The organism is Pseudomonas sp. ENNP23 (genome assembly GCF_001728945.1).
In the GTDB taxonomy this organism is placed as follows: domain Bacteria; phylum Pseudomonadota; class Gammaproteobacteria; order Pseudomonadales; family Pseudomonadaceae; genus Metapseudomonas; species Metapseudomonas otitidis.
This window is the reverse complement of the sequence record NZ_LYSP01000010.1, coordinates 1-56,538: the sequence shown is the minus strand read 5'-3', so window position 1 is coordinate 56,538 and position 56,538 is coordinate 1. Positions and strand designations below refer to the sequence as shown.

The following is a 56,538-nucleotide window of genomic DNA, read 5'->3' as shown; positions in this document are numbered from 1 at the left end:
TTCGAGTCTCGTTTCCCGCTCCAGATAAACAAGAACGCCGCTCACTGAGCGGCGTTTTTGTTTGTGCAGTGAAAAGCTGTCCGCCTTTCCCCGTGCCTTTCTGATTCCACCGACCACCCCGAAAGGGCGGCCGGTGATCATCTTTCAGTGCTTGCTGGCGTCGTCGCCCAGGGCAAGCAGCTGTTTTTCCTGGTTCCAGTCGAACGGTTCGTCGTTCTCTTCCGCCTCGAAGCGGCGCTCGTCGAGGCGCTGGAACAGGGCGATTTCCTCATCCGGCATGAAATGCAGGCAGTCGCCGCCGAAGAACCACAGCAGGTCGCGCGGTACCAGGTGGGCGATCTGCGGGTAGCGGTGGAAGACCTGGCTGATCAGGTCCTGGCCCAGGTATTGGCTGCCTTCCGGGTCGCGGGGCAGTTCGGTGATCAGCTCGTCGAAGCGCTCGACGAACAGGGCATGGTTCTCTTCGGGAACCTGCTCGGCCTCGCCCAGGGCGACCAGGATGCCGCGCAGGTGGTGGAGCAGGGCGAGGTGATGGTCGAGGTAGGGGTTGGACATGGCGGTACATCCTGGAACGAATCAATGAACGGGCGCGGAGTATAAGGCCCTCCGCGCCCGCTGTCCCGCTGGGGCTCAGCGCACCTTGCCCGCCGTTGGCAGCAGCGCCTCCTTGTCGAAGTCATCCACGTCGATCACCACCCGCCGCGCGGCCTCGGCGGCGCGCAGGCGTCGGGCGGCTTCGGCGTCCAGCACGCCAGCGGCCAGCGCGGCGTCCACCGGGTGTTCGCCGGCCGTCGGCTTGACGCGCCCATCCTTGAGCGCCTTGTGCAGCTCCCGCTGCAGCGGCTGGACGTCGGCGAGGGCGTCCACGGCGCGCTGCAGGGCCGCTACCGGATCGTCCTCGGCGGAAGGCCGGAAGCAGCCGGCCAGCACGCTTTCCAGCGCCGGGTCGCCGCTGTCGCGACCGAGGATTTCGGCCACTTCAGCATCCAGCGCATCCGACGGGCCTTTGTGGCGACGGCCAAGCGGGAACACCAGCACCTGCAACAGGCAGCCGAGGATGCGGCTGGGGAAGTTGGCGAGCAGGCCCGCCAGGGCGTCCTCGGCCTTGCCCAGAGACTCTTCCAGAGACCAGCGCACCAGCGGCCGCAGGTGCTCCGGGTGATCCAGATCGTGGTAGCGCTTGAGCGCGGCGGAAGCCAGGTAGAGGTGGCTGAGCACATCGCCCAGGCGGGCGGACAGTCGCTCGCGGCGCTTCAGCTCGCCCCCCAGCAGCATCATGCTCAGGTCCGCCAGCACGGCGAAGGCTGCGGCGAGCCGGTCGAGGCTGCGGAAGTAACCCTGGGCCAGGGTGTCCCCCGGCGCAGGGCTGAGGCGCCCCGCGCCCAGGCCCAGCAGTAGGGTACTGGCGGCGTTGCTCACGGCGAAGCCAACATGGCGCAGCAGCAGCTCGTCGAATTCCTCCAGCGCACGCTCACGGTCCTCGCGGGCGGCCAGGGCCATTTCCTTGAGCACGAACGGATGGCAGCGGATGGCGCCCTGGCCAAAGATCATCAGATTGCGCGAGAGGATGTTGGCGCCTTCCACGGTGATGAAGATCGGTGCGCCTTGCCAGGAACGGCCCAGGTAGTTGTTCGGGCCCATGATGATGCCCTTGCCGCCGTGCACGTCCATGGCGTGGCCGATGCATTCGCGGCCGCGCTCGGTCAGGTGGTACTTGAGGATGGCCGAGAGCACCGAGGGTTTCTCGCCCAGGTCCACCGCATTGGCGGTGAGCACGCGCGCGGCGTCCATCAGCCAGGCGTTGCCGCCGATGCGGGCCATGGCCTCCTGGATGCCCTCGAACGCCGACAGCGGCACGTTGAACTGTTCACGCACGCGGGTGTACTGGCCGGTGACCAGGCTGGTGTACTTGGCCGCGCCGGTGCCCACCGCCGGTAGCGAGATGGAGCGGCCGACGGAGAGGCAGTTCATCAGCATCATCCAGCCCTTGCCGAGCATGGCCTGGCCGCCGATCAGGAAGTCCAGCGGGACGAACACGTCCTTGCCGGAGTTGGGGCCGTTCATGAAGGCGGCGCCCAGGGGCAGGTGGCGGCGGCCGATGTTCACCCCGGGGGTGTCGGTGGGGATCAGGGCCAGGCTGATGCCCAGGTCTTCCTCGTCACCCAGCAAGTGGTCGGGGTCATAGGCCTTGAAGGCCAGGCCGAGCAGGGTGGCCACCGGGCCGAGGGTGATGTAGCGCTTCTCCCAGGTCAGGCGCAGGCCGATCACCTCTTCGCCCTTCCACTGGCCCTTGCAGACGATGCCGACGTCGGGCATGGCGCCGGCGTCGGAGCCCGCCAACGGGCCGGTGAGGGCGAAGCAGGGGATATCCTCGCCACGGGCCAGGCGCGGCAGGTAGTGCTGGCGCTGTTCATCGGTGCCGTAGTGCAGCAGCAGCTCGGCGGGGCCGAGGGAGTTGGGGACCATCACCGTGGAGGCGAGGTCGCCGCTGCGGGTGGCCAGCTTCATGGCGACCTGGGAGTGGGCGTAGGCGGAGAAGCCCTTGCCGCCGTATTCCTTGGGAATGATCAGGCCGAAGAAACCGTTGGCCTTGATGTGCGCCCAGGCTTCCGGAGGCAGGTCCATGCGTTGGCCGATGTCCCAGTCGCTGACCATGGCGCAGAGTTCTTCGGTGGGGCCGTCGATGAAGGCCTGCTCTTCGGCGGTGAGCGCCGGGCGCGGGTAGTCGAGCAGCGTGTTCCAGTTCGGGCGACCGCTGAACAGCTCGCCGTCCCACCACACGGTGCCGGCTTCGATGGCGTCGCGCTCGGTCTCCGACATGGGCGGCAGTACGCGCTGGAACCACGCGAACAGCGGAGCGGTGATCAGCTTGCGGCGCATGTCCGGCAGGGCCAGGGGCAGGGCCGCCGCGAGCCAGAGAATCCAGAGGATCGCCAGCAGCCACCCGGGCGAGTGGCTGAACACCCCCATGGCCAGCAGGTACAGGGCGACCGCCCCGAGGGCGGGCAGGGGAGCGGTGCGGCGGTGCGCCAGCCAGGCGACCCCCAGTACCAGAACGAGCAACCAGAGAAACACCATGCTTGATCCTCCTTGAGGACGACGCGGCCGCCGTCACGGGTCAGGGTGTCGCCAGGACGGCGACAGGGGCGTTCAGCTTGGCCGGATCGTCGTGCCGGCAGGGCGTCGCCTGCTTCTAGCCTGGGGCCTGTCCCCACGGGAGCAACGCCATGCAGTCCAGCCTACGATCCGGTCGCTATCGTTGATAGTGACCACCCCCTGGTGGTTGAGTTCGCCTTGCGCAATCGCGGCGAAAGCCCGCACCCGCGTGACCAGGCGGTCAGACTCTATCACGCCGTGCGCGACGGCAATCCGCTACAACCCCTACACCTTCAGCCGTGACCCGGAGACGCTCAAGGCCAGCCATGCCTTGATGGCGGGGGCAGTCCTACTGCGTGCCCAAGGCCATCCTCCTGGCGGCTTGCGCGCGGGTCTGCGGCATCCCTGCCCGCATCGGCCTGGCGGACGTGCGCAACCACCTGGCCACGCCGCACCCGCTGCAACTGCTCCGGAGCGTGTTCGCCATGCACGGCTACACCGAACTGCACCTGGACGGCCGCTGGGTGAAGGCGACGCCGGCGTTCAACCTGGCGCAGTGCCGGGTCTTCGGTCATCAGCAGCAGGTCCACCCGCACCTGTTCGAGCTGGACGCCGCCTTCATGAGCGGCGATCTGCAGGCCGAGGCGGCCGCTCCCGACGGGACGGATGCCCAATCCTGAGGGTGTCGCCACCCCTCCCTCATCGATAGAGGCTATCAATGCAAATCCCTGGTCATCTGCGGGGGCAATGCCTCTAGAATGTCGGCCTGCCAAGCTGCTGGAGCCGCGACATGCTGAAGATCTGGGGCCGGAAGAACTCCTCCAACGTGAGAAAGGCTCTCTGGGCTGCCGAGGAAGTCGGTGTGGCCTACGAGCCCATCGACGCCGGGGGCGCGTTCGGCCTGGTCAACGAGCCGGCCTACCGGGCGATGAACCCCAACGGCCTGGTCCCGGTGATCGAAGACGGCGACCTGGTGCTCTGGGAGTCCAACGCCGTCGTCCGCTACCTGGCCGCGCGCTACGCCGCCGGCACCCTCTACCCCGAAGACCCGGCTGTCCGCGCCGTGGGCGACAAGTGGATGGACTGGACCAGCACCACCCTGGCACCGGCATTCCGCGAGCTGTTCTGGGGCACGGTGCGTACCCCGCCGGCCGAGCGTGACCCTGCGTGCATCGCTGCCGCCCTGGCGCGTTGCAGCGAGCTGCTGGCCCTGCCTGAGCAGGCCCTGGCGAAACAGCCGTACCTCTCCGGCGAAACCCTGGCGATGGGCGACATCCCCCTGGGCTGCTTCATCTACGCCTGGTTCGAAATGCCCATCGAGCGGCCGCCGCAACCCGCGCTGGCGGACTGGTACGAGCGACTCAAGGTGCGGCCGGCCTACCGCCGTGCGGTGATGACTGCACTGACCTGATGCTAGGCTCACACCCCCGAGCGCTGCGCCGGGCCTTGCCGCCTGATGCAGCGCCTTTGCACATACCTGACTGAAGGCACGTTCCCTCCATGACTTCCGCACTGTCCATCCGGCAGTTGACCAAGACCTATGGCAACGGCTTCCAGGCCCTCAAAGGCATCGACCTGGAAGTGGCCGAAGGCGATTTCTTCGCCCTGCTGGGCCCCAACGGGGCCGGCAAATCCACCACCATCGGCATCCTCTCCACCCTGGTGAACAAGACCAGCGGCACGGTGAGCGTGTTCGGCAACGACCTGGACAAGAGCCCCTACGCCCTCAAGCGCTGCCTGGGCGTGGTGCCCCAGGAATTCAACTTCAACCAGTTCGAGAAGGTCTTCGACATCGTCGTCACCCAGGCCGGCTACTACGGCATCCCGGCGAAGATCGCCAAGGAGCGCGCCGAACAGTACCTGACCCAACTGGGCCTGTGGGAGAAGCGCAACGCCGCTTCCCGCGAACTGTCCGGCGGCATGAAGCGCCGCCTGATGATCGCCCGCGCCCTGGTGCACCAGCCGCGCCTGCTGATCCTCGACGAGCCCACCGCCGGCGTCGACATCGAGCTGCGCCGCTCCATGTGGAGCTTCCTCACCGACCTCAACGCCCAGGGCATCACCATCATCCTCACCACCCACTACCTGGAAGAGGCGGAGCAGCTCTGCCGCCACATCGGCATCATCGACCACGGCACCATCGTCGAGAACACCAGCATGAGGGCGCTGCTGAAGACGCTGCATGTCGAGACCTTCCTGCTGGACCTCAAGAACACCCTCGCCACGGCGCCGTCCCTGGTGGGCTACCCGGCCTGTCTGGTGGACGACCACACCCTGGAGGTGCAGGTGGAGAAGAGCCAGGGCGTCACCGAGCTGTTCCGCCAGCTTTCCGCCGCCGGCATCGAGGTGCTGAGCCTGCGCAACAAGACCAACCGCCTGGAGGAGCTGTTCGTGTCCCTGGTCGAGAAGAACCTGTCGAAGGTGGCCGTATGAGTTCGGAACTGCGCGCCAACCTGGTCGCCCTCAACACCATCGTCTACCGCGAAGTCCGCCGCTTCACCCGTATATGGGCACAAACCCTGCTGCCCCCGGGCATCACCATGGCGCTGTACTTCATCATCTTCGGCAACCTGATCGGCCGGCAGATCGGCGACATGGGCGGCTTCACCTACATGGAGTACATCGTCCCGGGGCTGATCATGATGTCGGTGATCACCAACTCCTACAGCAACGTGGTGTCCAGCTTCTTCGGCAGCAAGTTCCAGCGTTCCATCGAGGAGCTGCTGGTCTCGCCGGTGTCGCCCCACACCATCCTCCTCGGTTACACCATCGGTGGCGTGCTGCGCGGCCTGGCTGTGGGGGTGATCGTCACCCTGCTGTCGCTGTTCTTCACCCACCTGCAGGTGCACCACCTGGGCGTCACCGTCATCGTGGTGCTGCTGACGGCGACCATCTTCTCCCTGGGGGGCTTCATCAACGCGGTGTACGCGCGCAACTTCGACGACATCTCCATCGTCCCGACCTTCGTGCTGACGCCGCTGACCTACCTGGGCGGGGTGTTCTACTCCATCAGCCTGCTGCCGGCGTTCTGGCAGAAGGTGTCGCTGATCAACCCGATCCTGCACATGGTCAACGCCTTTCGCTACGGCATCCTCGGCGTGTCCGACATCAATATCGGCGTGGCCATCGGGCTGATGCTGCTGACCACCCTGGTGCTCTACATCGTCTGCGTGCGCCTGCTGGTGAGCGGGCGTGGGATGCGCCAGTAAGGCATCGCTGATGGGGGCGAGGGCGCTCCAGCCCTAGGCGCGAGCGCTGTTCGCGAACCGTGGCTGGTGCTGGACGCCTGTGTCGTGGGAGCGAATTCATTCGCGAATGAAGGCCCGTACCGGGCGTCGCGGTTGAACCGCTTCCACGCCGCCTGGCCCGCCTCCGAAATGCATCCATCCCGATACAAACCGTCACAGACTGCCTGCATCTTTACGTGCCTCTGACAAAACTCCGCCGATACTCCCGGTAGACTTTTTCATTTTCGAAAAAAACGACTCGAAAAGAGGCTGTAGATGATGGTTCGCCGCCGCGCCTGGCTCCTGCTGCTATTGGGGTTGATCACCTGCCCGGCGTTCGCCGCCAACCCGCCACTGGTCGAGGTGGCCGAGCCCCAGCGTGCCCTGGTCCGGGATGAACTGGTGACTTTCGGCTCCCTGCGCTCCGACGAGTCGGTAACGCTGCGCCCGGAAGTGGACGGGCGCCTCGCACGCCTGCATTTCCGCGAGGGGGAGGCGGTCAAGGCCGGCGACCTGCTGGTCAGCCTCGACGATGCCATCGCCCGTGCCGAGCTGGACCAGGCCCAGGCCAACCTCGACCTGGCGGAGAAGAGCTACCAGCGCGCCCAGATGCTCTACAAGCGCGGCGCCAGCAACGCCCAGGCCCAGGACGAGGCGCTGTCGCAACAGCAGGCTGCTCGCGCCAGCCTGGCGCTGGCCCAGGCGCGCCTTGACAAAACCCAGCTCCGCGCGCCCTACGACGGCGTTCTCGGCCTGCGCCAGGTCAGCCCCGGCGACTACCTCAGCGCCGGGCAGGACATCGTCAACCTCGAAGTGCTCGACCCGCTCAAGGTGGATTTCCGCATTCCGCAGAAGGCGGTGGCTCAGGTGCAACTGGGGCAAGCGGTGGAGATCAGCGTGGACGCTTACCCGGGCGAGCGCTTCCAGGGGCGGATCAGTGCCCTCAACCCGCGCCTGGACGAGGTGGGGCGCAGCCAGGCGATCCGGGCCGAGATCGCCAATGCCGACCGCCGTCTCAAGCCGGGCCAGTTCGTGAAGGTCTCGGTGATCCTCGCCGAGCGCCCGGATGCCCTGCTGGTCCCCGAGGAAGCGGTGATCCCGGTGGGACGCCAGTTGTATGTCGCCGTGGTGGTGGACGGCAAGGTGGCGCGCCTGCCGGTGCGCATCGGCCAACGCCAGCGTGGGCTGGCCGAGGTGGTCGAAGGCCTCGCCGGCGACGAACAGGTGATCACCGCCGGGTGGCAGAAGGCCGCGCCGGGGCAGGAGGTCCGGACCGTCGCGCGGGGTGAGTCATGACCCTCTCCGACCTGTGCATCCGTCGGCCGGTGTTCGCCACCGTGCTGTCCCTGGTGGTGGTCCTGCTGGGGCTGATGGCCTACCAGCGGCTGACCGTGCGCGAGTACCCGAACATCGACGTGCCGGTGGTCACGGTCAACGTCATCTACCCCGGCGCCAGCCCGGAGATCATGGAGTCCCAGGTGGCGCAGCCCATCGAGGATGTGCTGTCGGGCATCCAGGGGCTGGACTTCGTGTCCTCCATCAGCCGCTCCGAGAACACCCAGATCACCGCGCAGTTCCGCCTCGGCAGCAACGCCAACGAGGCGGCCAACGACGTGCGCGACCGCCTCGGGCGGGTGCGCGGCCTGTTGCCGGACGAGATCGACGAGCCGGTGGTGCAGAAGGTCGAGGCCGATGCCCAGCCGGTGGTCTGGCTGGCCTTCTACAGCGACCAGCACAGCGCCATGGCGATCACCGACGTGCTGGAGCGGGTGGTGCAGGACCGCCTGCAGACCATCCCCGGCGTTTCCGAGGTGCAGATCCGCGGCGCCCGCACCTACGCCATGCGCATCTGGCTCGACCCGGAGAAGCTCGCCGCCCATGACCTCACCGTGCAGGACGTGGAGGCCGCCCTGCGCCGGCAGAACGTGGAGATCCCTGCCGGCCGCATCGAGTCGGTGCAGCGCGAGTTCAGCGTGCTGGCGGAAACCGACCTGAAGACCCCCGAGCAGTTCAACGACCTGATCATCGACGACCGCCGCGGCTACCTGCTGCGCCTGTCCGACGTCGGCCATGCCGAGATCGGCGCCGCTGACGAGCGCTCCCTGGTGCGCTTCAACGGGCGCCAGGCGGTTTCCCTCGGGCTGGTCAAGCAGGCCACCGCCAACCCGCTGGACATCTCCGACGGCCTCAACGCCGCCTTGCCCGACGTGCGCAGCCTGCTGCCGGACGGCATGGAGATGGCCATCGCCAACGACAACTCGCTGTTCATCCGCGAATCCATCGCCAACGTCTACACCACCATCTGGGAGGCGGTGGTGCTGGTGGTGCTGATCATCTTCCTGTTCCTGCGCTCCCTGCGGGCGACGCTGATCCCGCTGGTGACCATCCCGGTGTCGCTGATCGGCGCCTTCGCCCTGATGGCGCTGATGGGGTTCTCCATCAACACCCTGACCCTGCTGGCCATGGTGCTGGCCATCGGCCTGGTGGTGGACGACGCCATCGTGGTGCTGGAGAACATCCACCGCCATATCGAGGCGGGCCTGTCACCGGTGCAGGCGGCGTTCAAGGGCAGCCGCGAGATCGCCTTCGCGGTGATCGCCATGACCCTGACCCTGGCGGCGGTCTACGCGCCCATCGGCTTCATGCAGGGCACCTCGGGCAAGCTCTTCACCGAGTTTTCCTGGACCCTGGCCGGCGCGGTGCTGGTCTCCGGCTTCGTGGCCCTCACCCTGTCACCGATGATGTGCGCTCAGTTGCTCCGGCCGCACCGGGCGGAGCAGCGCCATGGTCGCCTGTACAACCTGATCGAAGGCTTTCTCAACGGCCTCACCTACAGCTACCGGCACCTGCTGGAGCGGGTGTTGCGCGCCTGGGTGCTGATCGCGCTGTTCCTCGTCGGCGTGCTGCTGCTGTGCCTGTGGATGTTCAGCGGCCTGCGCAGCGAGCTGGCGCCCACCGAGGATACCGGCACCATCGTCAGCACCCTCAACGGCCCGGATGGCGCCACCCTGCAGTACACCGCGCGCTACGCCCGGCAACTGGAAGAGGCCTACCGCGGCATCCCCGAGGCCAACCGCTACATGGTGGTGGTGGGCTTCCCTACCGTGGCCCAGGGAATTTCCTTCCTCAAGCTGGAGGACTGGAGCGCGCGCAGCCGCAGCCAGTTCGAGATCCGCGACGCCCTGCTGCCCAAGCTACAGGACATCCCCGGTGTGCGGGCCTTCCCGGTGAACCGCCCGCCGCTGGGGCAGAGCGCGCGCAACCAGCCGGTGAACTTCGTCATCCGCTCGTCCCTGGAGTACGCCGAGCTACAGCAGTACGTGGACCAGTTGCTGCAGCGGGTGCGTGACTACCCGGGGCTGGAGAGCATCGACACCGACCTCAAGCTCAACACCCCGCAGCTCAAGGTCACGGTGAACCGCGAGCAGGCCACCGCCGTGGGCACCGACGTCGCCACCATCGGCCGCAGCCTGGAAAGCCTGTTCGGCAGCCGCCAGGTGACCCGCTTCAAGCAGAACGGCGAGCAGTACGACGTGCTGGTGCAACTGGCGGACGTCGACCGCAGCAACCCGGACGACCTCAACCGGGTCTACGTGCGCGGGCGCGACGGCAGCATGGTGCAGCTCTCCAACCTGATCGAGGTGGAGGAAACCGTCGCCCCTCGGGAGCTGAACCACTTCAACCAGTTGCGCGCGGTGACCCTCAGCGCCAACGTCGGCTCCGGCTACACCCTGGGGGAGGCGCTGGACCACCTGGAGACGGTGGCCCGTGAAGTGCTGCCCGCCGAGACCCAGTTCGACTACACCGGCATCTCCCGTGATTTCAAGGCCTCCGGCGCGGGCGTGGCGCTGACCTTCGCGCTGGCGCTGGTGTTCATCTACCTGGTGCTGGCGGCGCAGTTCGAGAGCTTCGTCGATCCGCTGGTGATCCTCTTCAGCGTGCCGCTCTCCATGGCCGGCGCGCTGCTGGCGCTGGAGCTGTTCGGTGGCACCCTGAACATCTATTCCCAGGTGGGGATGGTCACCCTCATCGGGTTGATCACCAAGCACGGCATCCTCATTGTCGAGTTCGCCAACCAGCAGTTGCGCGAGGGTCGTGGTCTGGATGAGTCGGTCATGGAGGCGGCCGTGCAGCGGCTGCGGCCGATCCTGATGACCACCGGCGCCATGGTGCTGGGCTCCCTGCCGCTGGCCATCGCCACCGGCGCCGGGGCGGAGAGCCGCCGGCAGATCGGCATGGTCATCGTCGGGGGGCTGCTGGTGGGCACGTTCTTCACGCTGTTCGTGGTGCCCACGCTGTACCGCAAGCTGCGCCAGTGGCGGCCTATCCGCCCGCTGGTGGAGCGGGAGGCGGGGGAGGTGCCGGGGGCCTGATCAGGCGCGCACGCGCTCCTGCTGGGTGACCTGCTGGCAGATCTCGATGATCTGCTCGCGCATCCAGCGGTTGGCCGGGTCCTGGTCGGTGCTTTCGTGCCAGTAGAGGTGGGTCTCCAGGGCGGGCACGTCGTTCACCGGCAGGTCGACGAAGTGCAGGTCGTGGCGGCGGGCGAAGCGCTCCGGCACGGTCATCGCCATGTCGGTGCTCTGCAGCACGGTGGAAGCCATCATGTAGTGCTGCGAGCGCAGCGCGACCTTGCGCTGGATGCCCATCTTGCCCAGGGCCAGGTCCACGTAGCCCAGGCCGTTGCGGCGGCTGGAGATGTGGATGTGCGACAGCGAGAGGTACTCGTCCAGGCTGATGCGCTCCTTGGCCAGCGGATGGCCACGGCGCATGGCGCACACGTAGCGGTCCTCCATCAGCTTCACGTGGCGCACCTGCGGGTCGGTGTTCAGTGGCGCGTCGACGGCGAAGTCCAGGCGCCCGGCGGCCAGCTCCTTGGTGGTCTCGCGGCGCTTGGCGAGGAAGCTCTCCACCTGCACCTGGGGCGCCAGGCGGCGCAGGCGCTGGAACAGCAGCGGCAGGATCACCGCCTCGCTGAGGTCGGTCATGCTGATGCGGTAGGTCTTGTTCGCCTGCAGCGGGTTGAAGGTGCGGCTCTCCTGCACCGAGACCCGCAGCAACTGCAGCGCGTTGCGCACCGGGCCGATGATGTTCTGCGCCATCGGCGTGGGCACCATGCCCTGGGCGGTTCGGACGAACAGCGGGTCGTTGAAGGTCTCGCGCAGGCGGGCGAGGGCGTTGGACACGGCGGGCTGGGTGATGCCGACGATCTGCCCGGCACGGGTCAGGTTGGCCTCGGTGTAGATGGCGTCGAAGACGATGAACAGGTTCAGGTCCACCTTGTTGAGGTTCATGCCGCACGTGCTCCTTGGATTGTTCTTGTCGAGGGATGCACCATATCGCTTATGAATGTTCATGCATATCGATAATAGGCTGGGTAAATCTTAATCCCTGTTCTAGCATTCTTTCCAGACTCTCCAGGTCATTCCTCACCCTCCTCAGAAGGTACGCCGCATGGATTTCGCCTATTCGCCCAAGGTCCAGGAACTGCGTGAGCGCGTCACCGCGTTCATGGACACCTACGTCTATCCCGCCGAGCCGGTGTTCGAGAAGCAGGTCGCCGAAGGCGACCGCTGGCAGCCCACCGCGATCATGGAAGAGCTCAAGGCCAAGGCGAAGGCCGAAGGTCTGTGGAACCTGTTCCTGCCCGAGTCCGAATACGGTGCCGGCCTGACCAACATGGAATACGCGCCCCTGGCCGAGATCATGGGCCGCTCGCTGCTGGGCCCGGAGCCGTTCAACTGCTCCGCGCCGGACACCGGCAACATGGAAGTGCTGGTGCGCTACGGCAACGAAGCGCAGAAGAAGCAGTGGCTGGAGCCGCTGCTGCGTGGCGAGATCCGCTCCGCCTTCGCCATGACCGAGCCGGGCGTGGCTTCGTCCGATGCCACCAACATGGAAGCCCGCGCCGAGCGCCAGGGTGACGAGTGGGTCATCAACGGCCGCAAGTGGTGGACCTCCGGCGCCTGCGACCCGCGCTGCAAGGTGATGATCTTCATGGGCCTGAGCAACCCGGATGCGCCGCGCCACCAGCAGCACTCCATGATCCTCGTGCCCACCGATGCCCCCGGCGTGAAGATCCTCCGCCCGCTGCCGGTGTTCGGCTATGACGACGCCCCCCACGGCCACGCCGAGGTGCTGTTCGAGAACGTCCGCGTGCCTTACGAGAATGTGCTGCTGGGCGAAGGCCGTGGCTTCGAGATCGCCCAGGGCCGCCTCGGCCCAGGCCGTATCCACCACTGCATGCGCTCCATCGGCATGGCCGAACGCGCCCTGGAGCTGATGTGCAGGCGCGCCGTCAGCCGCACCGCCTTCGGCAAGCCCCTGGCCCGCCTGGGCGGCAACATCGACAAGATCGCCGACTCGCGGATGGAGATCGACATGGCCCGGCTGCTGACCCTGAAGGCGGCCTACATGATGGACACCGCCGGCAACAAGGTGGCCAAGAGTGAGATCGCCCAGATCAAGGTGGTGGCGCCCAACGTCGCCCTGCGGGTGATCGACCGCGCCATCCAGATCCATGGCGGCGCCGGCGTCTCCAACGACTTCCCGCTGGCCTACATGTACGCCATGCAGCGCACCCTGCGCCTGGCCGATGGCCCGGACGAAGTACACCGCGCCGCCATCGGCAAGTACGAGATCGGCAAGTACGTACCGCGCGAGATGATGCGCAGCAGCCACTGATCGCCCGCGCAGCAACAGCGAGGCCCGCACGGTTCACCGTGCGGGCCTCGTGCGTATCAGGGGCTGTGGGCTCCAGTCGCGCGCGGGCATCAGGTGGGCCGTGGCCGAAACCGCATCTGCTGCCTGATCAGTTGCGTGACAAACAGTGGGTCAATCCTGGTGGGGCTGGGAGGGTTCCGAGGGGCTGCTGGCGGCTGCGTGCTGTGCGCGCAGCCATTCCAGGCGCTGGTGCAGTTGGGCGGCGAAGGTGCGGGCGGCCAGTTCTTCGTGGAAGTTCACCGCCCGCGCACCCATGCGCACCTGCCAGATCACCCGACCCCGTTGTTCGAGTACATCGATCCGCACGTCCTTCATCGCTGCCCGCGCTCCTCCTGATGGACCGGCTGCGGCTTGCGTGTGCGGATCAGCGAGATCAGCACGCCACCGGCCAGGAGGCCACAGGTTACGCCAAGGGAAACCAGGGCGGGAATCTTGCCGATGAAGCTCTGCAGGAAAATCTTGCCGCCGATGAAGATCAGCACCAGGGCCAGGGCGTACCTGAGGTAGACGAAGCGGTGCATGAGCGCTGCCAGGGCGAAGTACAGCGAACGCAGGCCGAGGATGGCGAAGATGTTCGAGGTGTAGACGATGAACGGGTCCTGGGTGATGGCAAAGATCGCCGGGACGCTGTCCACCGCGAACACCAGGTCGGCCAGCTCGATCAGCACCAGGGTCAGGAACAGCGGCGTGGCATGCAGCAGGGTGCCCCCGCCGGCGGTGGGCAGCCGCACGAAGAAGCGCTTGCCGTGCAGGTCCTGGGTCAGGCGCAGGTGCCCCCGCAGGAAGCGCAGCACCGGGTTGTGCGACAGGTCGCGCTCGCCCTGGTCGCGGCTGAGCAGCATCTTCACGCCGGTGAACAGCAGAAAGCCGCCGAACAGGTAGAGCATCCAGTCGAAGCGCTGCACCAGCGCCGCGCCGACGCCGATCATCAGCGCCCGCAGCACGATCACCCCGAGAATCCCCCAGAACAGCACACGGTGCTGGTAGAGCCTGGGCACGGCGAAGAAACCGAAGATCATCGCCATGACGAACACGTTGTCCATCGACAGCGACTGCTCCACCAGGAAGCCGGTGTAGAACTCCAGCGCCGGCTGCGCCCCCAGCTCCCACCAGACCCAGCCGCCAAAGGCCAGCCCGGCGGTGAAGTAGCCGCTGTAGAGCAGCAGGCTTTCGCGCACGCCGATCTCGCGCTCATGGCGGTGCAGCACACCCAGGTCGAACGCCAGCAGCGCCACCACGACCAGCAGAAAGCTCAGCCACAGCCAGGTGGCGGTACCGAGGAAGTCGGTGAACAGGAATGCGTGAAGGGCCTCCATCGGTACTCCTTGTCCCGGGCAATCGACGCACAGCGCGTGATGCACTGTGCATGGATAACTATGGACCCGGGCAAGGGGCGGAGGTGCGGTAAAACAGCGCGTCAGTAGACCCAGACTTCGACGCGACGGTTGCGGATGCGGCCTTCGTCGCTGTCCGCTGCCACCGGCAGTTCGTCGCCGAGGCCGACGATGTCGCGGAAGCTTACGCCGGCCTTGGCCAGCTCGCGGCGAACCGCCATGGCACGCAGCTTGGAGAGCAGGGCTGCACGGCTCGGGTCCGGCTTGGCGTCGCCGAAGCCCACCAGCACCACCTGGTTGGCCAGCTTGCCGCTGTCCTTCAGGTAGGCCATCACCCGCTCCACGTCACGCAGTGCCTTGTTGTCGAGGTTGGCGCTGCCCTCCTGGAAGCGGAAGTTCACCGACAGCCGCTGCGCCTCGCCGGCCAGTTGGCGATAGGCTTTGGGCATGCCGATCTGGGGCGTCACCTTCACCGTTTGCACCGTCTGGGCGACGAACCCGGTCTGGGCGACGATGGCCTGGCCACGTGGGCCCTGGGCGAAGCGCACCAGCGCCTGGGCCCAGGCGTTCTTTTCGCCCGGCTTCACATAGAGGAACAGCCGGCGGGAGAGCGGGTAGTCCTCGGTGGCGATCAGGGTGGTGGACGGGCCCATGGCCTGTGAGTCGCCATCGGCAATCGCCAGGGTGTGCGCCTTGCCTACCGAGGCCAGCCCGACGAAGCCGATGCCCTGCGGGTCGGCAGCCACCGCCTCGGCCAGGCGATCGTTGGATTCGAAGCGGTTGGCACCGGCTGCCAGGGTCTTGCCGTGGCTGGCCAGCACCAGTTCCTTGAAGGTATCGAAGGTGCCGGATTTGTCGTCGCGGGCGTAGAGGTGGATCGCGCCGCCCTTGCCGCCAAGCTCTTCCCAGGTCTTCACCTCGCCGGCGAAGACACGCGCCAGTTGGGTGGTGTCCAGCTTTGCCAGCGGGTTGGACGGGTGCAGGATGATCGCCAGGCCGTCGATGGCGATGACGTTCTCGCTGTACTGGCTGCGCAGGTCGCCGAAGTGCTTCAGGTCCGCCGCTTCGGCATCCTTGATCGGGCGGGAGGAGGCGGCCAGGTCCGCGCTGCCGTCCTTGAGGGCAACGAAGCCGGTGCCCGAGCCGTGGGCGGCCACATTGATCCGCACCTCGCGCCCGTTCGGGGCACGGCCGATCAGTTGCACTTCATTCTCCTGGCTGCCGGCTTCCTGGCGGATGTTGCCCAGGCCTTCTTCCTCCATCAGGCCGCGTACCAGGGCCGGCCCCAGCTTGGCGCCAATGGTGTTGGAGCCCTGGATGCGCAGCGCCGGTGAGCGGTCGGCGGGGACGGGCAGGGCGGCGAACACCGACCAGGGCAGGGCGTAACAGACGAAGCCGAGCAGCAACAGACTGAGGGTACGGCTCCAGATTTCTCGTTCGGTGACGTCGCGCGTCATGCAGCGGTGCCTTCTGTTGGGCGGGAGGAGCCGCGAGATTAAGTCAGCGAGGTGACGGTGATATGACAGAGAGGCTCTGGCGTGGGCCTCTTCGAAGGCCTAGGACGTTTCGCCCGGCCCGCCCGTCTGGCGCCTACCCCGGGTGCAGGTTCCCCCGGCATACGGGCCCCGGGGGCGTCGGTATGGTGCGCGTTTCGTTCGCCCAGGCCCCCGCCGGGGCGAGCAGGTCGCCCCGCGTGGGCAATGAAGCTGCAAGGAGTGAGAGACATGCCAGGCTTTTTCGAGCTGAAGAAATACGGCAGTGGCGAATACCGTTTTCGCCTGAAGACACGGGAGGCCCAAGTGATGGTGGAGAGCGGGCGCTACCCCTGCCGGGACAGCGCCGAGAAAGCCATCGCGCTGTTCCGCACCCACTGCGTCAACAGTGATCGCTTCGAGCGTCGCATGGCCTCGGGCGGCAAGAACTACTTCCGCCTCAAGGGCGCCGGCGAGGTGATCCTCGAGAGCCACCTGTACGACTCCGAGCCGACCCGCGAAGAAGCCATCGAGGCCATCATGCGCGTGGGCGTCACCCCGCACGTCGAAGAAGCCTGACGCGCCGGGTGAAATGAAGAAGCCCGCGCATCCTTGAGGATGCGCGGGCTTTTTCATGCCCGGCGTTTGCCAGATCAGGCGTTGCGGGCGAGCAGGGCGCGGGCCACCCGCGAGCCGTTGTCCTTGCCCAGCACGGTGCAGATGCGTTGCCCGGCGGCGGCGAGCCGGTCGAGGTCGATGCCGGTCTCGATGCCCAGGCCGTTCATCAGGTAGAGCACATCCTCGGTGGCGACGTTGCCGGTGGCGCCCTTGGCGTAGGGGCAACCGCCGAGTCCGGCGACCGAGCTGTCGAACACGCTGATGCCTTCCAGCAGGCTGGCGTAGATGTTCGCCACGGCCTGGCCGTAGGTGTCGTGGAAGTGGCCGGCCAGTTGCTCCCGGGGGATGCGCGCCCCCACCACCTCGAACATCCGGCGGGTGCTGCCGGCGTTGCCGGTGCCGATGGTGTCGCCCAGGGAGACCTCGTAGCAGCCCATGGCATGCAGCTCGGCAGCCACCGCTGCCACCTGTTCGGCGGCCACCTCTCCCTCGTAGGGGCAGCCCAGCACGCAGGACACATAGCCACGCACGCTGACGCCCTGGGCGCGGGCGGCTTCCACCACCGGCACGAAGCGCGCCAGGCTCTCGGCGATGGAGCAGTTGATGTTCTTCTGCGAGAAGGCCTCGGACGCGGCAGCGAACACCGCCACCTCCTTCACCCCGGCCTCCAGGGCGGCTTCGAAGCCCTTCATGTTCGGTGCCAGGGCGGCGTAGGTGACGCCCGGCTTGCGCTGGATCTGCGCGAACACCTCGGCGGAACCGGCCATCTGCGGCACCCACTTGGGCGATACGAAGCTGCCCACCTCCACATAGCCGAGGCCGGCGGTGGTGAGGTCGTCCACCAGGCGCACCTTGTCGGCGACGCTGATGGGCTGCTTCTCGTTCTGCAGGCCGTCACGGGGGCCGACTTCGACCAGGCGGACCTTCTTGGGGATCGTCATTGCGTCATCTCTCTCATTCATCGGCGTTCGGTGCCCGATGGGTTTCGCTTCGCTCGCGGAACGCCGTCCGACCCATCCTGCGGGTTGTTTCTGCGCAGGGTGGACATCGCTTTTCATGTCCACCGGCGGTGCTGGGCCGGGCCAGGTTGGTGGATGTAAAGAGCGACATCCACCCTACGGGGCAGCGCTCTCTCAGGCCTCGTCCAGCTCCACCAGGGCGGTGCCTTCGCTCACCAGTTCGCCTTCGCTGCAGTACAGCGCCTTGACCACCCCGGCGTGGGGCGCGCGGATGCTGTGCTCCATCTTCATCGCCTCCAGCACCACCAGGGCGGTGCCGGCTTCCACGGCCTGGCCGGCTTCTACCAGCACGCGCACGATACTGCCGTTCATCGGCGCCGTCAGCCCGCCCTGGTGGCTGTGGCTGGCCTCGGCCTCGGCGATGGGATCGACGCGGGTGATGGTGTGCAGCGTGCCGTCCCACTCCAGGTAGAGGGTTTCACCCCGGCGGATGGCCAGCAGCGTGCGGCGCACGCCGTCCAGCTCCAGGGTCAGCCGCTCGCCTTCCAGGCGGATCGGGCTGTCGGCCCGGCCGCGCAGGCGCACGACCTGGCGCTCCTCGCCGCAGGCCAGGTGCAGGTCGGTCTCGCGGGGCAGGCCCGCGCGCCAGCCACTGTTGCCACTCCAGGGCGAATGCGGGTCGTCGCTGCGCACCCGGGCGGCATCGCCCTGGCGGAAGGCTTCGGCAGCCAGTTGCCAGACCTGCTCGGGCAGGGCGGCAGGGGCGGGAAGCAGGTGTGCCTGGTGGCGCTCGATGAAGCCGGTGTCCAGTTCGGCCGCGGCGAAGGCCGGGTGGCCCAGCACGCGGCGGAGGAAGGCCAGGTTGGTGCGGAAGCCGCCCACGGCGGTGTCCTCCAGCATGGCCAGCAGGCGCTGGCGCGCTTCCTCGCGGTTCTCGCCCCAGGCGATCAGCTTGGCCAGCATGGGGTCGTAGAAGGGCGATACGTCGTCACCCTCGGCCACGCCGCTGTCCACCCGGCGGCCCTCGCCGGGCGCGGGCTCGCGGTACAGGTCCAGGTGGCCGCTGGCGGGCAGGAAGCCGCCTTCCGGGTCTTCGGCGTACAGGCGCACTTCGATGGCATGACCCATCAGCGGCACCTGCGCCTGGGTGATGGGCAGGGTTTCGCCGCGGGCGACGCGGATCTGCCAGGCCACCAGGTCGAGGCCGGTGATGGCCTCGGTGACCGGGTGCTCCACCTGCAGGCGGGTGTTCATCTCCATGAAGAAGAAGTCACCGCGTGCATCCAGCAGGAATTCCACGGTGCCGGCACCCACGTAGCCGATGGCCTGGGCCGCGCGCACAGCGGCCTCGCCCATGGCGCGGCGCTGCTCGGCCGAGAGGCCGGGGGCGGGGGCTTCCTCCACCACCTTCTGGTGGCGGCGCTGGATGGAGCAGTCGCGTTCGTTGAGGTACAGGCAGTTGCCGTGGCGGTCGGCGAAGACCTGGATCTCCACATGGCGCGGCTTGAGCACGTACTTCTCCACCAGCATGCGGGCGTCGCCGAAGGCGGCCTGGGCCTCGCGCTGGGCAGAGGAGAGCGCCTCGGCCAGGTCGGCCTCGCGCTCCACCACCTTCATGCCCTTGCCGCCACCGCCGGCGGCGGCCTTCAGCAGCACCGGGTAGCCGATGCGCTCGGCGGCGGTGCGGAAGGTCTCCAGGGCCTGGTCCTCGCCGTGGTAGCCGGGCACCAGGGGCACGCCGGCTTCCTCCATCAGCGCCTTGGCGGCGGACTTGCTGCCCATGGCGTCGATGGCGCTGGCCGGCGGGCCGAGGAATACCAGCCCGGCGGCCTCGATGGCACGGGCGAAGCCGGCGTTCTCCGAGAGGAAGCCGTAGCCGGGGTGGATGGCCTGGGCGCCGCTGGCCTGGGCGGCGGCGATCAGCGCGTCCACCCGCAGATAGCTCTCCGCCGGCTTGGCGCCGCCGAGGTTGATGGCCATGTCCGCCTCGCGCACGTGGCGGGCGTTGCGGTCGATCTCGCTGTGGACGGCCACGGTGCGAATGCCCAGCGCCTTGGCGGTGCGCATCACCCGGCAGGCGATCTCGCCACGGTTGGCGATCAGCAAGGTGGTGATCATGGTCATTGCTCCTGCCAGGAGGGTTTGCGTTTCTCCAGGAAGGCATTGAGCCCTTCCTGGCCTTCGGCGCTCACGCGGATGCGGGCGATGGCGTTCTCGGTGTAGCGGCGCAGGTTGGGGCTGAGCACCCCGCTGCCCACTTCCCGCAGCAGGTCCTTGCTGGCGCGCATGGCCTGGGGGCTGTTGAGCAGCAGGTTGGCGGTCCAGCTCTCCACCGCCTGGTCCAGTTCCTCGGCCGGGTAGCACTCGGCCAGCAGGCCCAGCTCACGGGCCCGCTCGCCGTTGAAGCGCTCGGCGGTGAGGGCGTAGCGGCGCGCGGCACGCTCGCCGATGGCCTGGACCACGAAGGGGCTGATCACCGCCGGCGCCAGGCCGATGCGCACCTCCGAGAGGGAGAACTGCGCGTCGATGGCGCCGATGGCCATGTCGCAGCAGCTGATCAGGCCCAGGGCACCGCCGAAGGCCGCGCCCTGGACCACCGCCAGGGTCGGCACCTTGAGCTGGTAGAGGGCGTACATCAGCTCGGCCAGCTCGCGGGCGTCATCCAGGTTGGCGTTGTAGTCCAGGCGGGCGGACTCCTGCATCCAGGCCAGGTCCGCCCCGGCGGAGAAGTGCCGGCCCCGGCCGCGGAGGATGAGGAAGCGCACCTGGCCGTGCTCCTTGACGGCATCCAGGGCGAGGATCAGCTCGCGGATCATCCCGGCGTTGAAGGCGTTGTTCTTGTCCGGACGGTTCAGCCAGAGGGTGGCGACGCCATTGGCGGCGATGTCCAGTTGCAGGGTGTTGAAGTCGGTCATATGGGCTCCGGGAGAGGGCTACATGCGGAACACGCCGAAGCGGGTCGCTTCGATCGGCGCGTTGAGGCTGGCCGAGAGCGCCAGGCCGAGCACCTCGCGGGTCTGCGCCGGGTCGATGACGCCGTCGTCCCAGAGCCGCGCGCTGGAGTAATAGGCGTGGGCCTGGCGTTCGTACTGTTCGAGGATGGGCTGCTTGATGCGCGCCTCTTCCTCGGCGCTCAGGCTGTGGCCGGCGCGTTCGCTCTGCTCGCGCTTGACCTGGGTGAGCACGCCGGCGGCCTGCTCGGCGCCCATCACGCCGATCCGCGCGTTGGGCCACATCCACAGGAAACGCGGGTCGTAGGCCCGGCCGCACATGCCGTAGTTACCGGCGCCGAAGCTGCCGCCGATGATCACGGTGAACTTCGGCACCCGTGCGCAGGCCACGGCGGTAACCAGTTTGGCGCCGTGCTTGGCGATGCCGCCTTCCTCGTACTTCTTGCCCACCATGAAGCCGGTGATGTTCTGCAGGAACAGCAGCGGGATGCCGCGCTGGCAGGCCAGCTCGATGAAGTGCGCGCCTTTCTGCGCGGCCTCGGCGAAGAGGATGCCGTTGTTGGCGAGGATGGCGATGGGGTAGCCGTGAAGAAAGGCGAAGCCGCAGACCAGGGTGGTCCCGAACAGGGCCTTGAACTCGTCGAAGGCGGAGTCGTCCACCAGGCGGGCGATCACTTCGCGCACGTCGAAGGGTTGCTTGGCGTCCGCCGGAATCACCCCGTACAGCTCCTCGCTGGCGTAGCGCGGTGCGATGGGCGTGCGCAGGTTCAGCTCGCCGGCCTTGCGCCAGTTGAGGTTGGCGACACTGCGGCGGGCCAGGGCCAGGGCGTGCTCGTCGTTTTCGGCGTAGTGGTCGGCCACACCGGAGGTCTTGCAGTGCACGTCGGCGCCGCCCAGCTCCTCGGCGGTCACCACCTCGCCGGTGGCGGCCTTCACCAGCGGCGGGCCGGCGAGGAAGATGGTGGCCTGGTTGCGCACCATGATGGTCTCGTCGCTCATGGCCGGCACGTAGGCGCCGCCGGCGGTGCAGGAGCCCATCACCACGGCGATCTGCGGGATGCCCTGGGCGCTCATGGTGGCCTGGTTGAAGAAGATGCGGCCGAAGTGCTCGCGGTCGGGGAAGACCTCTTCCTGGCGCGGCAGGTTGGCGCCGCCGGAGTCCACCAGGTAGATGCAGGGCAGGCGGTTCTCCTGGGCGATGGCCTGGGCCCGCAGGTGCTTCTTCACCGTCAGCGGGTAGTAGGAGCCGCCCTTCACCGTGGCGTCGTTGGCCACGATCATGCATTCCACGCCTTCGACGCGGCCGATGCCAGCCACCACGCCGGCGGCGGGCACCTCTTCGCCGTAGACCTCATGGGCCGCCAGTTGGCCGATTTCGAGGAAGGGCGAGCCCGGGTCCAGCAGGCGGTTGATGCGTTCGCGCGGCAGCAGCTTGCCCCGCGAGGTGTGGCGTTCCTGGGCCTTGGCGCCGCCGCCTTCGTGGATGCGGCCGAGCAGGCGGTGCAGGTCGTCCACCTGGGCCTGCATGGTCTCGCGGTTGCGGGCGAATTCCGGGGTGCGGGTGTTGATCTGGGTGTGCAGGATGGCCATCTGGGGCGCTCCGAATCGTGCGTTTCACCCCTCCCGGAGGGGAGGGGCGTCGGTCGAGGGTCAGCGGGTTTCGTTGAACAGCTCGCGGCCGATCAGCATGCGGCGGATCTCGCTGGTGCCGGCGCCGATCTCGTAGAGCTTGGCGTCGCGCAGCAGGCGCCCGGTGGGGAACTCGTTGATGTAGCCGTTGCCGCCGAGGATCTGGATCGCCTCCAGGGCCATCTGGGTGGCGCGTTCGGCGGTGTAGAGGATCACCCCGGCGGCGTCCTTGCGGGTGGTCTCGCCACGGTCGCAGGCCTGGGCCACGGCATAGAGGTAGGCGCGGCTGGCGGCCAGTTGGGTGTACATGTCGGCCACCTTGCCCTGGATGAACTGGAACTCGCCGATGCTCTGGCCGAACTGCTTGCGGTCGTGGATGTAGGGCACCACCACGTCCAGGCAGGCCTGCATGATCCCCACCGGGCCGCCGGCCAGCACCACGCGCTCGTAGTCCAGGCCGCTCATCAGCACCTTGACGCCGCCGTTGACCGCGCCGAGGACGTTCTCCTCCGGCACTTCCACGTCATCGAAGAACAGCTCGCAGGTGTTGGAGCCGCGCATGCCGAGCTTGTCGAACTTGCTGCCACGGGAGAAACCCTTCCAGTCGCGCTCGACGATGAAGGCGGTGATGCCGTGCGCGCCCTTGTCCAGGTCGGTCTTGGCATAGATCACGTAGGTGTTGGCGTCGGGGCCGTTGGTGATCCAGGTCTTGCTGCCATTGAGGACGAAGCGGTCGCCCTTGCGGTCGGCGCGCAGCTTCATGGAAACCACGTCGGAGCCGGCGTTGGGCTCGCTCATGGCCAGGGCGCCGACGTGCTCGCCGCTGATCAGCCTGGGCAGGTACTTCTGCTTCTGCTCGTGGGTGCCGTTGCGCTTGATCTGGTTGACGCACAGGTTGGAGTGGGCGCCGTAGGAGAGGGCCACCGAGGCCGAGCCGCGGCTGATCTCCTCCATGGCGATGACGTGGGCCATGTAGCCCAGGCCGGCGCCGCCGTATTCCTCGCCGACGGTCACGCCCAGCAGGCCCATGTCGCCGAACTTCTTCCACAGGTCCATGGGGAAGGCGTTGTCGCGGTCGATCTCGGCGGCGCGGGGCGCCAGTTCGGCGGCGACGAAGGCTTGCACCTGTTCGCGCAGCATGTCGAGGGTGTCGCCGAGGGCGAAGTTCAGGCTCGAGTAGGTCATGGTTCCACCTGTGCTTGTGATTGTCGGTGAGTCGGGGAGGGGATCAGGCCTTGGCGGCCTGCTTGCGTTCGGTCTCGGCCAGGGCCGCCAGGCAGCGTTCCTCGGCCGTATCCAGTTCCAGCTGCATCTGCTGGATGTCCAGCAACTGCTGTTCGAGTTGCGCGCGGCGGGCGGCGATCTTCTCCATGAAGGTTTCCAGCTGCTTGCGGTTGCCGCTGCTGGGGTCGTAGAGGTCGATCAGCTCCTTGCACTCGGCCAGGGAAAAGCCGATGCGCTTGCCACGCAGGATGAGCTTCAGGGCCACCAGGTCCTTGGGGCTGTAGATGCGTTCCTGGCCCCGGCGCTCGGGGAAGAGCATCTCCTGCTCCTCGTAGAAGCGGATGGCGCGGGTGGTCACATCCAGTTCGCGGGCCAGGTCGGAAATGCTGTAGGTCTTGGACATGGGGGAGGGGGCTCGGCTTGTTTACCTTTACGTTAACGTAAACCTGGGTAAACTCGCTGTCAACTCGGCGCCAGGCAGCGGCAAATAGCCCCTGTGGCCCGATACTTGCTGGCTTCCAGCCTGCGGAACCGGCGCTCTTTACGGCACCGGCCGGGGGGTGTAGACAGTCAGGGCGTGCAGTCCGCCACGGCCAGGCCGGGCGGTTGCTGGAGCGAGAGATGGCGCAGGACATTCGAATAAAAATGGCGACCGATCCACTTCACCAGTCGTACCAGGCGCGGCTGAAGCTGCTCAACGAAGGCGAACTGCCCCGCGGCGTGCTCCGCGAGGAGATCGATGCCTCATGGCGGCGCAGCCTCGGCCACGGGCTCAACTGCCTCGAAGGCGAGCAGCCCGAACTCCGTCACCACGACCTCGGCCTGCTGCTGGAAGGCAACCGCCTGCTGATCGATGCCGCCACTCCCGAGCTGGAGTACCTGGTCAGCCAGCAGGGCAAGGGTGGGTTGATCATCCTCGGCGACGCACAGGCCAACCTGCTGGCCATCGAAGGCCAGACCGACTTCCTCAAGGGCTCCGGCCTGCGTGACCTGCGCCCCGGCAGCTGCTGGAGCGAATCGAGCCGTGGCACCAACGCCATCGGCACGGCGGTGGTGGAAGGCCGGCCGACCCTGATCAACTGCGGCGAACACTACCTCGACCGGCTCAGCCCGTTCTCCTGCACCTCGGTGCCGCTGCGCGATCCCCAGGGGCAGGTGGTGGGCGTGCTGGACCTGACCCGGCAAGGCGTCATGGCCCAGCCCGAGGACAACCTCGCCACCCTGATGCTGGCCGCCGGCAACATCGAGAGCCGCCTGTTCGCCCTGACCTACGGCGATCACCTAGTGGTGGCCTTCCACAACCGTCCGCAGTACCTGGGCAGCGCCTGGCACGGGCTGCTGGCCCTGAGCCTGGAGGGCGAGGTGGTCGCCGCCAACGAGCGGGCCTGCGAACTGCTGCGGGTCGGGCGGGATGCCCTGGTGGGCCGCCGTGGCAGCGACCTGATCGGCGAGCGCGCCGCTCCGTTCATTGCCCGCCTGCTCAAGGGCGGCGTCAGCAGCGTGCAGACCGCCCAGGGCGAGTTCTTCTTCCGCGCGCTCCAGGTGCCCCGCCACAGCCCCCTCGGCCACACGGCCCCGGCGGCGGCCAAGGCGCCCAGCCATGCAACATCCCAGGCCCTGGAGGCCCTGGCCGGCCACGACGGCCGCTTCGCCCGCGCCTTGCGCATGGCCCGCCAGGCCCTGGCCAGCGACCTGCCCGTGCTGCTGCTGGGGGAAACCGGCACCGGCAAGGAGGTGGTGGCCCGCGCCTTGCACCAGGCCAGCCCGCGTGCCGAGAAACCCTTCGTGGCGGTGAACTGCGCGGCCATCCCCGAGGGCCTGATCGAGTCCGAGCTGTTCGGTTATCGCGAAGGCGCCTTCACCGGTTCCCGCCGTGGCGGCATGGTCGGTCGGTTGATGCAGGCCCACGGCGGCACGCTGTTCCTCGACGAGATCGGCGACATGCCCCTCGCGCTCCAGGCCCGCCTGCTGCGGGTGCTGCAGGAGCGTCGGGTGGCCCCCCTCGGCGCCGCCGAGGAGCAGGCCATCGACGTGGCGGTGATCTGCGCCACCCACCGCGACCTGCGCCGGCTGGTGCAGGAGCAGCACTTCCGCGAAGACCTCTACTACCGTATCAACGGCGTCAGCCTGCGCCTGCCGGCCCTGCGCGAGCGGGACGACCTGGCCGGCATGATCGCCAGCGTGCTGGCCCGCTTCGGTGCCAGCGACGTCAGCCTGGACAAGGACCTCACCGAGCTGTTCAGCGGCTACGACTGGCCGGGCAACATCCGCCAGCTGGAGATGGTCCTGCGCGCGGCCCTGGCCATGCGCGAACCGGGGGAGACCGTGCTGGGGCTGGACCACCTCACCGACAGCCTGCTGGACGACCTCACCGCCACCACCCGCCAGCCCGGCAGCATCCGCGAGAACGAACTGGAGCTGATCCGCGCCGCCCTGGAGCGGCACCAGGGCAATGTCTCCGCCGCCGCCGATGCCCTGGGCATCAGCCGCGCCACCCTGTACCGCAAGCTCAAGCAGCTCAGGGGGTGACGCCCTTGAAGGCGCTGTGGGAGCGAATTCATTCGCGATGCCGTGTGCCTGGGCAGACCCGGGCTGAAGCCCGGGCTACGGCTGCACCTACAACATTCCCGTATGCCCGGGTGACGGCATGACCCGCCTCCTGCTCAAGCTCGTCGACGCCCACGACCCCGAGCTGCTGCGCCGCGCCCTGGCCTGGCTCTACGGCTTCGTGCGCCCGCAGCTGCGCGCCATCGCCGTGTTGCTGGGGTTGTCCCTCGGGGCATCGCTGCTGGTGCTGGCCCAGCCCTGGCTGACCAAGACGCTGATCGACGAGGGCCTGCTGGCCAAGGACTTCGGCCTGCTGGTGCAGGTGGCGGTGGCGATGATCGCCGTCGGCCTGGTCGGCACTGTGCTGTCGGGCATCAACCGCTACCTGCACACCCGGCTCTCCGGGCGCATCCTCTTCGCCCTGCGCGATGACCTCTACCGCCACCTGCAGCAGCTCTCGCCGGCCTTCTATGGGCGCAAGCGCATCGGCGACATCCTGTCGCGCCTGGATGGCGACGTGGCGGAAATCCAGCGTTTCGCCGTGGATTCGCTGTTCTCTGCCGTCTCCAGCCTTATCGGGCTGATCGGCGCGGTGAGCCTGATGCTGCTGCTGTCCTGGCAGCTGTCCCTGCTGCTGGCGCTGCTGATCCCCGTGGAAGTGCTCTGGCTACGCTGGATGCGCCGCAAGGTCGAGCGCGAGGTGCGCGGCCTGCGGGAACGCTCAGCGGATGTGTCGTCCTTCCTGGTGGAAACCCTGCCGGCGATGAAGTTCATCCAGGCCGCTGGCCAGCAGGCCCGCGAAGCCCGCCGCCTGGAGGGCCTGGGGCAGGGCTACATGCGCCAGCTGCTGCGGGTGCAGGTCACCGAGTTCTTCACCCACGCGGTGCCGGGCACGCTCACCTCGCTGTCCCGCGCCTGCGCCTTCCTCATCGGCGGCTACTGGGTCATCCAGGGCACCTGGCAACTGGGCGCGCTGATCGCCTTTTCCACCTACCTCGGCATGGCCGTGGGGCCGGTGCAGAGCCTGCTCGGCCTCTACGTCGCGCTGCAGCGCATGACGGTCAGCCTCGGGCGGGTCATGGAGCTGCAGCAGGAGCCGGTGCCGGTGCGCCCACCCGTCACGCCCGTGCCCCTGCCGGACGGCCCCGGCACCCTGCGCCTGGAGGGCGTGCACTTCGCCCACGAACAGCGTGCCGGCGCCGTGCTGGAAGGTGTGGACGCGGAGATTCCCGCCGGGCTCAAGGTGGCCGTCAGCGGCGCCTCGGGCGTCGGCAAGTCCACCCTGATCGACCTGCTGCAGCGCTTCTACGACCCTGACCAGGGGCGCATCCTGCTGGATGGGGTCGACCTGCGTGAGCTGGACCTGCTGGCCCTGCGCCGGCGCATCGCCGTGGTCAGCCAGGACATCGTCCTGTTCCGCGGCACCCTGGCGGAGAACCTCGCCTACAGCGCCCCCGACGCCAGCCGCGAGGCCCTGGAACGGGTGGTGCGCCTGGCCCGGCTGGACGGCCTGGTGGCCTCCCTGCCGCTGGGGTTGGACAACCCCCTGGGCGAGCGTGGCCAGCAGCTTTCCGGCGGGCAGAAACAGCGCATCGCCATCGCCCGCGCGCTGCTGCAGGCCCCGCTGATCCTGGTGTTGGACGAAGCCACCTCGGCAGTGGACGAAGCCACCGAGCGCGAGGTGATCGCCGCCATCGACCAGTTGTTCGCCGGGCGCACGCGCATCCTCATCAGCCACCGGCCGTCCACCCTCGCCGAGGCGGACCTGCACCTGCGCCTGGAGCAGGGGCGCCTGCGTCCGCTGGCAGCCGAGGTCGCCCTCGATGGCCGCTGACGTGCGCATCGGCCTGATCGACAGCGGCTTCGCTCCGGCGCAGGCCGATGGCGTCAAAGCGTCCCGGCGCTTCTGGCTGGAGTACGGCGAACTGCGCGAAGGCGACGTCCAGCCCGACAGCCTCGGCCACGGCCAGGTGGTGCTCGACACCTTCCGCCGCCAGGCCGGCCCGGTGGACGTCTGCATGGCCCAGGTATTCGGCGAGCGGGGTCAGACCAGCCCGCTGCAGATCGCCGCCGCCCTCTGCTGGCTGCTGGAGCAGGAGGTGAGCCTGGTGAGCATGAGCCTGGGCCTGCGCACGGACCGGCCGGTACTGCGTGACGCCTGCGCCCGGCTCCAGGCCGCCGGCGTGCTGCTCTGTGCTTCCAGCCCGGCCCAGGGCGAGCCGGTGTACCCAGCCAGCTACCCGGGCGTCATCCGCATTACCGGCGATGCCCGATGCGCGCCGGGGCAGTGGTCCTGGCTCGGCACCCGCCAGGCCGATTTCGGTGCCCATGTGGCAGCCCACAACGGCGTCGCCGGTGCCAGCGTCGCCTGCGGGGCCTTGGCCGGCACCCTGGCCGCGCACCTGGCGCGCCAGCCGGGCATCAGCCGGGACGCCCTGCTGCAGGCGCTGCGCCAGGGCGCCGCCTACCACGGGCCGGAGCGGCGCGGCCATGACTGAAATCCTCATCCTCGGCGCCGGTCCGGCCGGTGCCGCCGTCGCCCTGGGCCTCACGCGCCTGGGCTACTCGGTGCGGGTGGTCAGCGAATGGCGCCGTTTCGCGGCAGTGGAAGGCGTCTCCCAGCGGGTGCTGGAGGGGCTGCGTCAGGCCGGGTTGCACCGGGCGCTGGCCACTGCAGCGGCACCCTCGCCGCGTCGGGTGCAGTGGAACGGCGAGGGGCAATCCATCAACCAGGAATGCCTGCTGGATCGCCCGGTCTTCGACGCCGCCCTGCGTGACGACCTGCAGGCTGCCGGTATCGAGGTGCTGGAAGCGCGGGTGCTCAAGGTGGAACACAGCCCCGACGGCCACGCCGTGCACCTTGAAGGCGGCGAGGTGCTGCGGGCCGACTTTCTGGTGGAAGCACGCGGACGCTCCGCGCCCCTGGCCGGCGGACGGCTGCGCGGGCCGGAGACCCTCAGCCTGCTCAACCAGTGGCATGACGCCCCCGGCCTGGCTGGCTCGGCGGTGGAAAGCCTGGCCGACGGCTGGGCCTGGATGGCGCGGTTGGCCGACGGCCGCTGCTACTGGCAGATCACCCTCGATGCCGCCGCCAGCGACCTGCCGCCCCGGGACCGGCTGCCGACCTGGTGCGCCGAACGTCGTCGGCAGTCCGCTCGGGTGCGCGAGCTGTTCGGCGAGGCTGCCCTGCAGCCCGCCAGCCTGCATGCCCGCAGCAGCACCGCGATCCTCTTCCACGAGGCCAGCGGCCCGGACTGGCTGCGGGTCGGGGATGCTGCGATGGCGGTGGACCCGCTGTCCGGCAACGGCATCTTCCAGTCCCTGTCCTCCGCGCTGCAGGCCCCGGCGGTGATCAACACCCTGTTGCGCCACCCGGAGCGCGCCGCCCTGGCCCGAGCCTTCCACCAGCGCCGGGTCGAGCACCTGTTCCAGCGTTTCGCCCGCACCGGCCGTGACTTCTATGCCCTGGAGCAGCGCTGGCCGGAGCAGCCGTTCTGGCGTGATCGCCGCACCTGGCCCGATGCCGCGCCGCTGCATGCCGAGGCGGACATCCGCCAGGTGCGGGTGGAGTCGGCACCGGTGATCCAGGGCGAACTGATCGAGGCGCGGGAGGTGGTCATCACCGCCGACCAGCCCCTGGGTGTCTGGCACCTGGACGGCACCGAGCTGGCGCCCATCGTTCGTGCCCTGCAGGCCGGTCGGCTGGACGCAGCCCTGGCCGCGCTGGCGCCCGAGCCGCAGCGCAAGGTGCAGGGGTGGCTGCTGGCGCAGGGCTACCGGCCCTGACAAGGGGCCAGCATTGTTCCGCCGGGTGCGGTGATTAGAATGTGCGGCTCGCATTCATCGCACACGAAGGAACCGCCATGCACCTCGACCTGATCCAGACCCTCAGCCTTGCCGGCAAGGCCGCCGTTCCCAACGACGACCGCGTCGGCTGTGCCGGGCGGCATGCCTGGATCATCGACGGTGCCACCGACCTGGGTGAACCGGGCCTGATGGGGCAGCGGGGTGGTGCGGCCTGGCTGGCCGATGCGGCCCATCGCGGCTTCATGGCCGCCTCGGGTCCCCTGGCCTCGCTGGGCGAGCAGGTGTTCCAGGCCGTCGCTGCCGACTACCGGCGTGATCGCCAGCGCGAGCCCGTCTCTGCCTGGGAACTGCCCCGTGCCTCCCTTGCCGCCATCGCCCTGGAAGGCGACCGGCTGGCCTGCGGCTTTCTCGGTGACTGCACCGTGATCCACCGCAGCGCCCTGGGTGTGGCCTTCCTCACGCCGCAGCCGGATCGCCGGCAGGAGCAGGCCGAAGCCGAGGCCCTGGGCCCCGGCATTGGCGCCGACAACGTCCGCAGCGCCCGTGTCCTGGCTGACCGCCGTGCCGCCCGCGAGCGGCCCAAGGCGGTGCTGAGCGTCGACGCCGAGCAGGCGAGTGCCGCCCTGCAATACGCCCAGGCGCCCCTGGCCGCCGGCGACGACCTGTTGCTGATGAGCGACGGCTTCGCCGCATTGATCGACACCTACCACCACTACGACGCCGCGACCCTGATGGCCCGGGTACTGGAAAGCGGCCTGCTGCCGCTGGCCGAGGAGCTGCGCCGCATCGAGCGCGAGGACGCCGCCTGCCTGCGCTACCCGCGCTTCAAGGCCAGCGACGATGCCTCGGTGATCTGGTTGCGGGTGGGGTAGTACCAGGAGGCTTTTGTAAGCGGGTGAAATCCGGGATGTTCCTGCGTTCGGGGCGTCGACTTGCACCCGACCTACGTGGAGTGGCGATACCGGATATGAAAGGGAGAGAAACACCCATGGAGCATTTTTCCTGCCGTGCCCAATTGCATGGGCAGAACCACTTGTTCATCTGGTATTGCGACCAAACCGATGGCGTCGTGAAGAATGATGCCGGCAAGGTGATCACCTTTGCGTCGGAGCACGATGCCGAGCGCTATCTGGATCAACTGGGGTTGCAGTTGCGGGGTCAGGACGCAGTTCCCAATTACGATTTCAATGCAGTCGCACGTTGGTGTGCATCGCCAGACGGCGAAGCGATCAATTGCTCGGACTTTCTGAATATCTGGAACATGCTCGGCGATCTCATCGGCCAGTCGGTTGGTCCCTCTGCTTTCAAAGAGGCCGACCGGCGCCTGGCTCACATCTATGACAGGCTGTTCTGGGGTAACAACCTGCCTTCCATCACCCCCGAGGGTGAACACTTCATGCCCGCCTGGTCGGATGAGGATGTCCAAGAAATAGCGCGCCTGTTTACAGCGGGTGTTGCTGAGATCTCGGCACTATTTGAGGTCGAGCCCTATCGATTCGAGTCCGAAGGCGAGCGCTGACACAGGCATTACCCGCGCCGCACCACCGGCACCCACACTTCCACGAACCCCGTCCCCTGCATCGGCTCGAAATCGGCACTGTATTGCTCGAATTCCGGGGCGTCGGCGAAGGCGTACCCGGACGCCGGCAGCCATTTGTTGAAGATGGTGAGGAAGGTCTGGTGGATGGTGGAGATGTGGCCCAGGTGGCGGAACACGGCGTAGTCCTGCCGGCGCACCTTGAAGTGGCGGAAGGTGGGCGGAAGCCCGTCGATGCGGGGCACTTCGACGCCGGCGATGTATTCGAAGCTGCCGTCCTCGCCCGGGTTGCAGCACAGGCCGTAGGTGACGTCGCTGGACTGGCCGGGAATCCGCCCCATATAGGGGGAGAAGGCCTGCCACAGGCCGACGATGCCCTCGTTGCGGTCGAAGGTGAAGCGTTCGCCCAGGCCGGCGATGAGGAAGTCAGGGCGGGTTTCAAAGCGGGGTTCGGACAGCTCCACGAAGTTCATGGCTTTCATGCGCAAGGGCTCCACCAGGTGCAGGTTGCCGTGCCCCTGTTCGCGCACCTGCCGGGGCGTGACCCCGAACAGGTCGCTGAAGGCACGGGTGAAGGCTTCATGGGAGCCATAGCCGGCATCCAGCGCCACCTGCAGGATGTCCCGCGTGCCGTTGCCCAGGGCATGGGCCGCCCGGGTCAGGCGGCGGGCGCGGATGTAGCGCATCACCGACCAGCCGGTGGCGAGGGAAAACAGACGCGACAGGGCGAATGGCGACAGCCCGACGTGGGCCGCGACGGACCCGAGGTCCAGGTTGGCATCCTGTTCGGATTCGATGAACCACAGGACCTGTTCGATGCTCGGCATAGGGCACTCCTTGAAGACGGCACCGACCTTAGCAAGGGTGCGTCGAGGCGATTTGATCGTTCTTGCGCGGTTGGCGCCGCTCGCCTTCAGCGCGCGTAATAGAACGCCTGGCTGAAACCGAACACCAGCCCTTGCGCTTCGCACCACTCCGGGAAGGAGGCCGACGTGTCGGCTGAGCGGTAGCGGGCCCAGGCGTCCAGCAGGGCGCGGCAGTGGCGTTGCTCCTCTTCCAGCCATTTCGGCGTCTGCTCGGGGGCGAGCCGGGCGATCAGCTCGCCGGCCCGGGCGAGGGCGGTTTCGGCATGGGCTTCGTCACCGATGAAGAACGACTCGCCGAGGTGGTGGGTCTGGTAGTCCACCTGGCCCAGGTAGGCGACCGCCAGCCGGTAGAGGGCGATGGCGTCGTTGGGGTCCTGTTCCAGCGCCTGGTGGAAGTAGGCGGTGTCTTCCTTGATCACCGCGGCCCAGCGGTAGGGCACGGGTGAGGGCGGCGCCTCCTGGCACCAGGCTTCCAGTATCTGACCGAGGTACACCCGCAGCGGCTGCGCCAGGAACTGGTGGGCGGCAGGCGTGTGGTAGTGCAGCGCCGCCAGCTCGCAGGCGCGCTCGCGTTGCACATCCAGGGGCGCGTGGCGGCAGGCGGCGATGAAGCCGGCCAGGGCCTGCAGGGCCGGCTTCTTCAACCCGCGCTCGCGCAACTGGCAGTACGCGGCGAAGCCTTCGTAGCCGGGCGTGTCGGCGTAGGCTTCGGCGATGGCCGTGAGGCTCTGGAAGTTGTCCTGGTTCCAGTAGTGCATGGGTTGTTCTTCGGCTGAGCTTGGCGTGTCTTGTCCGTGTGTCTACACGACGCTGGCACGGGTGAGCAGGCTGCGGTGTCCGATGCCGGCTGACTGCAGGCGTTGCAGCAGGTCCTGGCGCGCGGCCTGGCCGCCGGAGCGGATGTAGTCCAGCTCGGCGGCGGTGATGAGCACCACCGGCACCAGGGTGACCGGCGACAACGGCATGTCCTCCAGGCGGGCGGCGAAGTCTGGCGCGGGGCCGCCCAGCAGGATGCCGACGCAGTCGTCTTCGGTGATGAAGGCCGGGGGCACCTGGCTGCCCACGCAGTTGGACTGGCTCACGCCGGGCAGCTCCAGGGAGAGGGCGCCGTAGCGCTCGAGCTGGGTCGTGATGCCACCTGCGTCCGCAACGGTATCGGCCACGCTCTTGAGCACCTCATAGGCCCAGCTGTTGCGCAGCGGGTCCACGTCGCCAGGGGCACCTTGTGCGTGCTCGGGAATATCCGGGGTGTCGATGAACAGTTCCAGTTCGAAGCCGTTGACCGGCTCGTCACCGTCGTCGAACGGGTAGCAGAGGCCGTCGGTGGCCAGGATGATACTGCCGTCACGGCGGACGACCCGGTAGGACTGGCGGGTGGAGGGCCAGTACGGCCCGCCGGTGAAGCTGGGGCTGATGAGGAAGGTCAGCACATCGCGCTCGACGGCACCGATGCCTTGCCAGTGCCGATCCAGGCGCTCGCCACTGGCCTCCAGTGCGACTTGCCGGGTCTGCTCGGCCGGTGTCATGCCTTCCTGGTCTGAATCAGAGGGTGTATCGGGGGTGCCTGCTTGCGATGAGCCGAGCATCTTCTTGAAGAACTCCATGGGCATTCCTTGCGTGGGGTGGGGTGTACCAGGCGTGCATTCTGACGGGCCCTTGAGCTTGGCGAAACCATGGAGGCGATGTTTCATGACCGGCCACTCAGGGCCGGATGCCAGAAGCAGAAGGAGCTGGAAGGCCAAGGTGCTTTTCCTGGGCGGCGGCTTCCGGTAAAACGCCGCTCTCGCGTAATGACTCGCAAGGACGTGACACATGTACAAGCTGGAGCATCAGGTTGACGGCAATTGGGCGCAGTTCTCTCATCCCGCCCGGTTCTCGCGTCCCGCTGTCGACGCCCACCCACGGCTGGTGATCGGCGTGCCAGGCTCGGATCCGGAAGTGATCCTCCGGCTCGTCCGGTGTCTCGAAGCGCCGCTGATCCTGCTTTACGTACTGCACACGCCCCGTGGGGAGGCGGAGCCAGCTCGCTATCAGAGCCCCGAGCTTTCCTTGCCTGAGGTCGAGTCGTTCATCCGCGAATTCGGCATGTTCCTGAGCCAGGACAGCCGGTTCGACCTCTGGGTCCATTCGCCGGCCCAGCAGGCCACGCTGGTCTGGGATCGTCACGACCTGATCCATGCCTATGGGCCTCTTGCCGAGTACGCCGCAGCGCTCAATGGGCTGGGGTTCTGTGAGGGGGATGTGCGGACTCCCATCCCTCATGCCCACCACTACCACCCCGAGCACGATGAGGCGGCGCGGGGTGTCATGGCGTGGTGCAATTGGTGGGCGTCGCCCTTGCGACCGGAAGACGAGCAATAGACTTGACGGCGCCCATTCCTGGGGCGGTGGTGGATTTCAAATGGATGGCAACCGATGAGCAGTCCCATGGAAGGTGCCAAGGCGGCACGCAAGGCGCTCCAACAGATTCAAAAGTGCCTGAATGCGCCGGACGTCGTACCGGAGCAGTGCTACCGGATGAACAGCGCGACCTATCCGCTGGTTTGCTGCATCAACCAGTTGACCGGGCTTTTCCTGAGCGGCAATTACCCGGTCATTCCGATCTTCCTTGACCGCGCCTATCGCGCCCTGACAGGAGTCCCTCACGCACGGGTGAGCGAGCCCTACCGTGCGCTCGCACTCGATTACCTGGGCCAGATGGCGCGGTTCGTTGTGCAGTACGGCGGCCTCTCAGAGGACGAGCGCTACCTGAAAGACTGCATCCCTGCCGCGCTGCTCCTGCCCGGCTCCAACCCGGCCACTGCTGCCCAGCGCTAGCCCTCAACCGCATTCAGCCGCCGCGACCTGCTTCTCAGGCGCGGTGGCGGCTTTGCCCTAGGATGCCGGGTCTTGGGCCGTGCCGATCCGGCCCCATCCCGGGACCGCCAGAGGCCGCCATGAACCCCTTGAGTGCAATCGATTACGCCCGTATCCAGGCGCTGCTGGAGACCGACTACGTGCAGGAGCACTACCTGCGCTACGAGGCCGGTGGCGACAGCTATGACTGGCTGGAGCTGGAGGACGGGGAGGGCGATGGCGTCGAGCTGTACGTCGAGTTCCTCCCGGACCGTTTCCGCATCGCGGTGGTCAACGAGTCGGGACCCGGGCCGGACAACGGTTTCGAGGACCACCGGCATTTCATCTTCAAACTGGTGGATGCCGAGGCGCAGCGTCACGAATTGCTCTTCCAGCCCGTGGAGGTGCACAGCGAGGGGGCGGACTGCCTGGACACCTTCCCGCTCGCCGAACAGGCGCCGGCCGTCCAGGCCAGCGCGGTGCGTTACCTGGGGATGCTGGAGGACCATATCCGTGCGGCGGACCAGCGCCTGGCCGAGCTGAAGGCCGATCTGCCGCCGGACATCATCCTCAATGTGCTGGGCACCTTCGAGTGCTTCGACGCGCTGCGCGAGACCTTCGAGTCGATGACGGCCTCCATGGGGCTGGAGACCTTCCGCCTGGACGAGGCCTTCAGCGAGCTGGAACACGACGACCGCATGCCGCGCTCCTACCGCATCTGTGCCGACCGCACGGAGCCGTCCATGACCGAGGAGGACGAGGCGGCCATCGAGGCGCATACCGCCACCGCCTATTTCGTGATGCCGCGCATTCACCACGAGCGTACCCGCATCGTTGCGGCGATGGCGGCGGCGCGGGCCCTGGGGCGCCTGATCGAGCAGGGGCTGGTCACGGCGGCCAAGGTCGAGACGGCAGGGCTGGCCCATGGCCTGGCGCGCTGGAAGGAGCTGATCGACGCGCTGGAGGCGTCGGTGGACGCCCGTGATCAGCGGCGCATGCTGCTGACGCTGTATCGCCTGTTCGTGCGCAAGCCCATCGGCCACGAGAACCTGCTCTACACCTGCGGCATGCAGCACCTGGGCCTGCCGGACTTCGTGATCCGCTTCGCCGAGGACGAAGAGGTCGACCTGGAGGCCCAGGAGGCGGCGGTGGCGCGCTTCGAGCAGGCCTTCCTGGCCGCGTTCGGGGTCGAGCCCGCCGCCGAGCCATCGAGCCCGTACCTGGCGCGGCCGGACTTCGGCTACGAACTGGGCGATATCCGCCACAACCCCTTCGGCTACACCTGCATCGGCCAGGCTGCCGAGGGCTGACGGCGGGCAGGGCGGTGGCCAGTTGAACGCCGGCTGACACCGCCCCTGATGGTTGTTCCGACGCGGCCGGTGCTGTTTATACTGCGCGCCGACACAGCACCGCCGCCTCGCTTCGGTGGGCTGGGGCGGGCTCTGGCCCGACCACGTCGTTCCCTTCTCCCGAAGCATGGATACCCAGCATGGAAATGGATTGGAGCAAGGCCCTGCAGGAGAGCCTGAGCTGGCTCGCTGTCGCGTCCCTGGTCACCATCGTTGCCTTTGCCGCCGCCGCTGCGCTGGCGGTTCGATTCACCCGTTGGGGCAGCCAGTTCTGGCAGGTCGCCGGCCCCTACCTCAGCCCCAAGCGCAGTTGGAAGCCGCTGCTGGTTTTCACTCTGCTGTTGGTGATGGCGCTGTTCTCGGTGCGCATGAACGTGCTGTTCTCGTTCTGGTACAACGGCTTCTACAGCGCGCTGCAGGGGCTGGATCAGAAAGCGTTCTGGTACTTCCTCGGCCTCTTTGCGGTGCTGGCGACCATCCATGTGCTGCGCGCGCTGTTCAACTACTACCTCACCCAGGCATTCAACATCCGTTGGCGGGTCTGGCTCACCGAGCGCCTGACCGGTGACTGGATGAGCGGCGATGCGTACTACCGGGGGCAGTTCCTCGACGAGCCGGTGGACAACCCCGACCAGCGCATCGAGCTGGACGTCAACGCCTTCGTCACCGGCTCGGTGTCCCTGGCCCTGGGCGCGGTGAGTGCCCTGGTGTCGCTGGTGGCCTTCACCGGCATCCTCTGGGGGCTGTCGGCGCCGCTGACGGTGGGCGGGGTGGAGATCCCCCGGGCCATGGTCTTCGCGGTGTACATCTACGTGATCATCGCCACCTGGATCGCCTTCCGCCTCGGTCAGCCGTTGATCCGCCTGAACTTCCTCAACGAAAAGCTCACGGCAAACTTCCGTTACGCACTAGTTCGCCTGCGCGAATACGCCGAGAACGTGGCCTTCTACCAAGGCACCGCCATCGAGCGCGGCACGCTGCTGGGGCGCTTCGGTGCGCTGATCGGCAACGTCTGGGCGCTGGTCTACAGGACGCTGAAGTTCGATGGTTTCAACCTGGCGGTCAGCCAGGTGGCGGTGATCTTCCCGTTCATTCTCCAGGCGCCGCGCTTCTTCAGCGGGGCGATCAAGCTGGGTGATGTGATGCAGACCTCCCAGGCCTTCGGCCAGGTGCAGGACTCACTGTCGTTCTTCCGCACCTCCTACGACACCTTCGCCCAGTACCGCGCGACCCTGGACCGTCTCACCGGCTTCCTAGACGCCAACCAGCAGGCCCGTGAGCTGCCCAAGGTGGACACCCATGAGGCTGCTGATGGCCTGCGCATCGAAAGTCTGGACGTGCTGCGCCCCGACGGCCACCGCCTGCTGGCTGACCTGGGGCTGGAGCTGGTGCCGGGCCAGGCACTGCTGATCAAGGGACCTTCGGGCAGCGGCAAGACCACCCTGCTGCGGGCGCTGGCAGGGCTCTGGCCCTATGCAGAAGGCACCGTGTACCGCCCCGGCGGGCACCAGGCGCTGTTCCTCTCCCAGCGCCCGTACCTGCCCCTGGGTGACCTGCGCACCGCCATCGCCTACCCCAACACCGCCGTGGCCGAGGATGACGAGCGCCTGAAACAGGCGCTGCGCCAGGTCAACCTCGCGCACCTGACCGAGCGCCTGGAACTGAGCCAGGACTGGACGCGCATCCTCTCCATTGGCGAGCAGCAGCGCCTGGCCTTCGCCCGGGTCCTGTTCAACCAGCCCCGGGTGGTGTTCCTCGACGAGTCCACCTCGGCCATGGACGAAGGTCTGGAGCACGCCCTCTACTCGCTGCTGCGCGAGCAGTTGGGCAAGACGCTGCTGGTCAGCGTCGGCCACCGCGCCACCCTGGCGCAGTTCCACACTCACCGCCTGGATGTGGACGGGCAGGGCGGTTGGAGCCTGCACGAGCAGGCCGGCGACAACGCCTGACCCGCAGCCCGGGAGCCTGTGGGCTCCCGGGCCTTCCCACAACTGCTGCGCAGCGGCTTACACGCAAAAAATCCAGTCACTCCATCCGGGCCGTCTATGCTGCTGGCATTGGGCCCTGTCCAGGATGAGTGCAATGGACTTTTTCGCTGACTCCCCCTCCCAATCCAGTTCGCCGAAACCAGCGCCCCACTTGGTTCCGCCGTGGTGCGTGCTGGTGGTGGACGATGATGCCGAAGTGCATGCCGTCACCCGGCTTGCCCTGAGCGGTTTCGAGTTCCAGGGGCGGCCCCTGGAACTGCTTTCCGCGTATTCCGCCACCCAGGCCCGTGAGATTTTCAAGACGCGGGACGACATCGCCCTGGCGCTGATCGACGTGGTCATGGAAACCGAGCACGCCGGGCTGGACCTGGTGCGTTACCTGCGGGAAACCTGCAGCAACCGCATGACTCGACTGGTGCTGCGCACCGGGCAGGCCGGCCAGGCTCCGGAGGACCGGGTCATCCGCGAGTACGAGGTGGATGACTACAAGGAGAAGACCGAACTCACCACCCAGAAGCTGCGCACGCTGCTCTACTCGATGCTGCGCGCTTACCGCGACCTGGGGGTTATCGAGGCCCAGCGCGAGGGGCTCAGTCACGTCCTGGATGCCTGCGCCAAGGTGCAGAATGCCGACACCCTGAAGGTGTTCTCTTCCACTGTGCTGGAGCAACTGACTTCGCTGTTGCATCTCGGCCGTTCAGCGCTGTACTGCGTGATTTGCCCAGGCGAAGGACACCATGAAACTCGCACTCTCGCCGCGACCGGCGAATTCCATAGCTATCAGTCTGATGATTCGCTGGGGAGTCTGCCTGATGAAGTCGCTGAGCGCTTGCGCCAGGTACTTGAGGCTAAAGCGTCGTTTCACTATGACGACGCCTACGTGCTTTATCACTGCAATGAGCGTGGTGGTTCCAGTGTCCTCTATGTCACTCACCTGGAACCCTTGAGTGAGCTGGACCGGCAGTTGCTGGAAATCTACATGCGCAACGTGGCCATCACCTTCGAGAACATCAACCTGCTGGAAGACCTGCAGGAAACATCCAAGGAACTTGTCTACACGCTCGCTAACGCCGTTGAGGCCCGTAGCAAGGAAACGGGTGCCCACGTACAGCGTGTTTCGTTGTTCGGCGAGATGCTGGCTCGGCTCTACGGATTACCGGACAAGGAGATCTACCTGATCCAGCATGCTTCGCCGCTTCACGATATCGGCAAGGTGGCGATCCCCGATGCCATCCTGCACAAGCCCGGCAAGCTCGACGCCGACGAATGGGCGGTGATGAAGAAGCACGTCGATTACGGGGTGGCCATCCTCCAACGCTCTCGCCGGGTGCTGATGCAGGTCGGGGCCCAGATAGCCGGTAATCACCATGAGCGCTGGGACGGGAATGGCTATCCAGGCGGGTTGGCCGGTGAGTCGATTCCGCTGGCAGGGCGGATCATCGCCTTGGCAGACGTCTTCGATGCGCTTTGCTCTCGGCGTTCATATAAAGAGCCTTGGTCCAGGGAGCAGGTTCTTGAACTGATCCGCTCCGAGCGTGGCCGTCATTTCGAACCAAAACTGGTAGACCTCCTGCTGGAGCATCAGGACGAATTCTTCGCTATCCGCGAGCGGTATCCCGACGAGTCTGACGAGCATCCTTCATGACTGCCTTGCCGCCCTCTGTCCCCGAGCAAGCGCAGGTTGCGGTGAAGCGTAGTCTCTCCGCCAGCCTGCTGCGGCTGACTCTGGTTTGTGCGTTGGTGCTGGGTCTGGTGATCAGCCTGGTGCAGATCGCGATGGACTACGAGCGCAGCCGCTACCTGCCGGATACGGACATGCAGGCCCTGTTCGGCCTGGTGCGCGACCCGGCTACCACCGTGGTGTTCAGCCTCGACGAGAGCACCGCCGACGACCTGCTCAAGGGCATGCTCGAGCAGCGCGGCGTGGTGGGCGCGCGGATCATGCTGCCGGACGGCAAGCTGTTCGCCGACCGCTCCCGCAGCGTGATGCTGCCCGGTGGACGTGCCCTCAACGACATGTTGTTCGGCATGACGCGCCACTACCAGTTGCGCCTGTCCACCGAGAAGCTCGGTGTTGGCGAGGCCGGCTGGCTGGGCGACCTGCTGGTGGAGGTGGACACCTATCCCTATGGCGGCGAATTCCTTCACCGTGCCGTGGTGACTCTGGTCAGCGGCCTGGTCTACGCCCTGGCCATCTCGCTGATCCTGCTGCTGATCTTCTACCTCAGGGTGACCCGCCCGTTGCGTCAGTTGATCTTCTCCATCGCCAGGGTGGACATCGCCGCACCCGAGAATGCTCGCCTTGCGGAGCCCGCCGGTCATGCCCAGAACGAGATCGGTGTGCTGGTGCGCTCCACCAACCAGCACCTGCAGGCCCTGGGCGACAACCTGCGGCAGGTACGCGAGGGGGAGGAAAAGCTCAAGGCCTATTCCGACCAGTTGGAGTCCACCGTTGCCGAGCGCACCCGCGAGTTGACCGAGAGCGTGTGCCAGTTGCGCGAAGCCCAGGGGCAACTGATTCAGTCCGAGAAGCTGGCCGCGCTGGGCGGCCTGGTGGCGGGCGTGGCCCATGAGGTGAACACCCCGCTGGGTATCGCCGTGACCGCATCTTCGGTACTGGGCGAAGCACTGGGTGAACTCCAGGCTCAGTTCCAGGCCCAGACCCTGACCAGTGACGCCTTCCGCAGCCTGCTGCAGCGCGCCCATGACAGCAGCAGCATGCTCAACCACAACATCGGCCGTGCCGCACGGCTGATCGCCAGCTTCAAGCAGACCGCCGTGGACCAGGTCTCCGAGGCCCGCTGCCAGTTCCAGGTGCGCCAGGTGCTGGAAGCCCTGATCACCAGCCTGCACCCCGAGACCCGCAAGGTGCCGGTGGAGCCCGTGCTGGACTGCGACGCCGAGCTGACCATGCAGAGCCTGCCTGGCGTGCTCACCCAGGTGGCGGCCAACCTCATCATGAACAGCGTGCGCCACGCCTTCTCCGAGACCCAGGCCGCACGCATCGTCCTGGCCCTGCATGCGGAGGGCGATGAGGTGCTGCTGGACTACCGCGACAACGGCAGCGGCGTGCCGGCGGAGCTGCACGAGCGCATCTTCGAACCCTTCTTCACCACCAAGCGCGGCGAAGGCGGAACCGGCCTGGGTCTGAACATCGTCTTCAACCTGATCACCCGCAAGCTCAACGGCCGGTTGAAGTTCGAGTCCGCTCCCGGCGCCGGTGTGCACTTCCAGATCTGGATGCCCCGTGAGCTGCCGAGCCAATTGGTGGGGGCCAATGGCGGGCCTGCTGGCCCGCACCTTTAAAGGATAGCGTCATGAGAGCGTGGCTCCTGGCGGTCATGCTGGCTGCCTGCACTGGGCCGGTGGCGGCCGAAATGGTGTTGGTCGCTGCCGAAGATGACTGGGCGCCTTATTCCTCCCTGCGTGCTGACGGCAGCGGCCCGGAAGGCTTCACGCCGGAGCTGGTGCGAGAGGTCTTTGCTACCCAGGGCGTGGAGGTGCAGTTCCTCACCGTGCCGTTCTCCCGCTGCCTGTTGCTGGCCCAGGGTAACCAGGTGGCGGCCTGCTTCAACGTCACCATCACCGACACCAATCGTGACCAATACCTTTGGCACCCCACTCCCCTGTTCAAGGAGGGCTTGGCCATTTTCGGACGGGCGGACGAACCTCGTCAGGACTTGAAGGTCGCCGACCTCGTCGGGTACAGCGTCGGCATCACCAACGGCTATACCTACCCGACGGCCTTCATGGAGAACCCGGCCATCGAGCGCTTCACCGCCAACTCTGACGCGCAGTTACTTCGGATGCTGGCGGCCGGTCGGGTCGACTACATCCTGCTGAACACCATGCCCGGGCTGATGCGTATCCAGCAGAGCAGTGAGTTCAGAGGTCAGGTAAAGCAGGTCGGGTTGATAGAGGAGGACGGTGTGCGACTTGCTTTCTCCAAGGCCCATCCGGACGGTGCACGGTTGGCAGCGCTATTTGAGAAAGGTCTGCAGGTACTGCGCGCCAATGGCCGCTACCAGAAGATGCTCGCCGACTTCCAGCAGCGTTATCAGCCTTGAGTGCCGTTCTCGCGCGCCTGGGCCACCGCGTCCGCCCCTGGCTGGCGCGCAGCGGCCGACGCTTCAACCAGGTGTGCGGCGGGCTGTTCGGGATGGCGGGGCTGGCGTTGCCGTTGACGCGCTGAGGGTGGCCCTGACTGTCAGAGCGAGTCGTCCAGGTAGTAGCGGGTGTCGAACAGGCCCTGAGGGTCCTTCAGGGGGCTCCCGGGCATTCGCTCAGTCCTGGCGATCGTGCTCGGCAGTGACGTGAATTGACTGAGGTGATCGTTGACCTCCCGCACGACCCACTCGATTTCGTCACGCAGGGTTCTCAGCAGTGAGCCGTGCTGGCTTGCGCCCGTGCTGGTCGTGGTGACTTCCGCCCTTGCGAAACCGTGTTTGTAGCCCCGAATGGCGGCCACCAGCGCGTGTTGATTCTTCTGCTTGTAGCGGGCCTTGTAGATCGACAGCCTGATGGTGACCAGGCGGATGTAGCTGCTGATGCTCTTGATGGAAACGCAGGGGCTGCCGATGACCTTGCTGGCGAACAGGAGCTTCTTGAAGTCTGTCTGGGCGCTGTCCACGGCCTTGTCCGGGCCGATGTTGATGGCCTTTGGCATCAGCCGCGTGTTCCCGCAGGTCGTCTCGCAGTACTCCTTCAGGCGCGCCACCATCGGGTCCGTCTTGGCGTACTTGGTCAGCGTCCCGACGAAGGCACTGTTCAGGCCCAGGTTATTGAAGTGCGCAGCATCCATCTTGCTGTAGCCGGTAATGGACAGGTCCTGAGGGGCGTTTGAGGACTTATCGAACTCGTCCGCTTTGAGGTTCTTGTAGCCCTCATCGATCTGATGGGTGGCGCTGTCGGCGATGACGGTGGCGGGATCGTGGGTCGTCCCGTAAAGCGTATTGAGGTAGTCGCAGGTGATTTCCACGTAGAAGCAGAACAGGAAGCAGTGGCGGATACGCTCGTACGCATGGTCGGCGGAGGCGTTGTGGAGGGTACCGCCCAGCAGGGGCGTTGTGCGTATCCGGTCCTTCTTGGTTCTTTCCTTGCCCATGGGGCTCTCCTTGAGCGGCGCGACGATGACCGGCACACACGATATGCCAGAGGCCAGGCGATTGTCGCGGGGCACAGGTACCGCATTCAGGGGGGCGGGGGAGGAGAGAGTCAAGAAAAGGCGGCGGTAGACCCGCCGCCTGAAGGCCCCGGGCCGGCGAGGGGCCGCCGGTGGGGCATCGAGGGTAAAGCGTCAGCCGCGGTAGTAGCGCTGCGGCACGAAGGGGGTGCGGGCGACCTTCATGGGCACGCGCTTGCCGCGCACCAGGGCCCAGACGTCGCTGTCCAGCGCGGCCTTGTCGGCGGGCAGGTAGCCCATGGCCACGGGGCCGCCCAGGCTGGGGCCGAAGCTGCCGCTGGTGACGCGGCCGATCACCGCGCCGTCGGCATCGACGATTTCCGCGCCTTCACGCACCGGCACGCGCTCCTGGGGCAGCAGCCCGACGCGCTTCTCCGCCACGCCGTCGCGCTGCTGGGCGTAGATGCGCTCGGCGCCCGGGAAGCCGCCGGCACGGGCGCCATCGGCACGGCGCACCTTGGAGAGGGCCCAGCCGAGGCTGGCTTCGATGGGGGTGGTGGCGCTGCTCATGTCATGGCCGTACAGGCACAGGCCGGCTTCCAGGCGCAGCGAATCGCGGGCGCCGAGGCCGATGGGCTGGACTTCCGGCTGGGCCAGCAGGGTGCGTGCGAGGGCCTCGGCCTGAGCGGCGGGCACGGAGATCTCGTAGCCGTCCTCGCCGGTGTAACCGGAGCGGCTGACGTAGCACTCCACGCCTTCCAGGCGCACGCTGCCGAACTGCATGAAGGTCATCTTCTTCACTTCCGGTGCCAGGCGACCCAGCACCTCGGCGGCAGCCGGCCCCTGGAGGGCCAGCAGGGCGCGGGCCTCGAACAGCGGTTCGATCTCGCACTGGTCACCGATGTGCTGGCGCAGGTGGGCCAGGTCCTGGTCCTTGCAGGCGGCGTTGACCACCAGCATCAGTTCGTCCGGGCCCAGGCGCGCCACCATCAGGTCGTCGAGGATGCCGCCGTTGGCATCGGTGAACACCGCGTAGCGCTGCAGGCCCACCGGCAGGTCGATGATGTCCACCGGCACCAGGGTTTCCAGGGCCTGGCCGGCGTGGTTGCCGCGCAGGCGGATCTGGCCCATGTGGGAGACGTCGAACAGCCCGGCCTGGTCGCGGGTGTGCAGGTGTTCCTTGAGCACGCCCAGGGGGTACTGCACCGGCATGTCGTAGCCGGCGAAGGGCACCATCTTCGCGCCGAGTTCGAGGTGCAGTGCGTGCAGCGGGGTCTTGGCGAGGGTTTCAGTGGTCATTCCGTCTTCCTGTAGGTGCGCCGCGCGCACCGATTGAGGGTCCGTGGGCGCTGGGCGCCCGACGGACCGGCACTCAGCATTCGATGATGTTCACGGCGAGGCCGCCGCGAGCGGTTTCCTTGTATTTGCTCTTCATGTCGGCCCCGGTCTGGCGCATGGTGCGGATCACCTTGTCGAGGGAGATGAAGTGCTGGCCGTCGCCGCGCAGGGCCATGCGCGCCGCGTTGATGGCCTTCACCGAGCCCATGGCGTTGCGTTCGATGCAGGGCACCTGGACCAGCCCGCCGACCGGGTCGCAGGTCAGCCCCAGGTTGTGTTCCATGCCGATCTCGGCGGCGTTCTCCACCTGCTGCACGCTGCCGCCCATGACTTCGCAGAGCGCGCCGGCGGCCATGGAGCAGGCCACGCCCACCTCGCCCTGGCAGCCCACTTCGGCGCCGGAGATAGAGGCGTTCTCCTTGTAGAGGATGCCGATGGCGGCGGCGGTGAGCAGGAAGCGCTCCACGCCCTCGTCATTGGCGCCCGGGACGAAGCGCGTGTAGTAGTGCAGCACCGCCGGGACGATGCCCGCCGCGCCATTGGTGGGTGCGGTGACCACGCGCCCGCCGGTGGCGTTCTCCTCGTTCACCGCCAGGGCGTAGAGGTTGACCCAGTCCAGCACCGTCAGGCTGTCGCGCAGGGCGGCCTCCGGGCGCTCGCTGAGCTGGCGGAACAGCGCGGCGGCGCGGCGCTTGACCTTGAGCCCGCCGGGCATGATGCCCTCCTTGCGACAGCCAGCCTTCACGCAGTCCTGCATCACCTGCCAGATGCGCTGCAGCCCGGCGCTGGTCTCCTCGGGGCTGCGCCAGGCCTTCTCGTTCTCGCGCATCAGCGCGCTGATGGAGAGGCCGCTGGTGGCGCAGTGGGCGAGCAGCTCCTTGCCGGTCCTGAAGGGGTAGGCGAGGGGCGTCTGGTCCTCGACGATGCGGTCGCGTCCGGCGGCTTCCTCGTCCACCACGAAACCGCCGCCCACCGAGTAGTACTCGCGGGCACGCAATTGCAGGCCGGCCGCGTCGAAGGCGCGGAAGATCATGCCGTTGGGATGGAAATCGAGGGGTTTGCGGATCAGCGCCAGGTGCTCCTTCTCCACGAAGCGGATGGGCTTCTCGCCACCCAGGCGCAGCTCGCCGCTGTCGCGGATGGCCTTCAGGCGGGCCTCCACGGCTTCGGTGTCGACGCTGTCCGGCTGCTCGCCCTCCAGGCCGAGCAGCACGGCCTTGTCGCTGCCGTGGCCCTTGCCGGTGGCGCCCAGGGAGCCGTACAGCTCCACCTTGAGGCCGGTGGTGCTGGCCAGCAGGTGCTCCCGCCGCAGGCCCTCGACGAAGCGGGCGGCCGCCCGCATCGGGCCGACGGTGTGGGAGCTGGAGGGGCCTATGCCGATCTTGAACAGGTCGAAGACGCTGAGGGACATGGTGTCGCTCCTGAGCCTGGTTCGTGCTCGTTGTTATTGGGTCAGCGTAGACATTCGGGGTGGCCGGGCCGTGCGGCCCGACCGTTGAAGCGCAAGGCGGTGCGTGGGAGCGGATTCATTCACGAATGAATCCGCTCCCACGTTCACGGGCCGGTCAGGCGTCCTGGTAGGCCTCGATGGACGGGCAGGCGCAGACCAGGTTGCGGTCGCCGTAGACGTTGTCGACCCGGCCCACCGGCGGCCAGTACTTGCCTTCCACCAGGCTGGCGGTCGGGTACACGGCCTGTTCGCGGCTGTAGGGGTGGGTCCACTCACCGACCAGCTCCGCCGCGGTGTGCGGGGCGTTCTTCAGCGGGTTGTCCTCGGCGTCGAGCGCGCCGGTCTCCACCGCGCGGATCTCGTTGCGGATGCGGATCATGGCGTCGCAGAAGCGGTCCAGCTCTTCCTTGGACTCGCTCTCGGTGGGCTCGATCATCAGCGTGCCGGCCACCGGGAAGGACATGGTGGGGGCGTGGAAGCCGAAGTCGATCAGGCGCTTGGCCACGTCGTCGACGCTGATGCCGCTGCTGTCCTTGAGCGGGCGCAGGTCGAGGATGCACTCGTGGGCCACCAGGCCGTTGGTGCCGGTGTAGAGCACCGGGTAGTGCTCTTCCAGGCGACGGGCGATGTAGTTGGCGTTGAGGATCGCCAGCTGCGAGGCGCGACGCAGGCCGGCGCCGCCCATCATGCGGATGTACATCCAGGTGATGGGCAGGATGCTGGCGCTGCCGAAGGGCGCGGCGCTGACGGCACCTGCCTTGCGCGCCAGGTGGCCATGGCCGGGCAGGAAGGGCGCCAGGTGGGCCTTGACGCCGATCGGGCCGACGCCCGGGCCGCCACCGCCGTGGGGGATGCAGAAGGTCTTGTGCAGGTTCAGGTGGGACACGTCGCCGCCGAACTGACCCGGGGCGCAGAGGCCGACCATGGCGTTCATGTTGGCGCCGTCGATGTACACCTGGCCGCCGTTGGCGTGGATGATCTCGCAGATTTCGCGGATGCCTTCCTCGAACACGCCGTGGGTGGAGGGGTAGGTGATCATGATCGCGGCGAGGCGCTCGCGGTGCTCTTCGGCCTTGGCCTTGAGGTCGTCGATGTCGACGTTGCCACGGGCGTCGCAGGCGGTGACCACCACGCGCATGCCGGCCATGTTGGCGGTGGCCGGGTTGGTGCCGTGGGCCGATTGCGGGATCAGGCAGATGTCGCGCTGGTCGTCGCCACGGCTCAGGTGATAGGCGCGGATGGCCAGCAGGCCGGCGTACTCGCCCTGTGAGCCGGCGTTGGGCTGCAGCGACACGGCGTCGTAGCCGGTGGCGGCGCAGAGCATGGCTTCCAGCTCGCTGGTCAGTTGCTGGTAGCCCTGGGACTGCTCGGCCGGGGCGAAGGGGTGCAGGTTGCCGAACTCGGCCCAGGTGATCGGGATCATCTCGCTGGCGGCGTTCAGCTTCATGGTGCAGGAGCCCAGCGGGATCATGCTGCGGTCCAGGGCCAGGTCCTTGTCGGCCAGCTTGCGCATGTAGCGCATCAGCTCGGTTTCCGAGTGGTAGCGGTTGAACACCGGGTGGCTGAGGATCGGCGACTGGCGCAGCAGGGCGGCGGGCAGGCGGCTGGCGGCGGTGCCGGCCAGGGCGTCGAACGCCGGCATGGTCTGGCTGTCGCTGAACAGCGCCCAGAGTTCTTCCACATGGGCCTGGGTGGTGGTCTCGTCCAGGGACAGGCCCAGGCGCTGGTCATCGATCTCGCGCAGGTTGATGCCCCGTGCGCGGGCCTTGGCGTGCAGCTCGGCGGTACGGGCGCCGGTGGCCAGGGTCAGGGTGTCGAAGAAGTGCTGCTGCTCGACGCTGTGGCCCAACTGGGCCAGACCCTCGGCGAGGATGGCGGTGAGCTGGTGCACGCGCTTGGCGATGCGGGTCAGGCCCTGGGGGCCGTGGTAGACGGCGTACATGCTGGCGATGTTGGCCAGCAGCACCTGGGCGGTGCAGATGTTGCTGGTGGCCTTCTCGCGGCGGATGTGCTGCTCGCGGGTCTGCATGGCCAGGCGCAGGGCCGGCTTGCCGTGGCGGTCGATGGACACGCCCACCAGGCGGCCGGGCATGTCGCGCTTGAAGGCATCGCGGGTGGCGAAGTAGGCCGCGTGCGGGCCGCCGAAGCCCAGCGGCACGCCGAAGCGCTGGGCGCTGCCCAGGGCCACGTCGGCACCGAACTCGCCGGGCGGGGTCAGCAGGGTCAGGGCCAGCAGGTCGGCCGCGACCGCCACCAGGGCGTTGGCGCCGTGCAGGCGCTCCACCAGGTCGCGGTAGTCATGGATGTCGCCATCGGTGGCGGGGTACTGCAGCAGCGCGCCGAAGTAGGCGGAAACGTCGCTGATCTCGCGCTCATCGCCCACCACCACCTCGATGCCCAGGGGTTCAGCGCGGGTGCGCAGCACGTCCAGGGTCTGCGGGTGGCAATGACGGGAGGCGAAGAAGGCGTTGCTGGCCTTGTTCTTCGACAGGCGCTTGCAGAAGGTCATGGCCTCGGCGGCGGCGGTGCCTTCGTCCAGCAGAGAGGCGTTGGCGATGGGCAGGCCGGTGAGGTCGCTGATCAGCGTCTGGAAATTCAGCAGGGATTCCAGGCGGCCCTGGGAGATCTCCGGCTGGTAGGGGGTGTAGGCGGTGTACCAGGCCGGGTTTTCCAGCAGGTTGCGCAGGATCGGGCTCGGCGTGTGGCAGGGGTAGTAGCCCTGGCCGATGTGGTTGCGCAGCAACTGGTTCTTGGCGGCAATGGCCTTGATGGTCGCGAGGGCCTCGGCTTCGCCCTGACCGGGCAGGGCCAGGTCGAGCACGCTGCTGTTCTTGATGGACTCGGGGATGACGCTGGCGGTCAGGGCTTCCAGGTCGCTGTGGCCGAGCAGGTCCAGCATGGCCTGGATGTCGGCCTCACGCGGGCCGATGTGGCGGGCGATGAACTCGTTGGCGGTGTCGAGGGAACGGGTCTGGATGGGCATGGCGGGTGTTCCTCAGGCGTTCTTCACCAAAGCATCGTAGCCGGCCTGGTCGAGCAGGCCATCCAGTGCACCGGCATCGTCCAGGCGCATGCGGAAGAACCAGGCCTTGCCTTGCGGGTCTTCGTTGACCTGCTCGGGGGTGTCGGGCAGCTCGCCGTTCACTTCCACCACCTCGCCGTCGAGCGGCATGACGATGTTGCTGGCGGCCTTGACCGACTCCAGCACGGCGACTTCCTCGCCCTTGGCGTAGCGTTGCAGTTCGGGGAGTTGAACGAAGACCACGTCGCCGAGGGCGTCCTGGGCGAAGTCGGTGATGCCGACGGTGACCAGGCCGTCTGCGTCCAGGCGCAGCCATTCGTGATCAGCGGTAAAGCGCAATTGGCTCATTGATAACTCCTCGATGCGATAACCCGGTACTTTGCCGGGCGCTGATTGGGGACCCCGGCACGGAGCGTCGCCCGTGCTGTCTGGGCGCCTCATAGCAAGGCGGATGCCATCGAATAAAAATTCAATAAAAACAATTAGATATTTTGTTTTTTTGATGTGATTTATTGAATTTGGTGTAGCGAAATCGCTACGCCTCTCCCGGTGACCGACCGGCCATGTGCGCGCAATCCAGGCGTGATGGGGCTTTCAAAGGATTTGTTGCGAATTCGATACGCTGTAGCGAATTCGATACGTTCACTTAAAAATTTAAATAAATTCCAATAAAAACAATCAGATAGGATTGTTATCTGATGTGAATTGTTTGATTGGAGTGCTGCGATCGCCCCGAAGCTGTCAGGCGCACGCTCGCAGCCCCAGGCAGGCGGCCGCCAGCGGAGGCGAAGGCAGCTCTTGAATGGTGGTTTTATTATTTGAAAATCAATCGCTTACGAGTGATTCGCAAGGTCGCTATGCGTTCTTGCCCGGGATGCCGTACTTGCGCAGCCGGTGGGCAATGGCGGTGTGGGAGGTCTTGAGGCGGGCGGCCAACTGGCGGGTGGAGGGGTAGCTGGTGAAAAGCTTCTCCAGCAGGCCGCGCTCGAAGTTCTCCACGGCTTCTTCCAGGCTGTTCACTTCCCCGTCGCTCTGCCGGGCCACGGCGGTGCCGGCGATGTCCAGGTCGCCGATCTCCACGATGTTGCTCTCGCAGATGGCGGCCGCACGGAAGATCACGTTCTGCAGTTGGCGCACGTTGCCCGGCCAGCGGTTGCCCAGCAGCGCCGGGTAGGTGCCGGGTGCCAGCCGGCACGGCGGTCGCTGGATCTGGGTGCAGGCTTGCTGCATGAAGAAGCGCGCCAACAGGAGGATGTCCTGCTCCCGCTCGCGCAGCGGCGGCACGTCCAGGTTGAGCACGTTGAGGCGGTAGAACAGGTCCTCGCGGAAGCTGCCCTCGGCCACCATCTTTTCCAGGTTGCGGTGGGTGGCGCTGAGGATGCGCACATCCACTTTCACCTCGCGGTCGCCGCCCACCCGGCGGAAGCAGCCATCGCTGAGGAAGCGCAGCAGCTTGGCCTGCAGGTAGGGCGACATCTCACCGATCTCGTCGAGGAACACCGTGCCCTGGTTGGCCAGCTCCAGCAGCCCCGGCTTGCCGCCGCGCTGGGCACCGGTGAAGGCGCCCGGGGCATAGCCGAACAGCTCGCTCTCGGCAAGGTTCTCCGGCAGGGCCGCGCAGTTCAGCGCCAGGAACGGCTGGTTGCGCCGGGCGCTGACGGCGTGGCAGGCCCGGGCCACCAGCTCCTTGCCGGTACCGGTCTCGCCGGTGATCAGCAGGGGCGCATCCAGGGCCGCCACCCGCAGGGCGCGGGCCTTGAGGGTGCGGATGGGCTGGGAGTCGCCCAGCAGCGAGTCGAAGCCCTCGGCGTGGTCGTGGTGCAGGGCCGAGAGCCGCTCGCCGATGCGGTTGGGCAGGTAGAGCGTCAGCAGCGCCCCGGTGAGGCGCTCGCCCTCGTTGATCGGCGCCGCGTCCAGCAGCAGTGCCTGGCCCTTGAGCTGGACTTCCCGCAGCGGCAGGCGGAAGCCCTGCTCGCGCAGCACTTCGTGCAGGCTCGCGTCGCCGAACAGTTGGGCCAGGGTGATGCCGGCCGGTTCCTCGCCGTACAGCGCCACCAGCGCCGGGTTGGCCAGCAGCACGCGGCCATTGCCGTCCACTGCCAGCACCGGGTCGGTCATCGCCGCCAGCAGCGCATCCAACTGCAGCCGGTGGCGCTGGCCGGGGAGGATGTCCACCACCGTCACGTCCTGCACGCCGTGCACCTTGTGCAGGGCCTCGCGCAGCTCGTCCAGCACTTCGGGGCTCAGGGTCGGCGCGTCGATGTAGACGTTCGGTGGCACCATCTCCACCGCATCCAGGTTGAGGTTGCGCCCGCCGAGCAGGGCGAGCACTTCCTGGGTGATACCGACGCGATCGATGAAGGTGACGTGAATGCGCATGGAAACCCGGCCGTACTAAGGAGCGGGGGATTATGCCGCTCCCGCCGGGCCGGAGCCATGCCCGGGTGGTGCCGGGGTGGCGCAATCAGTTCGAACTTTGCCGACGGCCCGGGCTCGGAACTGGCAGATTCCCGCCAACCGGTGCGGCCGTGGGTTGGTCCGCTCCGCGCCGGCCACAAGGAGCCCATCCATGTTCCCCGTGCACCCTGCCGAATCCGTGGCGCGTGGCCTCTCCGAACAGCGGGCGGGCGATCTGTTGCAGGAGGGGATGCAGGTCGTGCAGGGGGTGATCCATGAGGCGGCTCCTCTCGGTGTGGCCAGGCCGAACGGTAGAGCCGCCGGGCCGGCGTGGAGGTTCAGCCGGCCGCCGGGTGGTCGCCTAGCCGCGCTGCCCCGACGACTTGCGGTATGCCCCGGGCTGCACCCCGGTGACCTTGTGAAAGGCGCGGGTGAAGGCCGCCACTGACTGGTAGCCCACCGCATCCGCCACCTCGGCCACCCTCTGCCCGCTGTCCAGCAGGCGGCATGCCTGGCGCATGCGCAATGCCAGCAGCACGTGGCCCGGTGATTCCCCTGCCAGCTCCTGGAAGCGCTTGAAGAACGCCGAGCGCGACAGCCCGGTGCAGGCCGCCATCTCCTCCAGGCTCCAGGCCCGGCCGGGCTGGGCGATCAACTGTTCCAGCAGCCCGGCGAACGGCGCTTGGCGCGCCAGTGCGGCGAGCCCGCCGAGGCTGGCGTTGTCCGTCACCTGCTGGCGCAGCACGTAAAGGAACAGCAGGTGGCTGAGGCGCTCCAGCAGGGCCGGCGAGGGCGCCGGAAGGCGCGCGCACTCCTGCAGGATCAGCTCGAACAGGCTGCGCGCAGCAGCCAGGGACGGGTCGCCCTTGCGCAGCACGATCCACGGCGGCAGCGACTCGACGATCAACGCCGACAAGCCCTGGCGGAAGTGGAAGAACCCGCACACCAGCCCCACGCCATCCCCGGCGGCCGGCTCCAGGGCCTGCATGGTGCCCTTCGGCTGGACGCGGGCGGCCTCCGCCGCCGCCTCGCCGGAAAGCCGGTAGGCCAGGTCGCGCAGCAGGAACACCGCGTCGCCGCTCTCCAGGCGCAGCGCCTCGCTGCCGTCGTCCAGGTGCAGCCAGCAATGCCCCTGCACCACCAGGTGGAAGCTGGCGCGGGCCAGCCCCTGGGTGCTGGCGTGCCAGCCGCCGCAATAACGGCCGACGTGGAAGAGGCTGGTGTCGAGTTCGAGGTTCTCTAATAACCAATCGACCAGGGGGCTGGATGAATTCATCTAAGGGAAAGACTCAGGAGCAAGTGATAGCGACTTTAGAATATTGAACGGGTTTCTTATTACCAACAGACTTTTCGGCACTCGAACCGACCCAGGAGAAGACTCCATGTCCCGTGTGCCCGTACAGACCCTCGACAGCGCCCCCGAAGCGGCGCGCCCGTTCCTCGAAAACGCCCTGAAGAACTCCGGCTTCATCCCCAACCTGCTGGGGGTGCTGGCCAATGCGCCGGCGGCCCTGGAAACCTACGTCACCGTCTCGGCGTTGAACGGCAAGGCTGAGCTGAACCTGGCCGAAAGGGAAGTGGTGCAACTGGTTGCGGCAACTCGCCACGGCTGCGATTTCTGCGTAGCCGGGCACACTGCCGTCGCCACCAACAAGGCCAAACTGCCGGCCGAGGTGGTCAGTGCCCTGCGGGAAATGGCGCCCCTGCCCGAGGCGCGCCTGGAGGCCCTGGCGGCTTTCACCCAGGCCGTGATCGCTACACGGGGCGATGTCAGCGACGCTGACTTCGCCACCTTCCGCGCAGCCGGCTTCACCGACGGCAACGCCCTTGAGGTAATCCTCGGCGTGAGCCTGGCTACGCTGTGCAACTTCGCCAACGTCTTCGCCCGTACCCCGCTCAATGACGAGCTGGCCAGGTACCGCTGGCAACGTCCGGGGGCCTGAGCCCCGGACGCCGATGATCAGGAGATCGACATGCTGGACCCCAACCTGAGCCACTGGCTCGACAGCCAGGCCGAGGCGCTCGACACCGGCGCCTGCGACCCCGACACCCTGCTGCACGCGCTCAGCCAGGCCGGCCTGCCCAAGGTCGGCGTGGACCGCGCCCTGGGCGGCGATGGTGGCACCCTGCACGACGCCATCGAGACGGTCGCCGCCGTGGCTGGCCATTCGCTCACCGCCGCCTTCGTGCTGTGGGGGCAGCGGGCTTTCATCGAATACGTGCTGCACACCCCCAACGAGGCGCTGCGCGAGCGCTTGCTGGGCGACCTGCTGGCTGGCCGCGTGGCCGGCGCCACGGGGCTGTCCAACGCCATGAAGTTCCTCAGCGGCGTCGAGGCACTGCAGGTGCGCAGCCAGGCCACCGAGCGCGGCTGGCGCCTGGACGGGCGCCTGCCCTGGGTGACCAACCTGCGCCGCCAGGGTTTCCTGGTGGCCGCCGCCGTGGAGGCCGGGGAGGGCCAGCCGCCGCTGGTCCTGGCGATCCCCGATGGGCTGCCGGGCCTGGTGCGTTCCGCCGACCTCGACCTGCTCGGCCTGCAGGGCAGCAACACTGCCGCCCTCGATCTGGCCGGGGTGGAACTCGACCGCACCTGGCTGCTGCACGAAGACGCGCGGCGTTTCCTTCCGGGGGTACGCCCGGCCTTCCTCGGCCTGCAATGCGGCATGGCCCTCGGCTTGGCGCGGCGCTGCCTGGACGAGGTGCAGGCGCACCTCGGCGACGGCGGTGGCCGGGCGCTGCTGGAGGCCGAACTGGGCACGCAGCGCAACCGCCTGGAGGCCCTGGCTCGAGAGCTGCACCAGGGGCTGGACGAAGGTCGCTTCCTCGCCCAGCCGGCTGCGCAGTTCCGCCTGCGCATCGGCCTGGCGGAGAGCGTCGCCGATGCCATCCAGTTGGAGCTGCAGGCCAGCGGCGGCAAGGCCTACCTGAGCGAGCACGGTGCGGGCTTCGCGCGGCGCTGGCGGGAGTCGGCCTTCGTGCCCATCGTCACCCCCAGCCTGGTGCAGCTGCGTACCGAACTGAACCGCCAGGCTCGCGAGGTGGTGGCGTGAGCGACGGATTGCTGACGGCCGAGGGCATCCGCCTCGGCTACCTGCGCGGCAACCAGCGCCAGGAGGTGCTGGCGCGCTTCGACCTGCAATTGGCGCCGGGGGAGGTGGTGTCCATCCTCGGCCCCAGCGGCGTCGGCAAATCCAGCCTGCTGCGGGTGCTGGCGGGCCTGCAGCAGCCTTGTGGCGGGCAGGTGCGGCTCCACGGCGAGCCCCTGGACGGCCCCCACCCGCGCGTGGCGGTGGCCTTCCAGGACCCCAGCCTGCTGCCCTGGCTGAACCTGGAGAAGAACGTGGCCTTCGGCCTGGATTTCGCCCGCCAGCCCAAGCTGGCTGCCGCCGAGCGCAAGGCGCGGGTGGAGCAGGCCATCGCCGCCGTGGGCCTGGCCCATGCCCGTGGCCACTTCCCCGCGCAGCTCTCCGGCGGCATGGCCCAGCGCACCGCGCTGGCCCGCTGCCTGGCAAGGCGCCCCGAGGTGCTGCTGCTGGACGAACCCTTCGGCGCGTTGGACGAGGTGACCCGCGCCGACATGCAGCAACTGCTGCTGCAACTGATCCACGAGCAGCGCACCGCCGCCGTGCTGATCACCCATGACATCGACGAGGCCCTGCTGCTCTCCGACCGCATCCTGCTACTGGGCGACACCCCGGCGCGGATCCTCGGCGAGTGGACCCCGGACCTGCCCCAGCCACGGGCGGAGCGGGTGGAGGAATTGGGGGCCTTGCGCGTCGACATCCTCAAGACCCTACGGCGGGCCAGCTGCGGAAACGGAACCCCAACCCCTGATACGGAGGCCCACGATGTGCCTGGACGATCCCTCTCATTCCCGACGTGACATCCTCAAGCTCGGCGCGCTGCTGACCGCCGCCGGCGCGCTGCCGCTGCTCACCAGCCTGCAGGCCCGCGCGGCCGCCGAGCCCGACGCGCCGGTGCGCATCGGCTACCTGCCGATCACCGACGCCACGCCGCTGCTGGTGGCCCACGCCAACGGCCTGTTCGAGGCCGAGGGCATCAAGGCCGAGCGCCCGGTGCTGCTGCGCAGTTGGGCGCAGGTGATCGAGGCCTTCATCTCCGGCCAGGTGAACGTCATCCACCTGCTGTCGCCGATGACCGTCTGGGCCCGCTACGGCAGCAAGGTGCCAGCCAAGGTGGTGGCCTGGAACCACGTCGGCGGCTCCGGCCTCACCGTGGCGCCGGGCATCGAGCAGGTGGCCCAGCTGGGCGGGCGCACCGTGGCGATTCCCTTCTGGTACTCCATCCACAACGTGGTGGTGCAGCAGTTGCTGCGCGACAGCGGCCTGGTGCCGGTGAGCAAGCCGGTGGGCGCGGCCCTGGCCGCCAACGAGGTCAACCTGGTGGTGCTGCCGCCCTCGGACATGCCGCCGGCCCTGGCCAGCAAGCGCATCGACGGCTACATCGTCGCCGAGCCGTTCAACGCCCTGGCGGAGAACCTCAAGGTCGGCCGGGTGCAGCGCTTCACCGGGGACGTCTGGCGCAACCACGCCTGCTGCGTGGTGTTCATGCACGAGCACGACCTGAACAACCGCCCCGAGTGGTCGCAGAAGGTGGTCAACGCCATCGTCAAGGCGCAGCTCTGGACCCGCGAGAACCGTGCCGAGGCGGCGAAGCTGCTGTCCAAGGACGGCGCCAACCGCTACACCCCCCACGCCTCCGAGGTGCTGGGCAAGGTGCTGGCCCCGGCAGCCGGCGAGCGCGACGGTTACGTGAAGAGCGGTGCCATCCGCCATGCCGCGTGGGACGAGCAGCGCATCGACTTCCAGCCCTATCCCTTCCCCAGCTACACCGAGGAGCTGGTCAGCCGCCTGAAGGACACCCTGATCCAGGGCGACAAGTCCTTCCTCGCCGGGCTCGACCCCAAGGCCACCGCCGCCGACCTGGTGGACGACCGCTTCGTAAGGGCGGCCCTGGCCGGCGTCGGCGGGCTGGAAGCGTTCGGCCTGAGCGGCGGTTTCGAGCGCACCGAGGAGATCGCCGTTTG

46 protein-coding genes, 1 tRNA gene and 2 pseudogenes (1 of these 49 only partly in view) are annotated in these 56,538 nt (G+C 67.6%); 27 read left to right on the top strand and 22 right to left on the bottom strand.

Features of this window, described 5'->3' with window-relative positions:
- Positions 1-23: transfer RNA gene (locus tag A9G05_RS07985), tRNA-Gly, on the top strand; it begins 53 nt to the left of the window's first position.
- A 121-nt stretch (positions 24-144) separates the two neighbouring features.
- Here A9G05_RS07985 and A9G05_RS07980 read toward each other — a convergent pair.
- Together A9G05_RS07980 and A9G05_RS07975 are read right to left on the bottom strand one after the other, a co-directional pair.
- Positions 145-555: a PA2817 family protein gene (locus A9G05_RS07980; protein ID WP_044399693.1), complete on the bottom strand. Its 411-nt coding sequence runs from the start codon at positions 553-555 to the stop codon at positions 145-147.
- A 75-nt stretch (positions 556-630) separates the two neighbouring features.
- On the bottom strand, positions 631-3,078 hold the full coding sequence (locus A9G05_RS07975; protein WP_069560464.1) for an acyl-CoA dehydrogenase: 2,448 nt from the start codon (positions 3,076-3,078) through the stop codon (positions 631-633).
- Positions 3,079-3,198: 120 nt separating this feature from the next.
- Here A9G05_RS07975 and A9G05_RS07970 point away from each other — a divergent pair.
- From A9G05_RS07970 to A9G05_RS07945, 6 genes and pseudogenes are all read left to right on the top strand, one after another.
- Positions 3,199-3,665 (top strand): annotated as a pseudogene (locus tag A9G05_RS07970) (transglutaminase family protein); the annotation flags it as partial.
- 221 nt (positions 3,666-3,886) lie between these two features.
- Positions 3,887-4,507: a glutathione S-transferase family protein gene (locus A9G05_RS07965; protein ID WP_069560463.1), complete on the top strand. Its 621-nt coding sequence runs from the start codon at positions 3,887-3,889 to the stop codon at positions 4,505-4,507.
- 89 nt (positions 4,508-4,596) lie between these two features.
- A complete protein-coding gene (locus A9G05_RS07960; protein WP_069560462.1) occupies positions 4,597-5,529 on the top strand; it encodes an ABC transporter ATP-binding protein in 933 nt (310 codons plus the stop codon).
- Positions 5,526-6,305: an ABC transporter permease gene (locus tag A9G05_RS07955; protein ID WP_069560461.1), complete on the top strand. Its 780-nt coding sequence runs from the start codon at positions 5,526-5,528 to the stop codon at positions 6,303-6,305. The genes A9G05_RS07960 and A9G05_RS07955 overlap by 4 nt, the downstream gene beginning before the upstream one ends.
- Positions 6,306-6,599: 294 nt before the next feature.
- Entirely contained in the window at positions 6,600-7,619 is a 1,020-nt protein-coding gene (locus A9G05_RS07950) for an efflux RND transporter periplasmic adaptor subunit (protein WP_069560460.1), read from the top strand.
- Positions 7,616-10,696: an efflux RND transporter permease subunit gene (locus tag A9G05_RS07945; RefSeq protein WP_069560459.1), complete on the top strand. Its 3,081-nt coding sequence runs from the start codon at positions 7,616-7,618 to the stop codon at positions 10,694-10,696. The genes A9G05_RS07950 and A9G05_RS07945 overlap by 4 nt, the downstream gene beginning before the upstream one ends.
- On the opposite strand, the gene A9G05_RS07940 is transcribed toward A9G05_RS07945, so the two are convergent.
- On the bottom strand, positions 10,697-11,617 hold the full coding sequence (locus A9G05_RS07940; protein WP_069560458.1) for a LysR family transcriptional regulator: 921 nt from the start codon (positions 11,615-11,617) through the stop codon (positions 10,697-10,699).
- 160 nt (positions 11,618-11,777) lie between these two features.
- Between A9G05_RS07940 and A9G05_RS07935 the strand changes: the two genes are divergently transcribed.
- Entirely contained in the window at positions 11,778-13,007 is a 1,230-nt protein-coding gene (locus A9G05_RS07935; RefSeq protein WP_069560457.1) for an acyl-CoA dehydrogenase, read from the top strand.
- A gap of 150 nt (positions 13,008-13,157) precedes the next feature.
- Here the strand turns inward: A9G05_RS07935 and A9G05_RS07930 are convergent, their stop codons facing one another.
- The 3 genes from A9G05_RS07930 to A9G05_RS07920 form a co-directional block, all read right to left on the bottom strand.
- Complete coding sequence (locus A9G05_RS07930; RefSeq protein ID WP_069560456.1) at positions 13,158-13,361, bottom strand: hypothetical protein; 204 nt, start codon at positions 13,359-13,361, stop codon at positions 13,158-13,160.
- Positions 13,358-14,362 carry a TerC family protein gene (locus A9G05_RS07925; protein WP_069560455.1) on the bottom strand — a complete coding sequence of 335 codons (1,005 nt, stop codon included), beginning with the start codon at positions 14,360-14,362 and terminating at the stop codon, positions 13,358-13,360. Before A9G05_RS07925 ends, A9G05_RS07930 begins: the two co-directional genes overlap by 4 nt.
- 101 nt (positions 14,363-14,463) lie before the next feature.
- Entirely contained in the window at positions 14,464-15,837 is a 1,374-nt protein-coding gene (locus A9G05_RS07920; RefSeq protein WP_069560454.1) for a substrate-binding domain-containing protein, read from the bottom strand.
- A 267-nt stretch (positions 15,838-16,104) separates the two neighbouring features.
- Between A9G05_RS07920 and A9G05_RS07915 the strand changes: the two genes are divergently transcribed.
- Positions 16,105-16,431 (top strand): YegP family protein, encoded by a 327-nt coding sequence (locus A9G05_RS07915; protein ID WP_069560453.1) that lies wholly within the window; start codon positions 16,105-16,107, stop codon positions 16,429-16,431.
- A 74-nt stretch (positions 16,432-16,505) separates the two neighbouring features.
- Here A9G05_RS07915 and A9G05_RS07910 read toward each other — a convergent pair whose 3' ends face one another.
- From A9G05_RS07910 to A9G05_RS07885, 6 genes are all read right to left on the bottom strand, one after another.
- Positions 16,506-17,411 (bottom strand): hydroxymethylglutaryl-CoA lyase, encoded by a 906-nt coding sequence (locus tag A9G05_RS07910; protein ID WP_069560452.1) that lies wholly within the window; start codon positions 17,409-17,411, stop codon positions 16,506-16,508.
- A gap of 192 nt (positions 17,412-17,603) precedes the next feature.
- Positions 17,604-19,553 (bottom strand): acetyl/propionyl/methylcrotonyl-CoA carboxylase subunit alpha, encoded by a 1,950-nt coding sequence (locus A9G05_RS07905; protein ID WP_139131101.1) that lies wholly within the window; start codon positions 19,551-19,553, stop codon positions 17,604-17,606.
- Positions 19,550-20,344, bottom strand: a complete 795-nt coding sequence (locus tag A9G05_RS07900; protein WP_069560450.1) for a gamma-carboxygeranoyl-CoA hydratase — start codon at positions 20,342-20,344, stop codon at positions 19,550-19,552. Before A9G05_RS07900 ends, A9G05_RS07905 begins: the two co-directional genes overlap by 4 nt.
- 18 nt (positions 20,345-20,362) lie before the next feature.
- On the bottom strand, positions 20,363-21,970 hold the full coding sequence (locus A9G05_RS07895) for a carboxyl transferase domain-containing protein (protein WP_069560449.1): 1,608 nt from the start codon (positions 21,968-21,970) through the stop codon (positions 20,363-20,365).
- Positions 21,971-22,030: 60 nt separating this feature from the next.
- Positions 22,031-23,194: an isovaleryl-CoA dehydrogenase gene (locus A9G05_RS07890; RefSeq protein ID WP_069560448.1), complete on the bottom strand. Its 1,164-nt coding sequence runs from the start codon at positions 23,192-23,194 to the stop codon at positions 22,031-22,033.
- Between the two features lie 43 nt (positions 23,195-23,237).
- A complete protein-coding gene (locus A9G05_RS07885; protein WP_044399652.1) occupies positions 23,238-23,636 on the bottom strand; it encodes a MerR family DNA-binding transcriptional regulator in 399 nt (132 codons plus the stop codon).
- A gap of 218 nt (positions 23,637-23,854) precedes the next feature.
- On the opposite strand from A9G05_RS07885, the gene A9G05_RS07880 reads away from it, so the two are divergent.
- From A9G05_RS07880 to A9G05_RS07855, 6 genes are all read left to right on the top strand, one after another.
- On the top strand, positions 23,855-25,762 hold the full coding sequence (locus A9G05_RS07880; RefSeq protein WP_069560447.1) for a sigma-54-dependent Fis family transcriptional regulator: 1,908 nt from the start codon (positions 23,855-23,857) through the stop codon (positions 25,760-25,762).
- Between the two features lie 118 nt (positions 25,763-25,880).
- A complete protein-coding gene (locus A9G05_RS07875) occupies positions 25,881-27,614 on the top strand; it encodes an ABC transporter ATP-binding protein (protein WP_069560446.1) in 1,734 nt (577 codons plus the stop codon).
- On the top strand, positions 27,604-28,278 hold the full coding sequence (locus A9G05_RS07870; RefSeq protein ID WP_069560445.1) for a peptidase S8 and S53 subtilisin kexin sedolisin: 675 nt from the start codon (positions 27,604-27,606) through the stop codon (positions 28,276-28,278). Before A9G05_RS07875 ends, A9G05_RS07870 begins: the two co-directional genes overlap by 11 nt.
- A complete protein-coding gene (locus tag A9G05_RS07865; RefSeq protein ID WP_069560444.1) occupies positions 28,271-29,566 on the top strand; it encodes an NAD(P)/FAD-dependent oxidoreductase in 1,296 nt (431 codons plus the stop codon). Before A9G05_RS07870 ends, A9G05_RS07865 begins: the two co-directional genes overlap by 8 nt.
- A 77-nt stretch (positions 29,567-29,643) precedes the next feature.
- Positions 29,644-30,459, top strand: a complete 816-nt coding sequence (locus A9G05_RS07860; protein WP_069560443.1) for a protein phosphatase 2C domain-containing protein — start codon at positions 29,644-29,646, stop codon at positions 30,457-30,459.
- Positions 30,460-30,575: 116 nt separating this feature from the next.
- Positions 30,576-31,106 carry a hypothetical protein gene (locus A9G05_RS07855; RefSeq protein ID WP_069560442.1) on the top strand — a complete coding sequence of 177 codons (531 nt, stop codon included), beginning with the start codon at positions 30,576-30,578 and terminating at the stop codon, positions 31,104-31,106.
- Positions 31,107-31,114: 8 nt separating this feature from the next.
- Here A9G05_RS07855 and A9G05_RS07850 read toward each other — a convergent pair whose 3' ends face one another.
- The 3 genes from A9G05_RS07850 to A9G05_RS07840 form a co-directional block, all read right to left on the bottom strand.
- Positions 31,115-31,951: an AraC family transcriptional regulator gene (locus A9G05_RS07850; RefSeq protein ID WP_069560441.1), complete on the bottom strand. Its 837-nt coding sequence runs from the start codon at positions 31,949-31,951 to the stop codon at positions 31,115-31,117.
- An 86-nt stretch (positions 31,952-32,037) separates the two neighbouring features.
- A complete protein-coding gene (locus A9G05_RS07845; protein ID WP_069560440.1) occupies positions 32,038-32,748 on the bottom strand; it encodes a hypothetical protein in 711 nt (236 codons plus the stop codon).
- 42 nt (positions 32,749-32,790) lie between these two features.
- The gene (locus A9G05_RS07840) at positions 32,791-33,594 is read right to left on the bottom strand and encodes a suppressor of fused domain protein (protein ID WP_069560439.1); all 804 of its coding nucleotides are present in this window, start codon (positions 33,592-33,594) and stop codon (positions 32,791-32,793) included.
- Between the two features lie 208 nt (positions 33,595-33,802).
- Between A9G05_RS07840 and A9G05_RS07835 the strand changes: the two genes are divergently transcribed.
- The 8 genes and pseudogenes from A9G05_RS07835 to A9G05_RS26455 form a co-directional block, all read left to right on the top strand.
- Positions 33,803-34,351, top strand: coding sequence for a hypothetical protein (locus tag A9G05_RS07835; RefSeq protein WP_069560438.1), 549 nt, complete (start codon positions 33,803-33,805; stop codon positions 34,349-34,351).
- 66 nt (positions 34,352-34,417) lie between these two features.
- Entirely contained in the window at positions 34,418-34,807 is a 390-nt protein-coding gene (locus tag A9G05_RS07830) for a hypothetical protein (RefSeq protein ID WP_069560437.1), read from the top strand.
- Positions 34,808-34,926: 119 nt separating this feature from the next.
- The gene (locus tag A9G05_RS07825) at positions 34,927-36,135 is read left to right on the top strand and encodes a hypothetical protein (protein ID WP_069560436.1); all 1,209 of its coding nucleotides are present in this window, start codon (positions 34,927-34,929) and stop codon (positions 36,133-36,135) included.
- A gap of 179 nt (positions 36,136-36,314) precedes the next feature.
- Positions 36,315-38,123, top strand: a complete 1,809-nt coding sequence (locus tag A9G05_RS07820) for an ABC transporter ATP-binding protein/permease (protein ID WP_069560435.1) — start codon at positions 36,315-36,317, stop codon at positions 38,121-38,123.
- A gap of 133 nt (positions 38,124-38,256) precedes the next feature.
- Entirely contained in the window at positions 38,257-39,807 is a 1,551-nt protein-coding gene (locus A9G05_RS07815; protein ID WP_069560434.1) for a DUF3369 domain-containing protein, read from the top strand.
- Positions 39,804-41,468 carry an ATP-binding protein gene (locus A9G05_RS07810; RefSeq protein ID WP_069560433.1) on the top strand — a complete coding sequence of 555 codons (1,665 nt, stop codon included), beginning with the start codon at positions 39,804-39,806 and terminating at the stop codon, positions 41,466-41,468. The genes A9G05_RS07815 and A9G05_RS07810 overlap by 4 nt, the downstream gene beginning before the upstream one ends.
- Positions 41,469-41,479: 11 nt before the next feature.
- Positions 41,480-42,229, top strand: coding sequence for an ABC transporter substrate-binding protein (locus A9G05_RS07805; RefSeq protein WP_069560432.1), 750 nt, complete (start codon positions 41,480-41,482; stop codon positions 42,227-42,229).
- 5 nt (positions 42,230-42,234) lie between these two features.
- A pseudogene (locus A9G05_RS26455) lies at positions 42,235-42,354 on the top strand (LysE family translocator); the annotation flags it as partial.
- A gap of 15 nt (positions 42,355-42,369) precedes the next feature.
- On the opposite strand, the gene A9G05_RS07800 reads toward A9G05_RS26455, so the two are convergent.
- The 7 genes from A9G05_RS07800 to A9G05_RS07770 form a co-directional block, all read right to left on the bottom strand.
- Positions 42,370-43,266: a hypothetical protein gene (locus A9G05_RS07800; protein WP_069560431.1), complete on the bottom strand. Its 897-nt coding sequence runs from the start codon at positions 43,264-43,266 to the stop codon at positions 42,370-42,372.
- 192 nt (positions 43,267-43,458) lie between these two features.
- Complete coding sequence (gene gcvT, locus A9G05_RS07795; RefSeq protein ID WP_069560430.1) at positions 43,459-44,583, bottom strand: glycine cleavage system aminomethyltransferase GcvT; 1,125 nt, start codon at positions 44,581-44,583, stop codon at positions 43,459-43,461.
- A gap of 73 nt (positions 44,584-44,656) precedes the next feature.
- Positions 44,657-46,033, bottom strand: a complete 1,377-nt coding sequence (locus A9G05_RS07790; protein WP_069560429.1) for an L-serine ammonia-lyase — start codon at positions 46,031-46,033, stop codon at positions 44,657-44,659.
- Between the two features lie 154 nt (positions 46,034-46,187).
- On the bottom strand, positions 46,188-49,055 hold the full coding sequence (gene gcvP, locus A9G05_RS07785) for an aminomethyl-transferring glycine dehydrogenase (protein ID WP_069560428.1): 2,868 nt from the start codon (positions 49,053-49,055) through the stop codon (positions 46,188-46,190).
- Between the two features lie 12 nt (positions 49,056-49,067).
- Positions 49,068-49,442, bottom strand: coding sequence for a glycine cleavage system protein GcvH (gene gcvH, locus A9G05_RS07780; protein WP_044399613.1), 375 nt, complete (start codon positions 49,440-49,442; stop codon positions 49,068-49,070).
- Positions 49,443-49,949: 507 nt separating this feature from the next.
- Entirely contained in the window at positions 49,950-51,473 is a 1,524-nt protein-coding gene (locus tag A9G05_RS07775) for a sigma-54-dependent transcriptional regulator (protein ID WP_069560427.1), read from the bottom strand.
- Between the two features lie 379 nt (positions 51,474-51,852).
- Positions 51,853-52,767 (bottom strand): AraC family transcriptional regulator, encoded by a 915-nt coding sequence (locus A9G05_RS07770; protein ID WP_069560426.1) that lies wholly within the window; start codon positions 52,765-52,767, stop codon positions 51,853-51,855.
- A gap of 106 nt (positions 52,768-52,873) precedes the next feature.
- Here A9G05_RS07770 and A9G05_RS07765 point away from each other — a divergent pair, with 106 nt between their 5' ends.
- From A9G05_RS07765 to A9G05_RS07750, 4 genes are all read left to right on the top strand, one after another.
- A complete protein-coding gene (locus A9G05_RS07765) occupies positions 52,874-53,434 on the top strand; it encodes a carboxymuconolactone decarboxylase family protein (protein WP_069560425.1) in 561 nt (186 codons plus the stop codon).
- Between the two features lie 30 nt (positions 53,435-53,464).
- Positions 53,465-54,541 carry an acyl-CoA dehydrogenase family protein gene (locus A9G05_RS07760; RefSeq protein ID WP_069560424.1) on the top strand — a complete coding sequence of 359 codons (1,077 nt, stop codon included), beginning with the start codon at positions 53,465-53,467 and terminating at the stop codon, positions 54,539-54,541.
- Positions 54,538-55,374 (top strand): ABC transporter ATP-binding protein, encoded by an 837-nt coding sequence (locus A9G05_RS07755; protein WP_069560423.1) that lies wholly within the window; start codon positions 54,538-54,540, stop codon positions 55,372-55,374. Before A9G05_RS07760 ends, A9G05_RS07755 begins: the two co-directional genes overlap by 4 nt.
- Positions 55,340-56,538, top strand: a 1,199-nt coding sequence (locus A9G05_RS07750) for an ABC transporter substrate-binding protein (protein WP_069560422.1), incomplete at its 3' end; no start/stop codon positions are given. The genes A9G05_RS07755 and A9G05_RS07750, both read left to right, overlap by 35 nt.

Excerpts from the sequence above, each read along its gene's own strand:
- A9G05_RS07980 (WP_044399693.1), bottom strand. The coding sequence starts at position 555 with ATGTCCAACCCCTACCTCGACCATCACCTCGCCCTGCTCCACCACCTG.
- A9G05_RS07975 (WP_069560464.1), bottom strand. The coding sequence starts at position 3,078 with ATGGTGTTTCTCTGGTTGCTCGTTCTGGTACTGGGGGTCGCCTGGCTG.
- A9G05_RS07965 (WP_069560463.1), top strand. The coding sequence starts at position 3,887 with ATGCTGAAGATCTGGGGCCGGAAGAACTCCTCCAACGTGAGAAAGGCT.
- A9G05_RS07960 (WP_069560462.1), top strand. The coding sequence starts at position 4,597 with ATGACTTCCGCACTGTCCATCCGGCAGTTGACCAAGACCTATGGCAAC.
- A9G05_RS07955 (WP_069560461.1), top strand. The coding sequence starts at position 5,526 with ATGAGTTCGGAACTGCGCGCCAACCTGGTCGCCCTCAACACCATCGTC.
- A9G05_RS07950 (WP_069560460.1), top strand. The coding sequence starts at position 6,600 with ATGATGGTTCGCCGCCGCGCCTGGCTCCTGCTGCTATTGGGGTTGATC.
- A9G05_RS07945 (WP_069560459.1), top strand. The coding sequence starts at position 7,616 with ATGACCCTCTCCGACCTGTGCATCCGTCGGCCGGTGTTCGCCACCGTG.
- A9G05_RS07940 (WP_069560458.1), bottom strand. The coding sequence starts at position 11,617 with ATGAACCTCAACAAGGTGGACCTGAACCTGTTCATCGTCTTCGACGCC.
- A9G05_RS07935 (WP_069560457.1), top strand. The coding sequence starts at position 11,778 with ATGGATTTCGCCTATTCGCCCAAGGTCCAGGAACTGCGTGAGCGCGTC.
- A9G05_RS07930 (WP_069560456.1), bottom strand. The coding sequence starts at position 13,361 with ATGAAGGACGTGCGGATCGATGTACTCGAACAACGGGGTCGGGTGATC.
- A9G05_RS07925 (WP_069560455.1), bottom strand. The coding sequence starts at position 14,362 with ATGGAGGCCCTTCACGCATTCCTGTTCACCGACTTCCTCGGTACCGCC.
- A9G05_RS07920 (WP_069560454.1), bottom strand. The coding sequence starts at position 15,837 with ATGACGCGCGACGTCACCGAACGAGAAATCTGGAGCCGTACCCTCAGT.
- A9G05_RS07915 (WP_069560453.1), top strand. The coding sequence starts at position 16,105 with ATGCCAGGCTTTTTCGAGCTGAAGAAATACGGCAGTGGCGAATACCGT.
- A9G05_RS07910 (WP_069560452.1), bottom strand. The coding sequence starts at position 17,411 with ATGACGATCCCCAAGAAGGTCCGCCTGGTCGAAGTCGGCCCCCGTGAC.
- A9G05_RS07905 (WP_139131101.1), bottom strand. The coding sequence starts at position 19,553 with ATGACCATGATCACCACCTTGCTGATCGCCAACCGTGGCGAGATCGCC.
- A9G05_RS07900 (WP_069560450.1), bottom strand. The coding sequence starts at position 20,344 with ATGACCGACTTCAACACCCTGCAACTGGACATCGCCGCCAATGGCGTC.
- A9G05_RS07895 (WP_069560449.1), bottom strand. The coding sequence starts at position 21,970 with ATGGCCATCCTGCACACCCAGATCAACACCCGCACCCCGGAATTCGCC.
- A9G05_RS07890 (WP_069560448.1), bottom strand. The coding sequence starts at position 23,194 with ATGACCTACTCGAGCCTGAACTTCGCCCTCGGCGACACCCTCGACATG.
- A9G05_RS07885 (WP_044399652.1), bottom strand. The coding sequence starts at position 23,636 with ATGTCCAAGACCTACAGCATTTCCGACCTGGCCCGCGAACTGGATGTG.
- A9G05_RS07880 (WP_069560447.1), top strand. The coding sequence starts at position 23,855 with ATGGCGCAGGACATTCGAATAAAAATGGCGACCGATCCACTTCACCAG.
- A9G05_RS07875 (WP_069560446.1), top strand. The coding sequence starts at position 25,881 with ATGACCCGCCTCCTGCTCAAGCTCGTCGACGCCCACGACCCCGAGCTG.
- A9G05_RS07870 (WP_069560445.1), top strand. The coding sequence starts at position 27,604 with ATGGCCGCTGACGTGCGCATCGGCCTGATCGACAGCGGCTTCGCTCCG.
- A9G05_RS07865 (WP_069560444.1), top strand. The coding sequence starts at position 28,271 with ATGACTGAAATCCTCATCCTCGGCGCCGGTCCGGCCGGTGCCGCCGTC.
- A9G05_RS07860 (WP_069560443.1), top strand. The coding sequence starts at position 29,644 with ATGCACCTCGACCTGATCCAGACCCTCAGCCTTGCCGGCAAGGCCGCC.
- A9G05_RS07855 (WP_069560442.1), top strand. The coding sequence starts at position 30,576 with ATGGAGCATTTTTCCTGCCGTGCCCAATTGCATGGGCAGAACCACTTG.
- A9G05_RS07850 (WP_069560441.1), bottom strand. The coding sequence starts at position 31,951 with ATGCCGAGCATCGAACAGGTCCTGTGGTTCATCGAATCCGAACAGGAT.
- A9G05_RS07845 (WP_069560440.1), bottom strand. The coding sequence starts at position 32,748 with ATGCACTACTGGAACCAGGACAACTTCCAGAGCCTCACGGCCATCGCC.
- A9G05_RS07840 (WP_069560439.1), bottom strand. The coding sequence starts at position 33,594 with ATGGAGTTCTTCAAGAAGATGCTCGGCTCATCGCAAGCAGGCACCCCC.
- A9G05_RS07835 (WP_069560438.1), top strand. The coding sequence starts at position 33,803 with ATGTACAAGCTGGAGCATCAGGTTGACGGCAATTGGGCGCAGTTCTCT.
- A9G05_RS07830 (WP_069560437.1), top strand. The coding sequence starts at position 34,418 with ATGGAAGGTGCCAAGGCGGCACGCAAGGCGCTCCAACAGATTCAAAAG.
- A9G05_RS07825 (WP_069560436.1), top strand. The coding sequence starts at position 34,927 with ATGAACCCCTTGAGTGCAATCGATTACGCCCGTATCCAGGCGCTGCTG.
- A9G05_RS07820 (WP_069560435.1), top strand. The coding sequence starts at position 36,315 with ATGGAAATGGATTGGAGCAAGGCCCTGCAGGAGAGCCTGAGCTGGCTC.
- A9G05_RS07815 (WP_069560434.1), top strand. The coding sequence starts at position 38,257 with ATGGACTTTTTCGCTGACTCCCCCTCCCAATCCAGTTCGCCGAAACCA.
- A9G05_RS07810 (WP_069560433.1), top strand. The coding sequence starts at position 39,804 with ATGACTGCCTTGCCGCCCTCTGTCCCCGAGCAAGCGCAGGTTGCGGTG.
- A9G05_RS07805 (WP_069560432.1), top strand. The coding sequence starts at position 41,480 with ATGAGAGCGTGGCTCCTGGCGGTCATGCTGGCTGCCTGCACTGGGCCG.
- A9G05_RS07800 (WP_069560431.1), bottom strand. The coding sequence starts at position 43,266 with ATGGGCAAGGAAAGAACCAAGAAGGACCGGATACGCACAACGCCCCTG.
- gcvT (WP_069560430.1), bottom strand. The coding sequence starts at position 44,583 with ATGACCACTGAAACCCTCGCCAAGACCCCGCTGCACGCACTGCACCTC.
- A9G05_RS07790 (WP_069560429.1), bottom strand. The coding sequence starts at position 46,033 with ATGTCCCTCAGCGTCTTCGACCTGTTCAAGATCGGCATAGGCCCCTCC.
- gcvP (WP_069560428.1), bottom strand. The coding sequence starts at position 49,055 with ATGCCCATCCAGACCCGTTCCCTCGACACCGCCAACGAGTTCATCGCC.
- gcvH (WP_044399613.1), bottom strand. The coding sequence starts at position 49,442 with ATGAGCCAATTGCGCTTTACCGCTGATCACGAATGGCTGCGCCTGGAC.
- A9G05_RS07775 (WP_069560427.1), bottom strand. The coding sequence starts at position 51,473 with ATGCGCATTCACGTCACCTTCATCGATCGCGTCGGTATCACCCAGGAA.
- A9G05_RS07770 (WP_069560426.1), bottom strand. The coding sequence starts at position 52,767 with ATGAATTCATCCAGCCCCCTGGTCGATTGGTTATTAGAGAACCTCGAA.
- A9G05_RS07765 (WP_069560425.1), top strand. The coding sequence starts at position 52,874 with ATGTCCCGTGTGCCCGTACAGACCCTCGACAGCGCCCCCGAAGCGGCG.
- A9G05_RS07760 (WP_069560424.1), top strand. The coding sequence starts at position 53,465 with ATGCTGGACCCCAACCTGAGCCACTGGCTCGACAGCCAGGCCGAGGCG.